Annotated in this window: 60 protein-coding genes, 1 tRNA gene and 1 riboswitch (1 of these 62 only partly in view); of the genes, 14 read left to right on the plus strand and 47 right to left on the minus strand. The window is 49.5% G+C overall.

Annotated features, from left to right (window positions below; genetic code table 11):
• Positions 1–211 precede the first annotated feature (211 nt).
• Entirely contained in the window at positions 212–1,579 is a 1,368-nt protein-coding gene (locus tag OMP95_RS05430) for a PAS domain S-box protein (RefSeq protein WP_266326754.1), read from the minus strand.
• A 271-nt stretch (positions 1,580–1,850) separates the two neighbouring features.
• Between OMP95_RS05430 and OMP95_RS05435 the strand changes: the two genes are divergently transcribed.
• From OMP95_RS05435 to OMP95_RS05450, 4 genes are all read left to right on the plus strand, one after another.
• Positions 1,851–2,291, plus strand: coding sequence for a cupin domain-containing protein (locus OMP95_RS05435; RefSeq protein WP_266326755.1), 441 nt, complete (start codon positions 1,851–1,853; stop codon positions 2,289–2,291).
• Between the two features lie 67 nt (positions 2,292–2,358).
• On the plus strand, positions 2,359–3,903 hold the full coding sequence (locus OMP95_RS05440; protein ID WP_266326757.1) for a hypothetical protein: 1,545 nt from the start codon (positions 2,359–2,361) through the stop codon (positions 3,901–3,903).
• A complete protein-coding gene (locus OMP95_RS05445; RefSeq protein WP_266326759.1) occupies positions 3,900–4,778 on the plus strand; it encodes a TorF family putative porin in 879 nt (292 codons plus the stop codon). Before OMP95_RS05440 ends, OMP95_RS05445 begins: the two co-directional genes overlap by 4 nt.
• Before the next feature lie 428 nt (positions 4,779–5,206).
• Complete coding sequence (locus OMP95_RS05450; RefSeq protein ID WP_266326761.1) at positions 5,207–5,518, plus strand: hypothetical protein; 312 nt, start codon at positions 5,207–5,209, stop codon at positions 5,516–5,518.
• Positions 5,519–5,796: 278 nt separating this feature from the next.
• Here OMP95_RS05450 and OMP95_RS05455 read toward each other — a convergent pair whose 3' ends face one another.
• The 3 genes from OMP95_RS05455 to OMP95_RS05465 all read right to left on the minus strand — a co-directional run bounded on the left by OMP95_RS05455 (position 5,797) and on the right by OMP95_RS05465 (position 10,047).
• Positions 5,797–6,285, minus strand: coding sequence for a TetR/AcrR family transcriptional regulator (locus tag OMP95_RS05455; protein WP_266326763.1), 489 nt, complete (start codon positions 6,283–6,285; stop codon positions 5,797–5,799).
• A gap of 490 nt (positions 6,286–6,775) precedes the next feature.
• Positions 6,776–8,986 (minus strand): FAD-dependent oxidoreductase, encoded by a 2,211-nt coding sequence (locus OMP95_RS05460; RefSeq protein ID WP_266326765.1) that lies wholly within the window; start codon positions 8,984–8,986, stop codon positions 6,776–6,778.
• A gap of 677 nt (positions 8,987–9,663) precedes the next feature.
• Complete coding sequence (locus tag OMP95_RS05465; RefSeq protein ID WP_266326767.1) at positions 9,664–10,047, minus strand: cupin domain-containing protein; 384 nt, start codon at positions 10,045–10,047, stop codon at positions 9,664–9,666.
• Between the two features lie 155 nt (positions 10,048–10,202).
• On the opposite strand from OMP95_RS05465, the gene OMP95_RS05470 reads away from it, so the two are divergent.
• Positions 10,203–10,487, plus strand: a complete 285-nt coding sequence (locus OMP95_RS05470) for a hypothetical protein (protein ID WP_266326769.1) — start codon at positions 10,203–10,205, stop codon at positions 10,485–10,487.
• Positions 10,484–10,918, plus strand: coding sequence for a hypothetical protein (locus tag OMP95_RS05475; RefSeq protein WP_266326771.1), 435 nt, complete (start codon positions 10,484–10,486; stop codon positions 10,916–10,918). The genes OMP95_RS05470 and OMP95_RS05475 overlap by 4 nt, the downstream gene beginning before the upstream one ends.
• A gap of 3 nt (positions 10,919–10,921) precedes the next feature.
• Here OMP95_RS05475 and OMP95_RS05480 read toward each other — a convergent pair whose 3' ends face one another.
• Positions 10,922–11,311, minus strand: coding sequence for a cupin domain-containing protein (locus OMP95_RS05480; protein WP_266326773.1), 390 nt, complete (start codon positions 11,309–11,311; stop codon positions 10,922–10,924).
• Positions 11,312–11,326: 15 nt separating this feature from the next.
• Here OMP95_RS05480 and OMP95_RS05485 point away from each other — a divergent pair, with 15 nt between their 5' ends.
• Entirely contained in the window at positions 11,327–11,854 is a 528-nt protein-coding gene (locus tag OMP95_RS05485; RefSeq protein WP_266326775.1) for an alpha/beta hydrolase, read from the plus strand.
• Positions 11,829–11,999: a hypothetical protein gene (locus tag OMP95_RS05490; RefSeq protein ID WP_266326777.1), complete on the plus strand. Its 171-nt coding sequence runs from the start codon at positions 11,829–11,831 to the stop codon at positions 11,997–11,999. The genes OMP95_RS05485 and OMP95_RS05490 overlap by 26 nt, the downstream gene beginning before the upstream one ends.
• Positions 12,000–12,032: 33 nt before the next feature.
• On the opposite strand, the gene cysK is transcribed toward OMP95_RS05490, so the two are convergent.
• From cysK to OMP95_RS05635, 29 genes are all read right to left on the minus strand, one after another.
• Positions 12,033–12,989 (minus strand): cysteine synthase A, encoded by a 957-nt coding sequence (cysK, locus tag OMP95_RS05495; protein WP_266326779.1) that lies wholly within the window; start codon positions 12,987–12,989, stop codon positions 12,033–12,035.
• Positions 12,990–13,145: 156 nt separating this feature from the next.
• Positions 13,146–16,022, minus strand: a complete 2,877-nt coding sequence (gene gcvP, locus OMP95_RS05500; protein WP_266326781.1) for an aminomethyl-transferring glycine dehydrogenase — start codon at positions 16,020–16,022, stop codon at positions 13,146–13,148.
• A 62-nt stretch (positions 16,023–16,084) separates the two neighbouring features.
• Complete coding sequence (gene gcvH / locus OMP95_RS05505) at positions 16,085–16,471, minus strand: glycine cleavage system protein GcvH (protein ID WP_266326783.1); 387 nt, start codon at positions 16,469–16,471, stop codon at positions 16,085–16,087.
• A 20-nt stretch (positions 16,472–16,491) separates the two neighbouring features.
• Entirely contained in the window at positions 16,492–17,634 is a 1,143-nt protein-coding gene (gene gcvT, locus OMP95_RS05510; RefSeq protein ID WP_266326785.1) for a glycine cleavage system aminomethyltransferase GcvT, read from the minus strand.
• A gap of 76 nt (positions 17,635–17,710) precedes the next feature.
• Positions 17,711–17,926, minus strand: a complete 216-nt coding sequence (locus OMP95_RS05515; protein ID WP_266326787.1) for a DUF2007 domain-containing protein — start codon at positions 17,924–17,926, stop codon at positions 17,711–17,713.
• Between the two features lie 106 nt (positions 17,927–18,032).
• Positions 18,033–18,497: a CBS domain-containing protein gene (locus OMP95_RS05520; RefSeq protein ID WP_266326789.1), complete on the minus strand. Its 465-nt coding sequence runs from the start codon at positions 18,495–18,497 to the stop codon at positions 18,033–18,035.
• A 24-nt stretch (positions 18,498–18,521) separates the two neighbouring features.
• On the minus strand, positions 18,522–18,716 hold the full coding sequence (nqrM, locus tag OMP95_RS05525) for a (Na+)-NQR maturation NqrM (RefSeq protein WP_266326791.1): 195 nt from the start codon (positions 18,714–18,716) through the stop codon (positions 18,522–18,524).
• On the minus strand, positions 18,717–19,934 hold the full coding sequence (gene nqrF / locus OMP95_RS05530) for an NADH:ubiquinone reductase (Na(+)-transporting) subunit F (protein ID WP_266326793.1): 1,218 nt from the start codon (positions 19,932–19,934) through the stop codon (positions 18,717–18,719). It abuts the gene before it with no gap.
• Positions 19,934–20,542 carry an NADH:ubiquinone reductase (Na(+)-transporting) subunit E gene (gene nqrE / locus OMP95_RS05535; protein WP_266326795.1) on the minus strand — a complete coding sequence of 203 codons (609 nt, stop codon included), beginning with the start codon at positions 20,540–20,542 and terminating at the stop codon, positions 19,934–19,936. The genes nqrF and nqrE overlap by 1 nt, the downstream gene beginning before the upstream one ends.
• Positions 20,543–21,205: an NADH:ubiquinone reductase (Na(+)-transporting) subunit D gene (locus OMP95_RS05540; protein WP_266326797.1), complete on the minus strand. Its 663-nt coding sequence runs from the start codon at positions 21,203–21,205 to the stop codon at positions 20,543–20,545.
• Between the two features lie 3 nt (positions 21,206–21,208).
• Complete coding sequence (locus OMP95_RS05545) at positions 21,209–22,033, minus strand: Na(+)-translocating NADH-quinone reductase subunit C (RefSeq protein WP_266326799.1); 825 nt, start codon at positions 22,031–22,033, stop codon at positions 21,209–21,211.
• 4 nt (positions 22,034–22,037) lie between these two features.
• Complete coding sequence (locus OMP95_RS05550) at positions 22,038–23,246, minus strand: NADH:ubiquinone reductase (Na(+)-transporting) subunit B (protein ID WP_266326801.1); 1,209 nt, start codon at positions 23,244–23,246, stop codon at positions 22,038–22,040.
• A gap of 2 nt (positions 23,247–23,248) precedes the next feature.
• Positions 23,249–24,598 carry a Na(+)-translocating NADH-quinone reductase subunit A gene (locus tag OMP95_RS05555; protein ID WP_266326803.1) on the minus strand — a complete coding sequence of 450 codons (1,350 nt, stop codon included), beginning with the start codon at positions 24,596–24,598 and terminating at the stop codon, positions 23,249–23,251.
• A 121-nt stretch (positions 24,599–24,719) separates the two neighbouring features.
• Complete coding sequence (locus OMP95_RS05560; protein ID WP_266326805.1) at positions 24,720–25,889, minus strand: MFS transporter; 1,170 nt, start codon at positions 25,887–25,889, stop codon at positions 24,720–24,722.
• 11 nt (positions 25,890–25,900) lie between these two features.
• Positions 25,901–26,992, minus strand: a complete 1,092-nt coding sequence (gene aroC / locus OMP95_RS05565) for a chorismate synthase (protein ID WP_266326807.1) — start codon at positions 26,990–26,992, stop codon at positions 25,901–25,903.
• A gap of 27 nt (positions 26,993–27,019) precedes the next feature.
• Positions 27,020–28,378, minus strand: coding sequence for a magnesium transporter (mgtE, locus tag OMP95_RS05570; RefSeq protein ID WP_266326809.1), 1,359 nt, complete (start codon positions 28,376–28,378; stop codon positions 27,020–27,022).
• A 361-nt stretch (positions 28,379–28,739) separates the two neighbouring features.
• Complete coding sequence (ptsP, locus tag OMP95_RS05575) at positions 28,740–30,488, minus strand: phosphoenolpyruvate--protein phosphotransferase (protein ID WP_266326811.1); 1,749 nt, start codon at positions 30,486–30,488, stop codon at positions 28,740–28,742.
• Positions 30,485–30,754, minus strand: coding sequence for an HPr family phosphocarrier protein (locus OMP95_RS05580; RefSeq protein WP_266326813.1), 270 nt, complete (start codon positions 30,752–30,754; stop codon positions 30,485–30,487). Before OMP95_RS05580 ends, ptsP begins: the two co-directional genes overlap by 4 nt.
• The gene (locus OMP95_RS05585; RefSeq protein ID WP_266326815.1) at positions 30,751–31,158 is read right to left on the minus strand and encodes a PTS sugar transporter subunit IIA; all 408 of its coding nucleotides are present in this window, start codon (positions 31,156–31,158) and stop codon (positions 30,751–30,753) included. Before OMP95_RS05585 ends, OMP95_RS05580 begins: the two co-directional genes overlap by 4 nt.
• Positions 31,159–31,271: 113 nt before the next feature.
• A complete protein-coding gene (locus tag OMP95_RS05590) occupies positions 31,272–31,790 on the minus strand; it encodes an HPr kinase/phosphorylase (protein WP_266326817.1) in 519 nt (172 codons plus the stop codon).
• A 3-nt stretch (positions 31,791–31,793) separates the two neighbouring features.
• A complete protein-coding gene (locus OMP95_RS05595; RefSeq protein ID WP_266326819.1) occupies positions 31,794–32,252 on the minus strand; it encodes a PTS sugar transporter subunit IIA in 459 nt (152 codons plus the stop codon).
• A gap of 16 nt (positions 32,253–32,268) precedes the next feature.
• Positions 32,269–32,595, minus strand: a complete 327-nt coding sequence (gene hpf / locus OMP95_RS05600) for a ribosome hibernation-promoting factor, HPF/YfiA family (protein WP_266326820.1) — start codon at positions 32,593–32,595, stop codon at positions 32,269–32,271.
• Positions 32,596–32,627: 32 nt separating this feature from the next.
• Complete coding sequence (locus OMP95_RS05605; RefSeq protein WP_266326822.1) at positions 32,628–34,082, minus strand: RNA polymerase factor sigma-54; 1,455 nt, start codon at positions 34,080–34,082, stop codon at positions 32,628–32,630.
• Positions 34,083–34,309: 227 nt separating this feature from the next.
• Entirely contained in the window at positions 34,310–35,302 is a 993-nt protein-coding gene (locus OMP95_RS05610; RefSeq protein WP_266326824.1) for an ATP-binding cassette domain-containing protein, read from the minus strand.
• On the minus strand, positions 35,299–35,991 hold the full coding sequence (locus OMP95_RS05615; protein ID WP_266326826.1) for an ABC transporter permease: 693 nt from the start codon (positions 35,989–35,991) through the stop codon (positions 35,299–35,301). Before OMP95_RS05615 ends, OMP95_RS05610 begins: the two co-directional genes overlap by 4 nt.
• 67 nt (positions 35,992–36,058) lie before the next feature.
• Positions 36,059–36,913 carry a methylenetetrahydrofolate reductase [NAD(P)H] gene (metF, locus tag OMP95_RS05620; protein WP_266326829.1) on the minus strand — a complete coding sequence of 285 codons (855 nt, stop codon included), beginning with the start codon at positions 36,911–36,913 and terminating at the stop codon, positions 36,059–36,061.
• Between the two features lie 48 nt (positions 36,914–36,961).
• The gene (ahcY, locus tag OMP95_RS05625) at positions 36,962–38,272 is read right to left on the minus strand and encodes an adenosylhomocysteinase (protein ID WP_266326831.1); all 1,311 of its coding nucleotides are present in this window, start codon (positions 38,270–38,272) and stop codon (positions 36,962–36,964) included.
• A gap of 14 nt (positions 38,273–38,286) precedes the next feature.
• On the minus strand, positions 38,287–39,450 hold the full coding sequence (gene metK / locus OMP95_RS05630) for a methionine adenosyltransferase (RefSeq protein ID WP_266326833.1): 1,164 nt from the start codon (positions 39,448–39,450) through the stop codon (positions 38,287–38,289).
• A gap of 91 nt (positions 39,451–39,541) precedes the next feature.
• Positions 39,542–39,628, minus strand: a riboswitch (S-adenosyl-L-homocysteine riboswitch).
• A gap of 86 nt (positions 39,629–39,714) precedes the next feature.
• Positions 39,715–40,416, minus strand: coding sequence for a M48 family metallopeptidase (locus OMP95_RS05635; protein ID WP_266326835.1), 702 nt, complete (start codon positions 40,414–40,416; stop codon positions 39,715–39,717).
• 85 nt (positions 40,417–40,501) lie between these two features.
• Between OMP95_RS05635 and dusA the strand changes: the two genes are divergently transcribed.
• Positions 40,502–41,485: a tRNA dihydrouridine(20/20a) synthase DusA gene (gene dusA, locus OMP95_RS05640; RefSeq protein ID WP_266326837.1), complete on the plus strand. Its 984-nt coding sequence runs from the start codon at positions 40,502–40,504 to the stop codon at positions 41,483–41,485.
• A 231-nt stretch (positions 41,486–41,716) separates the two neighbouring features.
• Here the strand turns inward: dusA and OMP95_RS05645 are convergent, their stop codons facing one another.
• Positions 41,717–42,496, minus strand: a complete 780-nt coding sequence (locus OMP95_RS05645; RefSeq protein ID WP_266326839.1) for an ABC transporter permease — start codon at positions 42,494–42,496, stop codon at positions 41,717–41,719.
• Positions 42,493–43,416, minus strand: a complete 924-nt coding sequence (locus OMP95_RS05650; protein WP_266326841.1) for an ABC transporter ATP-binding protein — start codon at positions 43,414–43,416, stop codon at positions 42,493–42,495. Before OMP95_RS05650 ends, OMP95_RS05645 begins: the two co-directional genes overlap by 4 nt.
• A gap of 74 nt (positions 43,417–43,490) precedes the next feature.
• On the opposite strand from OMP95_RS05650, the gene mutH reads away from it, so the two are divergent.
• Positions 43,491–44,162, plus strand: coding sequence for a DNA mismatch repair endonuclease MutH (gene mutH / locus OMP95_RS05655; protein ID WP_266326843.1), 672 nt, complete (start codon positions 43,491–43,493; stop codon positions 44,160–44,162).
• A 56-nt stretch (positions 44,163–44,218) separates the two neighbouring features.
• Entirely contained in the window at positions 44,219–45,526 is a 1,308-nt protein-coding gene (locus tag OMP95_RS05660) for a diguanylate cyclase (RefSeq protein ID WP_266326845.1), read from the plus strand.
• An 8-nt stretch (positions 45,527–45,534) separates the two neighbouring features.
• On the opposite strand, the gene prmB is transcribed toward OMP95_RS05660, so the two are convergent.
• The 7 genes from prmB to hxlA (OMP95_RS05695) all read right to left on the minus strand — a co-directional run bounded on the left by prmB (position 45,535) and on the right by hxlA (OMP95_RS05695) (position 51,768).
• Positions 45,535–46,485, minus strand: a complete 951-nt coding sequence (gene prmB / locus OMP95_RS05665; RefSeq protein ID WP_266326847.1) for a 50S ribosomal protein L3 N(5)-glutamine methyltransferase — start codon at positions 46,483–46,485, stop codon at positions 45,535–45,537.
• A 3-nt stretch (positions 46,486–46,488) separates the two neighbouring features.
• The gene (gene leuC / locus OMP95_RS05670; protein WP_266326849.1) at positions 46,489–47,889 is read right to left on the minus strand and encodes a 3-isopropylmalate dehydratase large subunit; all 1,401 of its coding nucleotides are present in this window, start codon (positions 47,887–47,889) and stop codon (positions 46,489–46,491) included.
• A gap of 134 nt (positions 47,890–48,023) precedes the next feature.
• Positions 48,024–48,557, minus strand: coding sequence for a 6-phospho-3-hexuloisomerase (gene hxlB, locus OMP95_RS05675; protein WP_266326851.1), 534 nt, complete (start codon positions 48,555–48,557; stop codon positions 48,024–48,026).
• 13 nt (positions 48,558–48,570) lie between these two features.
• Positions 48,571–49,206, minus strand: coding sequence for a 3-hexulose-6-phosphate synthase (gene hxlA / locus OMP95_RS05680; protein WP_266326853.1), 636 nt, complete (start codon positions 49,204–49,206; stop codon positions 48,571–48,573).
• 157 nt (positions 49,207–49,363) lie between these two features.
• The gene (locus OMP95_RS05685; RefSeq protein WP_266326855.1) at positions 49,364–50,365 is read right to left on the minus strand and encodes a transaldolase; all 1,002 of its coding nucleotides are present in this window, start codon (positions 50,363–50,365) and stop codon (positions 49,364–49,366) included.
• Between the two features lie 148 nt (positions 50,366–50,513).
• Positions 50,514–50,804 carry a hypothetical protein gene (locus OMP95_RS05690; protein ID WP_266326857.1) on the minus strand — a complete coding sequence of 97 codons (291 nt, stop codon included), beginning with the start codon at positions 50,802–50,804 and terminating at the stop codon, positions 50,514–50,516.
• A 322-nt stretch (positions 50,805–51,126) separates the two neighbouring features.
• The gene (gene hxlA, locus OMP95_RS05695) at positions 51,127–51,768 is read right to left on the minus strand and encodes a 3-hexulose-6-phosphate synthase (protein WP_266326859.1); all 642 of its coding nucleotides are present in this window, start codon (positions 51,766–51,768) and stop codon (positions 51,127–51,129) included.
• A 192-nt stretch (positions 51,769–51,960) separates the two neighbouring features.
• Between hxlA (OMP95_RS05695) and OMP95_RS05700 the strand changes: the two genes are divergently transcribed.
• The gene (locus tag OMP95_RS05700; protein ID WP_266326861.1) at positions 51,961–52,812 is read left to right on the plus strand and encodes an HAD-IIA family hydrolase; all 852 of its coding nucleotides are present in this window, start codon (positions 51,961–51,963) and stop codon (positions 52,810–52,812) included.
• 15 nt (positions 52,813–52,827) lie between these two features.
• Complete coding sequence (gene dhaK, locus OMP95_RS05705; RefSeq protein WP_266326863.1) at positions 52,828–53,817, plus strand: dihydroxyacetone kinase subunit DhaK; 990 nt, start codon at positions 52,828–52,830, stop codon at positions 53,815–53,817.
• A gap of 35 nt (positions 53,818–53,852) precedes the next feature.
• On the opposite strand, the gene OMP95_RS05710 is transcribed toward dhaK, so the two are convergent.
• From OMP95_RS05710 to OMP95_RS05725, 4 genes are all read right to left on the minus strand, one after another.
• On the minus strand, positions 53,853–54,251 hold the full coding sequence (locus tag OMP95_RS05710; RefSeq protein ID WP_266326865.1) for a GxxExxY protein: 399 nt from the start codon (positions 54,249–54,251) through the stop codon (positions 53,853–53,855).
• Between the two features lie 130 nt (positions 54,252–54,381).
• The gene (dhaL, locus tag OMP95_RS05715) at positions 54,382–55,014 is read right to left on the minus strand and encodes a dihydroxyacetone kinase subunit DhaL (protein WP_266326867.1); all 633 of its coding nucleotides are present in this window, start codon (positions 55,012–55,014) and stop codon (positions 54,382–54,384) included.
• Positions 55,015–55,351: 337 nt separating this feature from the next.
• Positions 55,352–56,518 carry a porin gene (locus tag OMP95_RS05720; RefSeq protein WP_266326869.1) on the minus strand — a complete coding sequence of 389 codons (1,167 nt, stop codon included), beginning with the start codon at positions 56,516–56,518 and terminating at the stop codon, positions 55,352–55,354.
• Positions 56,519–56,896: 378 nt separating this feature from the next.
• Positions 56,897–56,972, minus strand: a tRNA-Phe gene (locus tag OMP95_RS05725).
• A 140-nt stretch (positions 56,973–57,112) separates the two neighbouring features.
• Here OMP95_RS05725 and OMP95_RS05730 point away from each other — a divergent pair.
• Positions 57,113–57,192, plus strand: the 5' end (the start) of a protein-coding gene (locus OMP95_RS05730; RefSeq protein WP_266326871.1) for an efflux RND transporter periplasmic adaptor subunit. 1,021 nt of this gene lie beyond the right edge of the window; 80 of the gene's 1,101 nt are visible here — the first part of the coding sequence; the start codon lies at positions 57,113–57,115; its stop codon lies off the right edge, out of view.

A 57,192-nucleotide genomic window follows, 5' to 3' on the forward strand; every position in this document is an offset into this window, starting at 1 on the left:
AGACGTCTGGGTGTTTTTTTATTTGAAGTTCAGCCACAGGGATGTGGCTGATAAAGTAGGTCACCGATTACTGCCTCCTGCGTTATCGGCATACATTACATCCATGTAAATAACTGTCAGGCTTTAATACAAAAAACTAACCTGTCCTGTAAGTGGCCCAGGTATTTTTTTGTCCAAAACTCTGGTAATGACCTGGCTTGAGCAGACCAGATCAGAAACTAAAAATGAGTATCATAGCTTCGTCATTCATGCGATTGTCATGGATGATATGAAACACATGCTCCTGGTCTGAGTTATTGTATTTGCCACTCACTTTAAACGCATGTACATCGGCAGCAGTATGAGTTTGAAGCTTTTTAGTTATATTAACGTGCATTGCCATATCAATCAGATCGCTCAGTTTTGCACCATTCTTTAACGGAATCGATAATTGTTTCTCTAATCGTTGACTAAGCCGTTTTATGGTTAAATTACTATCTAGTTGAATAAGGTCAAACAGTTCCTGTTCAAATACTGCTTGCCATTGTTCGAGGCTATGTTTAAGGGAGCGCTCTGTATTTTTTGCTTCCGAGATGTCCTGGTTGATCTCGATAGCGCCGATGATGTTCTTGTCATTATCATAAAGCGGCGTGGAATACATGATAATTGTACGGCGCTCACCATCAAATGCTTCAATGTTTACAACCTCAGCCGTGGTAGCTTCTCCCTCTTTAACCGCTCTGGCCAATGTCCAGCCTTCTGGGCCAACTTCTTCACCATTTTTTTCCCACCAACCCTTGTATTCACCGTATTGATCCAAACCAACATATTTTGCGCCACCCCAAATACGTTTAACTTCAGGGTTAGCAAGACATATCGTGCCATCTTTGTCTGCGACCCACAGTCCTACCGGAATGGTTTCAATAATTTTGCGAAGCATATATTCACTTCGTTCCAACGCCAGTTCAGCATTTTTGCGGGCTGATATATCTGTCGTAACCCCGATCACTTTGACGGGGCGTTGCAGGGTATCAAAAACAAGCTTGCCTGTTGAGGTGAACCATTTTTCGATACCGTCAGGCGTAGTAGAGTGGCGAAAGTCCCACGTATAAGGACTTACATGCCGGAACAGTTCAATTATTTCCTCAATTGGCTGGTCTGCAAAAGGCAGCATATTCTGACGTACATTGTCAGGAGCACAGCCAAAGACACTTTCAGCATTATCTGACAAGTTTAAAGTTCCTGTGAGCACATTCCATTCCCAGTTAACAATCTGTGCCATTTTCAGGGCAGATTTCATCCGTGCTTCATTGTCGAGGATTTGCGTGAGATATTCCCGACGCATGTCTGTCATTGTCTTGTTTTCGGACGTAATGCTTTTCAGGCTTTCAATAGCATCATCACCATAGCGCAGCCATATCCAATTGACTTCTAGAAAATCTGACAATGCCCTGAGGTTGTCATATTCAATCTCCCCGCCTTTGGTCCAGCGGTTAACTGATGGTATTGACGTACCTATCGCTGAAGCGACCTGCGCCTGGGTTAATTGCTTCTGTTTGATCAGTTCTTTGAGTCGTTCGCCAAAACCATTTCGTTTCATAGCCGATTCCTGTTTTTCGCGCTCTTATGGCCCGATTTATCTGACAATTCAATGAAACGGCATCTTAGCACGAACCGCTATTTTTACTGTTAGCGGGCAAAGCAATTACATAATAAGTAAAAAATAACTTGACACGTAAAAATGTCTGCATTATAACTATAGTCGCATTCATCAGAGTCACTTTTGTTTCCAATCAGTAATTAATCTCTGTAACAGAAATGCCTCATGCAATTGAATACAAAGATCTTTTTTATGTAACGGAGTGTTAACAATGAAACCAATAACCTTTATTTCTGCTGTCGTGATGACAGCAACATTGACAGTGACTGCTTCAGTCTCTGCTCATGGTGTGGAAGTGCCGGCAGGCAGTAAAAATCTGCAGATTTTCAAAGATGCGCAATCGATGCCTATCGCTTCAATGAACACGCCGGGTGTGAATGCTTACTTTGAAGATATTGTTGGCTCATCCGACCCCAGAGCCCCCATATCATGTGGCATGTTCAGGCTCGAAAAGGGTGAGCCATTGGTTTATACCTATGATTACGACGACACCAAGATCATTCTTGATGGCCACATCTATTTCTTTGATGGCGAACAAAAAGTCAAAGGTGAAAAAGGTGATGTTCTCTTCTTCCCCAAAGGGTCAACTATCACGTTCTCAACCGATGACTCGGGTCTGGCTTATGCCTGTGGTCAACGGAAGTTGTTCTAATTCCCGTATGGAATCTTGGGTTCAGTACTCAAGAGCATATTGAAAATAATTATTAGAGGAGAGAGAGATGAAAAAATCCTCATTAGCTCAATTGATTCCATTGTGTGTGTCGATCACATTGCCTGTCTCTGTACTGGCGGATAAGAATCTCACCGATTTAACAGGAGGAGATCCATTCTTCTACACCAGTGATCAATTTATTTTAAAAGATGATAAACAAAAGGCACTGCTGGGCATTGGCCGTCCGGAAAAAACTCACTCGCAAATCCCACATTTGCCCGTTTATTACGGCTATATGAACACCAATTCAACCTACCGCTTTGTCAACGTGGTTGAACAAGTCTTCACGATGATTGGTGAGGGCAAACATGGTTTATGGCGAGTTCAGGAAAAAGGCACGGTTAGGCAGTATCTGAAAAAAGGTGCCAATGGATTGCCGGAAGATGCAGATCTGATGGCCAAGGCTAACCAGGAAATCATAGAGAAAAATTACAGTGCATTCCTCCCTGAGGAAAGTTGGTCTGGTTATAAGTATCCTGATCAACGTATCAGCGAACAGGGTACGCTCAACTTTATTGACCTTCCGATTACCCATCCTAAATTTGATGACAAATATGTTGATCATCAGCCCATTGACTTACCGAACTGGTATTGCACGATGTCGGCGAATGATTACCCCTATGCCCAAAAGGCAATGAATTTTGCTTTCAGTCAATCTGCAGCAGATCAAATTGGTCCTCTAGGCAAACGTGCAGGACTGGATATCAAGGAAAATTACCGCAAGGTCCTGCGTCTTAAGCATCTTCCGGATGCGCGTTCATGGGTCAATGTCGGCCAGAAAGGAAAAGACAAGCTTCACGTTAAATGGGAAGCCATCGATACCAACAAGACCAAGGCTGAGTATTACTTGGTAGAAAGACCTTTCTTTAATCGACCATATTTGTTCGTTACAGCTGTTTATGACAATACCGACAATGCAGATCATCGCTATGTCAGACCTGCGGGTAACTATTTCCAAGCCCTGAAAAAGCAGGGACATGAAATGAAAAATGAGGTCACACAACATCCCTTTTTTCACCTGGAAAATGGTGGTGAGGCACGTGCAGTCGGTTTGCCCATTTATGGCGTTCATCATCCTAACCGCGATGTTTTTGGTGGCGGTGGCGCCTGTCCTTTAAAAGGCGGTGACTGGGGACGTTATCCCGATACATCTGGTGGTTCCGGTTGGCCGACTCAATACGAAGAGGTCACCCCGTTGTGTGACTCAGTTTTAGTTGATATCAAGTTTTTCACCAACCTAGACGGTCGTGACTGGAGTGATCCGAATAAATATCTCGCGAATGCCGGGGTAGGCACGGAAAAAGTGACCTACAAAATGCAACCCGGACATTATGGCGTGTTTACGGATCCTTACAACACTGAACGCGGCGCGACTAACCCGGATAGACAGGAAGTGCCAGGCGAACTAACCCTGACATTTCCGACGGTCAGTCCTGTCGTGAGCTATAACGAACCGCCTGCAATAGATATGGCCCAGGGAATGGTGCCTTCCGAGTCGACAATGTGTCGCCCTGTCATGCATGCATCATTAGATGAGGTGCTCAAAAAATGAAAACTATTTCTTTAAAATCTTTCTTGTTGCTTGTGATGGGCACGTCGGCAACATCATCTGCATGGGCTGGTGACGGTGGTCAGGCAGAAGTCGGACCTGCGAAAGCGGCAAAAGAGTCTAACCAGCTTATCGATTATCTCGATCGCGAGACGGTGCTGGGTGGCAAGTTCAGCACTTGGGTTGAACTTGCCTCAGACTATGTGTTCAGGGGGGAGTCAGAGACAAATGACGGTGAAATTCCTTCCATCAAAGCTGCAATTACCTGGACACACTCCAGTGGTTTCTATCTTGGGTATTACGGTGCAAATAACCTTTTCCCGGGCGATGATGCTGAAGGGAACAATCCTCATATAAATGCATTATGGGGGCCTTATGCCGGTTACGCAACCAAGGACATTGCGGATACAGGTATTAATTACAACGGTATGTTCTTTCAATACATTTATCCGGGTGACCGCGATTCCAACTATCTCGAGATGTTTAACTACATCGACAAGCAGTTCGGTCCGGTTAACCTGAAGCTTGAATATTCACCAACGCTTACAGACTGGTTTGGTGTCGAAGATCTGCAATCACATAATGTGGCTATACATCCCAGTTGGTCCCTGCCACATGGCTTTACGCTATCGGGTGGTGTCGGTTATCAGTTCTTTGATAATGATGGACCAAATCTTGATGCCGATGGTGATGGCAAGGAAGAGCTGGACTGGTGGCATTGGAACATCGGTATCAGCCGCAATGTATTTGGCTTCAATGTTGACGTCAGATATCACGATACGGACATCAAGAAAGGCGACCACGATTTCTATGGGTTTGACTCGAATCATCAGATTGTGGATCAGCGTGTCATGTTCGCGGTGTCCAAGTCTTTCTAATCTCGGTCAGGATCGCAAAGTCTACTGAGACATGTTTTCAGCTGGAATTGGACTTCCAATTTCCTCCCATTTTCCCTCGGCTTCTCAAGCAGAATCCGAGGGAGCTTTTTTGATAAAGCCCTCAGGTCTTACCACTTTTATAGTAGTTGATACTAATGTCATGAAAAGATGTGCTAGCTTATTTTTCATTATCATCACTAATGTGTTTTTTAGGAAAAAGGGAGCAGGTCACTTGATTATCGATTGATGTAGTAACCTCCTACATAAGACACTTTAACTTACGACCTTCACCAACCAAAATAGACACCACCATGCCTTCAGTCCTAAAAGTCCTATCTATTATGGCCTCCCTCTACGGACTCCTAACCCTATTTCCCAAATTCTTCATCCTGCTCAACGATGAAGCCGCCAATTCCTTCACCAAGATAATGCAGCCTCTAATCGATAAAGGCCCGATCCCATTACCCCTCGATCTGCATATCTGGCACGGCCTTATCGGTTCATTTATCTGGATTATCGCCGGTATCGCGCTTTGGAAAAGACAGAACTGGTCACGCTGGCTGATGGCAGTCTGGGGGCTGACGGTATTGTTTTTGACCTTCTCGTTCTATGGCGTGATAGGTCCGTTTGCCTGGAAGAGCCTGACCTATCTGATACTGATAGCATTATTGTTCAACCCTGGCAGCGATCAATATTTTGTTAAGAACACTGATGAACAAAGGGCCAGATCACTTGATTAACCTAAGCCCCAACCTTCAATAATTATTTTGCTGAAATAGTCTAATTTTTAATACGCATCAACACCGCTAAGCTTAGCCAGGAAGCGCGCTGATATTTTGATATCTAAAATCTGTAGTGGTCTTTTCCTGAGCAGGGATGTCCCCATATGACCGCCAATCGCTCCTGCATGGGCGGCATACGATGATATTAGAGTTACGATAGCAGGATAGCGATAGCGCCCCATCCATTCAGAGACATAACTAGATTATCAGGCTGGTCGCCCTGAAAAAGGCTAATTCTAACGTAAGCTCTGGCCTGGCCACAATTGCCCGAGGCGCACAGCCTGACGGGTAACGCGCGCTAGATACTGCCGTGTGCGGCTAGCGTTCTCACTCTTATCTGTGAGCCAAGCTGATGCTGTTGTGACAAACACCGTGGTGAGTGCCACTTCTTCCGATGCCCTTTGCAGGAAGGTCGCTTCTCGTCCACAGAGTTCCCGCATCCACTGTACAGTACGACTGATGCGGAATAGCGTGGGTAGCTGTATATGCAGGTGACCCGGCTCGAGTCGAACCTGAACCATTTGCATAACGGTGTTTTGGTATGGTGTCAGGCAACTTAGCCAGCTCATCACACAGTGTTCAAACTGAGTAGGGAAATCATGGATATGGAAATCAGGTCCCTGGCAGGTGACTAGCATATGTCGATCGGCCCGATCCCAGAGCAGATCGATAAGGTCTTCTTTCTCGTCAATATGCATATGGAGGTCAGCAAGGCTCACGTTCATAAGCAAGGCTATATCGCGGAGACGAACTGCCTCCCAATGTCGATGCGTTGCCAGTTCGAGTGCGGCATCCAGGATTGCTTCTGGGGTGAGTTCATTTCCTTTCATTTCATAGGGTTCTCCTGGTGGAATTCCCGTAGAACTGATTTTACTCTATTGGAAACTAGGTTAAGAGCATTTTCTGTATCTATCTGCCGTTTCTTGGGTGCTTATGAAAAACTCAATGTAACCAAAAAATATCAGCTCTTGCCTCTGCACGGGAAAATATTTTCGGCATATTTCAATTGGGTTCATCTTCCTCTTTCCTTTCATGTTAAAACAAGCACATGAAAAGTGTTCGTTGATTTGCGGGATCTCAATCTGATTGTTGAGCCAATCGCCGCCGCCAGTGTAGAAGCAATCAGTAAAACTAATGCCAGAAATGAGAACGGGGACAGCATACTGATATGCTGTCCCCGTTGTTAACTCAAAGACTTAATATTTACTCAGAATATTACAGTCTCCACTCCAAGTCCGGATTTTCATTCGGATTGTAAGCTGTACCCCACGCACGCTGTTCGCGCTTGTAAGGTTTCTGATGTTGTGGATCCTCGTCTTCGATTTCACGCGCAAGACGATGGCCGTCGAAAGTAGCATCTGCGATAATTCTAGGTGCTTCGGCGTCACCAATGACAAAAACGTCAGTGATGCCATTTTCTTCCCACTCATCCTTACGCGCTTTCAGTTCACGATAGAGTTTGTCTTCCGAGACGCGTGATGTAACCAGGATCACTGTGTCACATTCATGCCACTCATGGCTATCATTCTCCTTGCGAGGCAGCTGGCCAGTACCTTTAAATTCACGCTTATAGCCTTCTCCCCAAATGTTGAAGAGTTCGACACGGCCTTCTTCCACTTTTGAACAGCCTGTTTCGCCGAGAACCTTGATACCAAGTTCGTGAATAAGCCGTTGCATATTCGCGCCTTCCAGAGTGTACTCCATGTATGCTCCCAAGGCGCTAACGGTGGCTACTGTAACTTCGTGACCGGCACGTGCGAACTTTTCGGCCAAACTTGGTGCCATGTAGTAGGGATCATAGTTGATGATCATGACACGTTTGCCGACCGGTTTTTTACCTTCGAACACTTGTTCTGGTGTTAATACATGAGGAAGGCTAGCATCGGCACCAGGGATCGGTTCATGAGTGCGGTGGTTGACACCGGTAGTACTCCACTTGGCTCCGGTAGCAATAACCACGCGTGAGGCACCATAGTTAAGAACATCATCGGCCGTCATAGGTTTAACGCCTAAAGCCACCTGATTATTCTTGTTCTTTTTGACCAGATTGGTGATTTGTGTTTCACGATAGTCTCTATGGAAACTCCATTCGGCAAGGCCGGGCAGAGTGGCCACATCATTGACATAACCACCGATCTTGTCGCTGGCATCTACCAGATGAACGGTATAACCGCGTTCCATCAGGACTCGTGCGCATTCAGAACCGGCCGGGCCTGCACCTACGACCAGAACGTCATGTTCCGATTTAGCAGGTTCAAATTTCTCCGGATGCCAACCGCGGCGATACTCTTCACCGGCAGTAGCGTTTTGGGTACAGATGAACGGCACACCACCCATTTCCCAGCGCGAGATACAGACATTACAGCCAATACAAGTGCGGATGTCATCAACGCGGCCTTCATCTATTTTACGCGGGAGCCATGGATCGGCAATTGATGGTCGTGCCGCGCCAATAATATCTATAACCCCTGAACTGACGACTTGCAGCATTGTTTCGGGATCGTAGTAGCGGCCAACACCTACTACAGGTTTGTTGGTGGCCTGCTTGATATGGCGAATCCAGTCATTCTCGTGACCAATCTGGTAGAAACGTGAAGGACCAGCATCCTCGCCCCATTCGGTGATATCACCGATATTAACATCCCATAAGTCGACATAGGGTGATGCCATTTCGATAAATTTCAGACCATCTTCGCCAATCTCGACGCCCTTGCCGCCATAAAGCGTATCAACAGCGCAACGGGTTACCAAACCTATATCATCACCGCATGCGCGACGGATTTTTTCCAGTGTTTCGATCCAGAACCGAGCGCGGTTTTCAAAACTGCCACCATATTCATCGGTACGGCGGTTGTAGTAAGGGTTGAGCCACTGCATGGGGCCATAAGCATGCGCACCATAGACGTTGACGAGATCAAAGCCAGTGTCGCGTGCCCGCAGTGCAGCATCTACATACTGTTGCTGAAGCCTGAGAAGTTCGTCTTTATCAGCTTCATGATTGTAGGTAAAGCCCGGACAACCTGGAATGGTGCCGAAATCCGAATTATATTGACTTGGTCCACGCGCTATCGTGCGTGTTTCTAAGCCTGGTGCATGAGGGCCGCCATAAAACAGTTCACAACCTGCAAGAGAGTCATGACTGTGAACATGATCAACCATTGCCTTAAGGTTGCGCATGTCTCCTTCATCCCAAATGCGGGCGGTGATACGAAGCGTATCATCACATTCAGGGTGGATTGAGCATTGTTCTGTGTTGACCGCACCCCAGCCGCCTTCGGCTTTAACGCCGCGATGGGCCATATTCATACCGGGGGAATTGGTACCGGCACCATTACAGTGCGGCACTTGGTAGAATCGATTGCGTATGGTTTTGGAGCCTATCTGAATAGGGGTAAAAAGGATATCGTATCGGGGATCTCTTGCCATGGTCTTACTCTCCGAGAAAATTGTAAAAGATCATAAATTATTTTTAGGGAATTGATTGACCCTGAGTTTCATCATAGTTTTCTCGGTAGATGTGTCTATAGTCTCTAGTGGTTACTACTTAAGGGTTAATGGGGAGGGGTAGATATATGTGATAGGTTTGGATGCACTTTAATTTTTGTTAAATACAGTTATTTTTCGAAAGTTACTGGCACCAGTATCCCGGGATATTGTGCATGTAGACTCAATAAATGAATCACAATCATTTCAAAGGATAATTTGAAGGAGGTTGTAGCTGTTGCTCAATTAAGAGCTTCACTGCCAATCTGGATTCTTTAACCAAAATGCGTTTCCCACAAAATTACGGATACAGATAAAGCCTTGATAGCGATTTTCAGATGCTGTCGGATCACACACTGGCCTGCCTTCATTAACTGACCAGTGACAGTTTGTAATGTCCTTAATTACAGGGTTGTTTTTCTGTTCGAAAATCGGCTGCAAATTCGGATGGTGTCAGGTAATTCAATGCTGAGTGCGGGCGGATTTCATTATCGTTCGTTATACTGCTACCCGTCAGTGCATTTGTGACTAAATCCACCGTTATGCGTGACTTCAGCAACGCCATGCCCATAAAAAAGCCACGTTTAAACGTGGCTTTTTGGGTAGGGTAGAGAGGGGATTCAGTCTCCAAATGGCGCTGTTACATCTTGGCCCATCCGGATGGCAAAAATTTTGCGTACGGTTTCTTCAGTTTTCCATGTACCCTTAAAACCTGCTTCAACTAAGAAGCTGTCACCGCCGACATATGTTACGGATTCACCATTATCTTCGGTAAGAGTGGCCTTACCCTCAAACATGTGAACCATTTCATCTGCATTGTAAGTGACTTGGTAAGTGCCGGGTGTGGCTTCCCAAAATCCGGTGAGTAACTTGCCATCAGCCGGCACATGTTCAATCCATGTTTTCATGGTTGGTGAGCCTTCAACAGGCTTCCAACCATCAAGGTCAGTGGTAATCGGTGTCGAGTTGCTGGCGCCAAACTTTCCAAACGAAATTATTTTCATACAATATCTCCAGATTACTTAGTAAAAGACACTGTGATAGTGTCAATATCTGAATGGTTATACAATTAGCATAAATAGGTATTGACACCTTGTGATGTTGGGTGTTATTAGGCTGGCCGGTAAAAAAGCGAAGGGAAATGGCTTGTGTGTAGTTGGTGGGTGTCGCCAGCAGCAAAGTAAATTACCAGACTCAGTGGTCAATATTTGCCCGTTTTTTCTGCTTTATCGCCCTTGAGGCCGGTAAATACGGATTTAATTTGCAGGAAAAAGTCATCGCTATCTTGATATCCCTGCTGTTATCACGTGAAGGAAGTTTGGGAGATTTTGGAAACAGGCTGTTGAGGACAAGGTTTCAAGTTTATAAAAAAGTATGTTTTATCTGGTTATTATTTAATCCTCGCGCCGATCATTATTTCCAGACAGAAACAGAACGAACATGAACCAAATACAAAAAGCCGATCCCAAAGCCAGAAGAAAAGCCATTATGACCCTACTGGGTGGGGTTCTTATCGGCACTGCCTTGTTTTTTGTGCTGGAATATTTCATCGGCAATATCAATCTGTGGCTGCAAAGCCATGCCGAATTTCTGCTGAGCCATACTTATGTAGTGTTTCTGGTAATGTCAGTTCTGGTGTTGCCGGTATTGCTGATGGCGGCATATTTGATTCGGTTTGCGAACAAGATTATTAAAACGCGATGCTTTCCGCCACCGAATACGCCGGTCACAAGAGATGTGGTGATATTGCAAGGTAAGATGGCAGTGAGACGCGGGCGGTTGATACAGATCCTGTCATGGATTATTCTGCTGGCAGCTTGTGCCGTACCGGTAACTGTCTGGTATATCTTTTACAGCATAAGCTGTGTTAGCTGATTATCAGCTATCGATATAGTTTTTATCGTGAAACCTGGGTGAGCAGATCGCCAGAAAAATCAGATCTTCCTGTCCAGTGTTGGTAATACGCTGACGCGTTTGCGGTGGAATAATCACTACATCACCGGCGCCGAGAGGCTCTGGGGTATTATCCCCCATCTCGATTTCCCCCTGACCTTCCAGAATGACATAACGTTCGGTGGTGGCACTGAGCCGGTGCCAGTGAGTGGTGACGCCTGGCGTCACTCTGGCACGGGCAATGGAGACATCCGGATCCTGGCTGGAGTTGGATAGTTCATTGATAAAGCAGCCTTCAACAAAGAAATATTCCTTGTCCGGATCGAAGCGTTTTATTTGCGCAGACATGCGCCAATGGTAAAAGGTTTTGGGCATAAATAGAACTTATTTTTGCCGTGGAGCCGGATCATTCTATCCGGCGGCAAGCACTTGATGATGGGGGTTGCGCCAGCGGAATTGAGACAGGCCGATACGCTTAATATTTTTATTGAGGCTGATGGTAAACCGGTCATTGCGTTTGAGCTGGCAACGGATATCGGTGGCAATAGCGTTTATATCGGCTGGCCTTGTCAGTATCTGGTGGGCAATCACCTTAATTCCTGTAATAAAGCGCTCAGGACTTCACATCGTTACTCGCAGTTGGTGATTGATTCGATAAATCGGACCATTATGGCGATGAAAACTCGCTTCCATACGGACAAGATCCGACGGATTGGCTTTTTCGGTGGTGGTACAGTGGCAACCATTATTGGAGCAAAAAGAGGCGATATTGCACTGTTGGTGACCGTGGCCGGTAATCTGGATCCCAAAAGATGGGCGGACTTTAATCATTCAGCACCGCTGTATGACTCATTGAGTCCGGTGGATTACAGCACGGCTTTGGAATCAATCGGTGCCGCAGATTCATTTGATTGGTGAGCGTGACGACGTGGTGCCGGGCTCGGTATTGACGCCTTATCTGGCAACACTGAACAAACTGGATAACGTGCAGAGTTACATTGTGACTGGTGCCGACCCTTTCTGTTGCTGGTCACTGGCATTGGTCAGTGTGCTGGATCAATAAGAAAAGCCCGGTTCCCCGGGCTTTTTCTTGTTTTTATCCCTGGCTGGCGAGCCAGTCATCGTCCGAACCTTCGTTAATGCCTTCAAACAGATAGGTCGACAGATAACGTTCGCCGGTATCGGGCAGCATTGCCAGAATGGTTGAGCCGGGCTCGGCCTTTTTCGCGACTTTCATTGCTGCAGCCAGCGTGCCGCCACTGGACAGGCCGACAAATATGCCTTCTTCACTGGCTAGCCGTAATGCCCAGTCTTTGGCTTCCTCATCAGTGACCGGATACAGTTCGTCATAAACTTTACGGTTTAACACATCGGGTACAAAATCCGGGGTCCAGCCTTGAATCTTATGCGGGTTCCAGTCATCACCAGCCAGCATTGAAGCCGCAGCAGGTTCGGTGGCAATGATCTTGGTATCGGGACGCGCCTTTTTAATCATTTCACCGGCGCCGGTCATCGTGCCGCCGGTACCCCAGCCGGAGACCCAGTAGTCGAGACGTTTACCGGCAAAGTCACACAGGATTTCAGGGCCTGTGGTATTACGGTGATAAGCGGGATTGGCCGGGTTTTCAAATTGACGGGCCAGAAACCAGCCATGTTGTTCCGCCAGCTGTTCGGCTTTCTTGACCATGCCGGTACCTTTTTCGGCCGCCGGGGTCAGGATAACTTTGGCACCCAAAGCACGCATGATCTTACGACGCTCGACCGAGAATGTTTCGACCATGGTAGCGACAAAAGGATAACCCTTGGCAGCGCAGACCATCGCCAGTGCGATGCCGGTGTTACCTGAGGTGGCTTCGACAACCGTCTGGCCGGGTTTGAGCACGCCGCGTTTTTCCGCATCATCAATAATGGCAAAAGCCAGCCGGTCTTTGACCGAAGCCATAGGATTGAAGGATTCGACCTTTACAAAAAGATCGACATGAGCGGGGGCAATATTGTTAAGACGGACGACAGGAGTGTTGCCGATGGTATCGAGAATGCTGTTGTAGATCATGCTGACTCTTTATTGTTGATAAGCAGTAAACGAAGAGCTTACACCAATTTGGCCTCAGGTAAAAAGGACGGGAGCATGACTTGCCTGTTTCACGGGGCAAGAGGAAAACGGACCCCCATTTTCGCGTGAGCTACTAGAGCGTGCCCCAAATGACGGCTATTTATATTCACTTATCGGCACACAGGAGCAGGACAGATGACGATCACCATAGACGTCATCCAGGCGTTTCACGGCCGGCCAGTACTTGTTGTCACGCAGCGATGCTGCAGGGAACACCGCCAGTTCTCGGCTGTAGGCGTGCTGCCAGTCGCTGGCCAGTTCGCCCTGAGTATGCGGTGCGTTGACCAGCGGGTTGTCATCCAGCGGCCATTCGCCGTTCACGACGCGATCGATCTCAGTGCGGATCGACAGCATTGCCTCGATAAAGCGATCCAACTCGATTTTGCTTTCCGACTCGGTCGGCTCCACCATCAAGGTACCGGCCACAGGGAACGACATAGTAGGCGCATGAAAGCCGTAGTCGATCAGACGCTTGGCGATGTCCAGGTCGCTGATGCCGGTTTCTGCTTTCAATGGCCGGATGTCCAAGATACATTCGTGCGCTACGCGCTGATTCCGGCCGGTATACAGCACCGGGTAAGCATCTTTCAGACGCGTTGCGATGTAATTGGCACTGAGGATTGCCACCTGACTGGACCGTTTCAAGCCTTCCGATCCCATCAGACGCAGGTACATCCAGCTGATGGGCAGGATAGAAGGGCTGCCGAACGGTGCCGCAGATACCGCCCCTTCGGAAGTTACACCATCAATCTGTACCACGCTGTGGCCCGGCACAAACGGCGCCAGATGTGCTTTGATGCCAATGGGTCCCATGCCCGGGCCGCCGCCGCCGTGCGGAATGCAGAAGGTTTTATGCAGGTTAAGGTGCGAAACGTCGGCGCCGAGATAGGCCGGCGTAGTGATGCCCATTTGTGCATTCATATTGGCACCGTCCAGATACACTTGGCCGCCGAACTGATGCACGACCTCGCACACTTTGCGGATGTTTTCTTCATAAACGCCATGAGTCGATGGGTAGGTGATCATGATGCAGGAAAGTGAATTGCCTGCTTGTTCGGCTTTTTTTTGCAGATCTTCCAGATCGATATTGCCCTGTTTATCGCAGGCTACCACCACAACTGACATGCCCGCCATCTGCGCCGTCGCCGGATTGGTGCCGTGCGCTGAACTGGGGATCAGGCAGAGATGGCGGCCGGTTTCGTTGCGGCTTTCATGGTAATGACGGATTGCCAGCAGACCGGCGTATTCGCCTTGCGCGCCGGAGTTCGGTTGCATGCTGATCGCATCAAAACCGGTCAGTTGCAGCAGCCACTGGGAAAGCTGACCGATCATTTGCTGGTAGCCGGCAGCCTGCTCCGGCGGGCAAAACGGGTGCAGCTCGGTAAACTCCGGCCAGGTCATCGGGCTCATTTCCGCTGCGGCGTTCAGTTTCATGGTGCAGGAGCCGAGCGGGATCATCGCCTGGTTCAGTGCCATATCCTTTCGTTCCAGCCTGTGCAGGTAACGCATCATCTCAGTTTCGCTGTGGTAGCTGTTGAATACCGGATGGCTGAGGATCGGATCCGTGCGCAGCATAGCCGCCGGAATCGATAAGCTTTGTTGGCTCACCGCTGCATCCAGCTTATTAACGTCCAGCTTGTGCTGTTCACCGAGCAACACGGCAAACAAAGTCTGCACATCTTCCCGGGTGGTGGTTTCATCAAGCGTGATGCCCACCGCATCGCGGATATCACTGCGGAGGTTGATGTTAAAGTGCCGCGCCCGCTCCAGTACCGCCGCCTTGTTTTTCACGGCCACTGTCAGGGTGTCGAACCAGCTTTGATGGCGCAGCGTCAATCCGGCCTGTTGCAGCCCGGCAGCCAGAATATCGGTCAGGCGATGAATACGCCCGGCAATGCGTTGCAGCCCCTGCGGGCCATGAAATACCGCATAGAAGCCGGCGATATTGGCCAGCAGCACCTGCGAAGTGCAGATATTCGAGGTCGCCTTTTCACGGCGAATATGCTGTTCGCGGGTCTGCAGTGCCATGCGCAGCGCAGTGTGACCGGCTACATCGCGCGATACGCCAATGATACGGCCCGGTATGGCACGTTTGAATTCGTCTCGGCAGGCGAAAAATGCCGCGTGCGGGCCGCCGTAACCCATCGGCACGCCGAAACGCTGAGCAGAACCGAAAACCACATCCGCCCCTTGCTTGCCCGGCGCGGTCAGTAAAACCAGCGCCATGATATCGGCGGCGACGCTGGTAATAATGTTGCGGGATTTCAGTTCGGCCAGCAGTTCGCCGTAATCATGCAGTTCGCCGGTAGTGCCCGCCTGCTGCAACAGCACGCCGAACACACCTTCCAGTTTCAGCACTTTTGCGGCGTTGTCGACGATCAGTTCAAAACCGGCGGTTTCGGCGCGGGTACGAACCACATCGAGCGTCTGCGGGTGCACGTCATCGGCAACAAAGAAACGGTTTGCGTCTTTCAGGCTGCTGGCGCGCCTGGCCAACGCCATCGCTTCGGCCGCCGCTGTTGCTTCATCCAGCAGGGAGGCAGAGGCCAGATCCAACCCGGTCAGATCAAGCGTCATGGTCTGGAAGTTCAGCAAGGCTTCCAGACGGCCCTGCGAAATTTCCGCTTGATACGGCGTGTAAGCGGTGTACCAGCCCGGGTTTTCCAGTACGTTACGCAGGATCACCGGTGGCGTCAGCACTGCACTGTAGCCCATACCGATGTAGGATTTGTAACGTTGATTACGGCCGGCCATAGCCTTCAATTCGGTCAGCGCTTGATGTTCGGTCACCGCTTCTCTCGCCGGCAGTGGTACCGGCAGTTGAATATCCGCCGGTACAACCTGCTGGATCAGTGCGTCGAGCGAGCCGGCGCCTACCGTTTCCAGCATTTGCTGTTGTTGCTCGGGAGATGGGCCGATATGGCGTTTGAAAAACGCTTCTTTGTATTCAAGCTGGTTGAGCGTCTGAGTCATGGCTATCTCCTGTGTATCTTTTATGATACCAGTACCTTGAGGCGATACAGCCGAAAGAAACGTCAGGCGTCAAGAGATTCCTGATAGGCGTCAGCGTCCAGCAAATTATCCACTTCGTCAGTATCGGACGCTTTGATACGGAACAGCCAGCCGTCATCGTATGGTTCACTGTTGACCCGTTCCGGGGAATCTTCCAGTGAGCCGTTCACCGCGATGATTTCACCGCTGAGCGGGGCATAAATATCAGCAGCGGCTTTAACTGATTCCAAGACAGCGCATTCGTCGCCGGCAGAAACTATGGTGCCGATTTCCGGTAATTCGACAAATACCATATCGCCCAGTACTTCCTGCGCGTGCTCGGATATCCCGACACTGTATTCGCCGTTACCTTCGTCACGCACCCATTCGTGAGACGTCGCGTACTTCAGTTCTGTTGGCATATTACTCACAGTCACACACTCCTTCGAAGCTAATAATCAATGATTACTTTACCGGCACGCACAAAGCCGGGTTTGGTCACTTTAACCGCTATTTCACGGTTACGGATCTGTACCCTTGCCTGTTTGCCGATACCGGCAGGCACTCGCGCCAAGGCGATACTGCAGCCCAGTGTCGGCGAAAAGGAACCACTGGTGATCACTCCTTCTTGCAGTTGACCTGCAGCGTCAGTGAAATATACCGGCATTTTATGACGTAATACGCCTTTTTCCGTCATGACCAAACCGACCAGCTGTTCAGTACCCTGTTCACGCTGCTGCGCTAAGGCTTCACGACCGATAAAGCGGCGATCTGCCGGTTGCCAGGCAATAGTCCAGCCCATATTGGCAGCCAGCGGCGAAACATTTTCGTCCATTTCCTGCCCGTACAGGTTCATACCTGCTTCCAAACGCAACGTGTCACGCGCCCCGAGACCGGCCGGTTGGATACCGGTGGCCAGCAGTTGCTGCCAGAAATCTGCTGCCCGTTCTTTCGAAAGTGCGATTTCATAGCCAGATTCGCCAGTGTAACCGGTGGTGGCGATAAACAGTTCCCCGGCTTGTACGCAACAGAACGGTTTCATGTTGGCCACTGCCTGTTTTTGTTCCGGCGTAAAAAAGGATTTTGTCTTTTCCTGTGCCTGTGGACCCTGTACGGCAATGAGCGCCAGATCGTCACGTACCGTCAGTGCAGCAGCATACGGTGCTGCCTGTTTTTCGATCCAGGCCAGGTCTTTGTCACGGGTGGCGGCGTTCATCACCAAGCGGAAACAGTCTTCAGAGAGGAAATAAACGATCAGATCGTCAATCACGCCGCCAGTGGCATTCAGCATGGCGGAGTACAATGCTTTGCCGGCTTGAGTGAGCCTGGCAACGTCGTTTGCCAGCAGATAACGCAGGAACTCACGGGTATCGGCACCGTGCAGATCTACGATGGTCATGTGGGAGACGTCGAACATGCCGGCATTCTGGCGCACAGCGTGATGCTCGTCCAGTTGCGAGCCGTAATGCAGCGGCATCATCCAGCCATGAAAATCCACCATGCGTGCACCGCACGCCACATGTTGGTTATAAAGCGGGGGTTGTTTCGCCATCTTTTCCTTATTTTCATTCAACTCGGGTTGTTGATGTTTCACCTTTGCCTCTGTTGTACCTGAAAAAATGTTTGTCTCCCAGTCGAAGAATAGAGAGACGGCCAAGCAATCAAACAATTTATAACTCGCCGTTTTCGTAGTCTTCGATTATCTTTTCGGCCTTATCAACATCATCATCGTTAACAAACACATGGGCAAAGTCGGTAGCAGGCAAATCGCCGACGGCACCTTGCAGATAAAACCCGCTCACATGCGTTTCTATATCGCGGCTGTTCAACAAGCCGGCGACAATGTGGGCTTCAAGAATATTGCTGGCGCGGAACACGAGCTGCATCTGTTTGTCCTGATGGTGAATACAGCCTTATCTTAGCTTTTTTGGCGGACAAACAAAAACAGCTGCCGCAGCAGCTGTTTCAGTATGATCAGGCTTGAACGTCAGTTTAAGAAGTACTGCTGACGTGAATATGCTGCTTGGTGGACTGCTTTGCCGGTTTTTTACTGCTTTCTATATTTGCAGCCATTTCCAGCGCTTTAAGGATATTCCGGCGGGTAATGGAACCGACCAGACGGTTTTCCTTGACCACCGGCAGGCATTTATAGTCGGTTTGCAGAAATTTTTCGGCGACTTCGATAATAGAAGCGTCAACATCGATGGTTTCGACCATATTATGCATGAACTCAATCACGCGTCCGCCGGCTTCGCCCTGATAGGATGCGTTGAGCGCAACCTGCATGCAATCTTTTTCGGACAAGAAACCAATCAGGTTACCGTGATGATCAATAACCGGGGCGCCGGAAATCTTGAATTCAATTAACTGATGAATAGCATATAACACCTCCATTTCGGGGGTGAAGGTGATTTTGGTGCCATTCATATACTCTTTAACTTTCAATGGTGCGAGCATGGCCTGTTCTCCTCAGACGCGTTATTATTGTTGTACTTTACGTTGGGTGCATTCTTCTCGTTCTTGACTGGAGCAAGCCCCGCCGCAACTTCCACCCAAGCCGACTTGATTGAGACCGCCACAGCTACCCTTGATTGCCGGGCGTCCCATTAGAATACCCAAAGCCATGGCCAGCACTGCGATAAGCAGAATGATGAAAGTGGCGATAAAAGTCGTCATTTAGCCCCCGAAATCGTCGAGGAAGATATTATCACGCTCGACCCCCAGATCTTCCAGCAGGCTGATAACCGCTGCGTTCATCATTGGCGGACCGCACATATAGAATTCGCAGTCTTCCGGTGCCGGATGATCTTTCAGATAGTTTTCATACAACACATTGTGTATGAATCCAGTGTAACCTTCCCAGTTATCTTCGGGAAGCGGGTCGGACAACGCCACATGCCAAATGAAATTGTCGTTTTCAGCTGCCAGTTCATCGAAGTCTTCGCTGTAGAACATTTCACGCAGGCTGCGGGCACCATACCAGAAACTGATCTTGCGTTTGCTGTGCAGGCGGCGCAGTTGATCGAAGATATGCGAACGCATCGGTGCCATACCGGCGCCACCGCCGATGAAGACCATTTCCTTGTCGGTATTTTTGGCAAAGAACTCACCGAAGGGACCGGAGATGGTGACTTTATCGCCCGGTTTCAGGTTAAAGATGTAAGAAGACATCTGGCCCGGGGGAATATCATCATCACCGGGCGGAGGTGAGGCAATGCGTACATTGAGCATGATAATGCCTTCTTCTTCCGGGTAGTTGGCCATAGAGTAAGCCCGTACGACATCCTCCTTGACCACTGATTTGTAGCGCCACATGTCGTAGCGATCCCAGTCCGAGCGATATTCGTCTTCAATAATGAAGTTTTTGTATTCCACCGTGTGGGGCGGACATTCGATCTGAATAAAACCACCGGCGCGAAAATCAACGGCTTCGCCTTCAGGCAACTCCAGCACCAGCTCCTTGATAAAAGTCGCGACGTTTTCGTTAGAGCGGACCGTGCATTCCCATTTCTTGACGCCGAATACTTCTTCCGGCACTTCAATTTTCATGTTCTGCTTGACCGCGACCTGACAGGAAAGGCGATCACCTTCACCTGCTTCGCGTTTGGTGATGAGTGACTCTTCAGTCGGCAGAATCGACCCGCCGCCTTCAAAGATTTTGACTTTGCACTGTCCACAGGTACCACCACCGCCACAGGCTGATGAAACAAACAGATTGGCTTCTGCCAGCGCTCCCAGCAGCTTACCGCCGGCTGGGGTATGGATGGTTTTTTCATTGTTGATGATGATCTGTACATCACCGGTCGAAACCAGTCTGGAGCGGGCAGCCAGTATTACAAATACCAGGGCCATGATGATGAGGGTAAACAGTACGATACCGAGTACGATTTCCATTACAGTTGTATCCCAGAAAATGCCATGAATCCGAGTGCCATCAAACCTGCGGTAATAAAGGTGATACCAAGACCCTGCAAGCCGTCAGGCACATCAGAATATTTGAGTTTTTCTCTTATACCGGCAATAGCCGTGATTGCCATTGCCCACCCCAGACCGCTGCCGATACCATAAACGGCACTTTCAGCCAGGTTGTAGTCACGTTCAACCATAAACAATGTACCACCGAGGATGGCACAGTTGACGGTAATCAACGGCAGGAAGATTCCCAGTGCGTTATAGAGGGAGGGCACATATTTATCCATCGCCATTTCCAGAATCTGTACCATCGCTGCAATCACACCGATGTAGCTGATTAAACCCAGAAAGCTCAAATCGACCTCAGGCAGACCGGCCCAGGCCAACGCTCCGTCTTTTAACAGGAACTGATAGATAAGGTTATTCGCTGGCACCGTAATCACCTGTACCAGAATAACGGCGATACCCAGGCCCAAAGCGGTTTCAATTTTCTTCGATACCGCCAGAAAGGTACACATGCCCAGGAAGAAGGCCAAAGCCAAGTTCTCGACAAAAATCGAACGGATAAAGAGACTGAGGTAATGTTCCATTTACAGTACCTCCGTACGGTGAACCTGGTGGATTTGGTAATCCGGCGCTTCCACTTGTTCTTTTTTCCAGCTGCGGATTGCCCAGATCATCAGGCCGATCACAAAAAAGGCACTCGGCGGCAACAGCATCAGTCCGTTAGGCATATACCAGCCGCCTTCGTTGGCAACCGGAATCACCTGATGGCCGAACAGCTTGCCGGCGCCGATCAGTTCACGGCAGAAGGCGACGGCCATTAGAATCAGGCTATAACCCAATCCGTTACCAATACCATCAAGGAAGCTCAGCAGTGGCGGGTTTTTCATCGCATAGGCTTCGGCACGCCCCAGCACGATACAGTTGGTGATGATCAGCCCCACGAACACGGACAGCTGTTTGCTGGCTTCATAGGCATAGGCCTTCAAAATCTGATCAACGATAATAACCAGTGAGGCGATAATGGTCATTTGCACAATGATCCGGATACTGCCCGGAATATGTTTACGAATCGCACTGATGCAAGCGCCGGAAAACGCTGTAACCGTGGTCAGCGCGATACACATAATCAGTGCCGACGTCATATTGGTGGTGACCGCCAATGCCGAGCAGATTCCCAGCACTTGCAGCGTAATTGGATTGTTATCGATTAACGGATCGATAACATTGGATTTTGCTTGACTAGCCATCTGCTATTTCCCCAATTCGGAACGCATGTTTTTCAAATAAGGACCAAAGCCGTGGTCACCCAGCCAGTATTGGACCAGATTGGTGACACCGGTGCTGGTTAGGGTCGCACCTGACAAACCGTCGACTTTATGTTCGGCGTCTTTGGTGCCGGGACCGACATGACCGCGAATCACCCGGATTTCCGTATTGCCGTTTTCATCGAAGACTTTTTTACCCTGCCATTGCTGACGCCATTTCGGATTATCAACCTCACCGCCGAGGCCGGGTGTTTCGGCATGTTCATAGAAACGCAGGCCGCGGATGGTATTAAAGTCACCTTCCAGCGACATGAAGCCATACAGGGTCGACCACAGACCGTAGCCATGCAGCGGCAACACAACCTGTTTGATGGTGTCACCTTCCTTGAGCAGATAAACCGGCACCAGTTTGGCGCGGCTGCCGATACCGGCAATATCCTCTTTGCCACTCAGTTTGACGTTCATTTTCGGATCGGAGGCTGCTTTACGCTGGTCGTAACTGACCGGATCAATATCGGATACCGCATATTGTCCGGCATCCAGATCGACAAGGCGGACTTCAAACTGACTGAACAGCTCATCAAGACTTCCTGCTTCATCAGACAGGCCACTGACAGCCAGAATATTCTTTTTGATATCGTTTTTCTTATTGCTTTGCTGCATCGGTTTTAACGACACGGCGGCAGTGGATACCAGAATTGAACAGACCAGACACAACAGAATGGCGATGAACAGGGTTTTCTTCGGATTATCATTGGGCAAGCTCATGAGCTTACCGAGAAATCCTCTAGGTGGAGTAGTCTCTGCCATGTGATTAACTTCGCTTTAATCTTCGTTTAACGTTGGCCTGCACCACAAAGTAGTCGATGAGTGGTGCAAAAATATTGCCGAACAGGATGGCAAGCATGATGCCTTCCGGAAAGGCCGGGTTGATCACCCGAATCAGTACCGCCATAAAGCCAATCAGAAAACCGTAAATCCAGCGGCCTTTATCGGTCATCGCCGCCGACACGGGATCGGTCGCCATAAACACCATACCAAAAGCAATGCCGCCAATCGTCAAATGCCAGTACCAGGGCATGGCAAACATCGGGTTGGTATCACTGCCAATCAGGTTGAACAGCAAAGTAGTGAAAATCATGCCGAACAATACCCCGAAAATAATCCGGAAATTGGCCACCCGGGTGTATATAAGGAACGCAGCGCCTATCATAATCGCCAACGTTGAGGTTTCACCCAAGGAACCCGGCATTATGCCGAAGAAAGTCTGTGACCAGGTATAACCGGCTTCTTTGATCGCTTCGACGCCGCCTGAAGCAGCCAGAGCCAGCGGCGTTGCACCGGTATAACCATCTACCGCAGTCCAGATTGCATCGCCGGACATCGCTGCCGGGTAGGCAAAGTAGAGGAAAGCACGGCCGGTCAACGCCGGGTTAAGGAAGTTTTTACCGGTGCCGCCAAACACTTCTTTACCTATCACCACACCGAAGATGATGCCGAGAGCCACCATCCATAATGGCGTTGAGGGGGGCAGGGTCAAGGTGTAAAGCATGGAACTGACCAGAAAGCCTTCATTGACTTCATGGTTACGCACCGCAGCAAAGATGACTTCGAAAATGCCGCCGGCTACCAGTGTGGTGATATACATGGGCAGAAAATAAAGCAGCCCGTGTAACATATTGGCAATCATACTGTCAGGATCAAAACCGATCCCTAAAGTCGCCATCAGCCAGCCACGCCAGCCTTCAACGGTCGTCATGCCCAACTGTTCCATAGCAGTGTTCGCCTGTAAGCCGGTATTCCACAGCATCAGCAACAATACCGGGAAGGTGGCGACAACTACGTAACTCATCACCCGTTTCAGATCGATGGCGTCACGTACATGCGGCGAACCCCGGGTTACATCAGCGGGGGTATAGATGAAGGTGTCTACCATTTCATAGAGGGCGAAATACTTCTCGTAAGGACCGCCTTTCTGAAATTGCGGTTCAATCCGATCAAGGAAACGTCTTAAACGCGCCATGATTATCCTTCTCTTTCAATTTGTGTAAGGGTGGTGCGGAGTGCCGGGCCATAATCATATTTGCCGGAGCAAACGAAGGAACACAGCGACAGATCTTCTTCATCCAGTTCCAGACAACCCAGTGCCTGAGCAGTGTCAGTGTCCTTGACCAGTAATGAACGCAGTAATTGGGTGGGCAGAATATCCAGCGGCATGACCCGCTCAAATACACCGACCGGCACCATCGCCCGTGGGCTGCCGTTTTGCGAGGTGGTCAAAGCCAGTTCTTTCTTCGGAAACAGGCTGGAGATAAATACGTTCAAAGCCGAGAATTTGTTCTTGCCGCCGGGGCGAATCCAGCCCAGCAATTCCCGTTCGGTGCCTTCTGCAATCACCGAGATCTGATTGTGGAAACGGCCCAGATAGGCTGCCCAGTTATTGGCCGTGTGACCATGCAACACTGAACCTGAAATGACCCGTGAAGAAACATTTTCTACTTCGTTACGTACCAGATCTTCGGTGCTGGCACCCAGCCGGGTGCGAACCAGCCGCGGTTTGTTAACCAAAGGACCAGCCAGTGAGATAATACGTTCCACCCATAAGCGGCCAGTGGTAAACAGTTTACCGATAGCAATCACATCCTGATAATTGATGGTCCAGACGGTTTTATTGGCACTGACCGGATCCAGCAGATGAATATGGGTGCCGGCAAGTCCGGCAGGATGTGGCCCGGAGAAGGTGCGTACTTCAATATTATCGCGATGACTAACGGGCAGGGCTATATCCGGTGCCTGACAGACAAAAACCTTGCCTGCGCTCAAGTGGCTGATAATTGTCAGACCATGTTTGAAATCGTCAGCGTATTCTTTGATGATCACACTGGGATCCGCTGCCAGAGGGTTGGTATCGATGGCGGTGACAAAGATGGTGTGGGGTGAGGAATCAATCGCCGGAGAACGGCTGTAAGGGCGGGTACGGAAGGCAAGCCACAGGCCGGAATCAACCAGGTTCTGTTTGATTGTGTCAGCTTCCAGCGTATTCAACGCATCAACGGAATAATCTTTGAAGGTAATTTCTTCATCACCTTCCAGTTCGATGATGACTGATTGCAAAACTCGTTTAGGGCCGCGGTTAATCGTTTTGACGGTACCTGCACCCGGGGAGGTGAATTGAATGCCGGGATTTTTTTTGTCGGTGAACAAAACCTGCCCCAGTTTGACCTGCTGGCCTTCTTCTACCAGCATGGTGGGTTTCATCCCCACATATTCATTACCCAATACCGCTACCGAACTGACACTGTTAGCATCGGAGATAGTTTGTTCGGGCTTACCCGAGATGGGCAGGTCCAGCCCTTTCTTTATCGAGAAATGCATATACCACCTGGTCAGACACAACGGATATGTCTGCTATCTGAGTTTCGTTGAATTATCAGCCCATCATTATAAGTACTGTCAGGAGGGATGGGAAGTGTAAAAAGCAGATAAATTGAGGTTTTTAGCCTGCATTCGCTAAATGGCGATCATCTTCCTTCAACCAGATGAGCCCCACGGCAAAAGCGATCACACTGGCAAAGGCAGCGAGAAGGTAGGTCCACATCGGTCCCGGCGTTAGCCATAAATAACCGCTTACCAGACTGCCCAGCGCACCACCGGCACCAAAGCTGACGCTGCTGTACAAGGCTTGTCCGCGGCCTTGGGTGCTACCGGTAAAGTGGCGATGTACCCAGGCAATGGCTGCAGCGTGATAAGTGCCGTAGCTGGCAGCATGTAACAGCTGCGCAAAAGTCAGAATCGGCAGGTTTTGCGGAAACAGGGCGATGAGCAACCAGCGCAGACCACTGAACAATAAACTGGCCAGCAACACATAGCGCAGCCCAAATTTTGGCAACCAGCGATGCATGAACAGAAAAATAATGACTTCGGCGAACACGCCCAGCGCCCATAATTGACCAATCAACCCGCGGCTATAACCGTGCTGCTCCAGATAGATGGTGTAGAAGGTGTAATAAGGCCCGTGACTGGCCTGGGTCAGAAAACAAATCACTAGAAAGGCAATCACGGCGGGACGTTTTAACAGCGATTTTAATGATACATGCCCCAGGCTGAGGTGATGTGAGGCGGATTCCGGTACCATCAGGCTCACCAGCCAGATCCCCACCGTGCTGAGTAACAGCGCCACCGGCACAATGATGGGATCAAATATTTCCAGCAACCAGCCCAGCACCATTACGATGATGATAAAACCCACCGAACCCCAGAGGCGGACCTTGCTATAGTGGTGGCTGTGATCACCGAGATGCTGCAAGGTGGTGACTTCAAACTGCGGCAGGGAGGCATTCCAGAAAAAGCTGAATAGCAGCAGGGTGCCGGCAACCCACAGATAGCTCTGATTGAAAAATATCGCAGCAAAAGTCATCGTGGCAGCAAAACTGGCAAAGCGCACAATGCGCATGCGATGACCTTTATGATCGGCTATCCAGCCCCAGATATTGGGTGCGATAATACGTGAAGCCAGCAATATTGCTGTTAATTCGCCGATTTGGCCGGCTGAGAAGCCTTCCCATTGCAGGTAGAGGCTCCAGTAGGGAACCAGAACGCCCAGGCAGGCAAAGTAGAAAAAATAAAAACCGGATAAACGCCAGTAAGGGAGTTGGGATAAAGGCACGCAACTAAAACTTAGGCTTGCGCCGGGATAATAGGCGTATCCGTTGTCACATCCATATTCTGGGCGCGATGTCTCAGCGCATGATCCATCAGCACCAAAGCCAGCATGGCTTCGGCAATCGGGGTGGCGCGAATGCCGACGCAGGGATCATGACGGCCTTTGGTTACCACTTCAACCGGTTCACCGTGCGTATTGATGCTGCGGCCAGGAATGCTCAGGCTGGAGGTGGGTTTCAATGCCATGCTGACCAGAATATCCTGACCGCTGGAAATGCCCCCGAGAATGCCGCCTGCGTTGTTGCTGAGAAAACCTTGCGGGGTTATTTCATCGCGATGTTCAGTGCCTTTCTGGGTCACTGAATCAAAACCGGCGCCGATTTCCACGCCTTTCACTGCATTGATGCTCATCATCGCATGAGCAATTTCGGCATCGAGGCGATCGAAAATCGGTTCGCCCAGACCGGGAGGCACATTGCGGGCGATAACATTAACCCGGGCACCGATTGAGTCGCCTTTTAATGCCTTCATGTAATCTTCGAGCTGCTGTTCTTTGTCCGGGTCAGGGCAGAAGAAGGCACTGCTTTCCAGATGGGCCCAGTCGAATTTTTCTGTTTTGACCGGACCGAGCTGTGCCAGATAACCCTGAATTTCAATGCCGTAGCGCTGGCGCAGATACTTCTTGGCAATGCCTCCGGCAGCAACCCGCATCGCGGTTTCACGCGCAGACGAGCGTCCGCCGCCACGATAATCGCGGAAGCCGTATTTCTGATGATAGGTGTAGTCCGCATGGGCCGGGCGGAACTGATGCATGATATTGCCGTAATCCTTGGAGCGTTGATCGGTGTTCTCGATCAGCATGCCGATAGGGGTGCCGGTGGTTTTGCCCTCAAATACGCCGGACAGAATTCTGACCTGATCAGCTTCGCGGCGCTGTGTTTCAAAGCGTGTTTTACCGGGTTTGCGCCGATCCAAATCATGTTGCAGATCGGCTTCGCTCAATTCCAGACCGGGAGGACAGCCGTCAACGATGCAACCCAGCGCGGGGCCGTGACTTTCACCAAAAGTCGTGACGGTGAAAAGTTTTCCAAAACTATTGCCTGACATGGTCTGTAATTTCCGGTTAAAAATGAATTAAACAATAAACAGCTTAGCAAATCCGAGAAAGGCCATGAATCCGACCACATCGGTGACCGTGGTCAACAACACACTGCCCGATAAAGCAGGGTCAATGCCAACCCGCTTTAAAGCCAGCGGAATGGTGACACCTGCCAATGCCGCGGCTATCAGGTTAATAATGATGGCGGTGCCAATCAGCATTCCCAGAGACACATCATTAAACCAGATCACGGTTACAACCGCGATGGCAATGGCCCAGATCACGCCATTGCTGGCACCTACTGCCAACTCTTTGCGTAACAGCCAGCGCTGGTTTTTGTCACTAAGCTGGCCCAGCGCCATCGAACGAATAACCAACGTTAAAGTCTGGCTACCGGCAATGCCGCCCATGCTGGCGACAATCGGCATCAAAACAGCCAATGCGACCTGTTTTTGAATCGTGGTATCAAACAGGCCGATGACCCAGGACGCTAGAAAAGCGGTGATGAGGTTAACCCCGAGCCAGACCGAGCGGCGATGGATACTACGCATGACTGGTGCAAAGGTGTCTTCATCTTCGCCCAGACCGGCCATGCTCAGCATGGAATGCTCGGCTTCATCACGGATAACGTCGACCACGTCATCGATAGTAATACGACCGAGCAGGCGTTGGTCTTTATCGATGACCGGAGCCGATATCAGATCGTGTTTTTCAAAGCGACGTGCAACATCGCGGTCGGACATATTCGCCGGAATCGGTTCGACCTGATGCGACATCACCTCACTGACCAGCAGCGAACGGCTGCGGCTGACAACCTGTGACAGACGTAAGGTACCGAGGTAATGATCATCGTGATCGACGACATACAAGCTGTCGGTATTTTCCGGCAGCTCACCGAGCATACGCAGATAACGCAACACCACCTCAAGGGTAATATCGGTGCGTACGGTGGTTACGTCGGTGTTCATCAGGCCACCGGCGGTATCTTCTTCGAATGCGAGTACCGCTTCTACCCGGCGACGGTGCTGGATATCCATGGCACGCAGTACTTCGTGCACGATATGATCCGGCAAATCCTGCAGAATATCGGCGACGTCGTCCGCATCCAGATCTTCGGTGGCGTTGATCAGATCGGCCGTGTCCATGTCCGTCATCAGATCGGTACGGACTTCCTCACCGATATAAGACAGTACTTCACCGCGTAGATCGGGGTTGATCAGCGGCCAGCAGATTTTACGTTCGTTGGGGGGTAAAGATTCCAGCAGGTGAGCTGTTTCCGCCGGATGCAGCCCCGCCAACAAGCGCCGCATTCTGACAAAGCGGCCGCTTTGCAGGGCATCGGCGAGTGTAGCAATAGAATGATTGAGGGCGTGATCTTGGTCCAGCTCTGACATATCCTGGTCTCAACGGCGGCGTTTTTCGGAAGCTTGGCTTTCGGGGCGCTATTTTAGCCTGCTTGCCCTCCGCTGAATAGCGCAAATCTTGCAGCTATACCCGCGATATCTGGAAATGCGTGTATCAGAGTCTAGGCAAACAGTCAGAACGAGGCACAGCCTGCAGCGAATGGACTTTCCCTAGGCAAAGGCTGTAACGCCATGTTGGCTGTTTACATGGGCTCTTACAGGGCGAGACGATAAGCTGTCTTCTTCCTTGCCATAACATCTTGCAAGAGAATAGCTATTCCGGCGATGTTATGCCGTGAATAGGGCAGCTTCTTGTCCCGCTGATCGTGCATTTCCAGGTATCACGGGTATATCAGTGATCAGGGCCGTTGATTTGCTCCAGAAGCATGTCGACCTCCAGCGGATCGGTGGAATCCATGATTTCCAGTGTGTTGACCGGCAATTGACTCAGATTGGTTTCATTGATCACCTGTTTGATTTCCAGCAAGGCATTGGGATGCATACTGAAGTTTTCCAAGCCCAAAGCCAGTAACAGGCGGGTGTAACGCGGATCGCCGGCCATTTCACCACACATCGATACCTCGATATTGTGTTTTTTGCCAGCTTGTAAAGTCATGTTGATCAGGCGTAAGACGGCAGGATGAAGCGGATCGTAGAGATAGTTCACTTGATCATCGAGACGGTCGATAGCCAAAGTGTACTGAATCAGGTCGTTGGTACCGATGGAGAGAAAATCAACATGGCGTGCAAACATTTCAGCACAGACGGCACTGGCAGGAATTTCAATCATGGCGCCTATTTCAATATGCCGATCATATTCCAGGTTTTCCTTGTCCAGCTCATGTTTGCAGTGTTCCAGCAGGTTCCGTGCCTGCATAAGTTCGTGCATGGTGGAAATCATCGGGAACATGATTTTGATTTTGCCGAAGGCCGATGCCCGCAGAATGGCGCGCAGCTGGGTACGGAACATATTGGGCTGATTCAGGCACAGTCTGATAGCCCGCAACCCCAGAGCCGGATTGGTGACAACCGCCTGGCTTAGATGACGGCCACCATCGACGGTTTTATCGGCGCCCAGATCAAAAGTACGAATCGTGACCGGTTGATTGTTCATGCCTTCGACCACGTCACGGTAGGCCGCCAGCTGCTCTTCCTCTTCAGGGGGGGCGAGCCGGTTCATGTAGAGAAATTCGGTCCGGTACAGGCCAATACCCTGGGCACCGGCACTGGTAATCGTGGTGATATCATCCGGCAGTTCGGCGTTCGCGAGCAGGGTGATGGATTTGCCGTCACGTGTTTTGGTCGGTTGTGATTTATAGCGGCCCAGTGATGAAATATGTTCACGGAAAGCAACCAGCTTTCTTTCATATTCATCGTGAGTTTGTTCGTCAGCGCCGGCAATCAGAATGCCGGTTTCGCCATCCACGATCAGCGGTTCGTTGTCCTGAATATAACGCCGCACCGATTCGACACCGACGATAGCCGGTATCCCCAGGCTACGGGCAAGGATCGTGGTATGTGAGGTCGCGCCCCCGTGCTCGGTGACAAAAGCAGCGATACCCTGATGCTGCATCAATACCGTGTCTGCCGGGGTCAGATCTTCAGCGATAATGACATGGCCTTTGAGACGACCATCGGGAATTTCATGCTCAGCGACTTCCTGATCGGTCAGAATGCGGTGAATACGATTCACCACATGATCCACATCATCACGCCGTGTGCGCAGATAAGGATCATCCATCTCGTTGAACACATTGATCAAGGCATCACGCTGTAATTGCAACGCCCACTCGGCATTACAGCGGCGCTGGCGGATCATGTCGACCGGAATTTTGCTCAATGACGAGTCATTGAGCATCAACAGATGGGTGTCGATAAACGATGTAACGTCGGTAGGGGCGTTGGCCGGAATATGATTACGGATGGCTTTGAGTTGCTGTTTGGCCAAGTCGATTGCATCCAGCAAACGTTCGACTTCCTGTTCGATGGCAAAAGCCGGGATCAGGTATTCGCGAACATCAGGCTGGTTGTGAAAGAGGATATGTGCCCGACCGATGGCAATGCCTCGGGAGACACCGATACCCTGCAATTCAAGTGTCATTCGCCTTCTCCGAAATAATCATTAATCAAGCGTTCTATAGCTTGTAAAGCTTCATCGGCCTCGTTGCCGATGGCATTTACGGTAATTTGAGAGCCTTTGGCTGCGGCCAGCATCATCATACCCATAATACTCTTGCCATTTACCGTCCGGCCATCACGTGACACTTTTATATCGGCATCAAAAGCGGAGGCCGTGGTAACAAATTTGGCTGCCGCACGTGCATGCAGGCCTAATTTATTAATTATGGTGTAGGTTTGCTCCATCATGTTCTGGTATACCCTGAATGATGGCAGCGTACGACGCCTTCCTGGCCGCCGCTGATGGCTTTATGTTCGAGTTCATCCAAATCAAGTGCCGGATAATTCAGCACTCTGATCAACATGGGCAGGTTCAGACCCGATACCACTCTGATATCTTCACGATCCGATACGGCACAGGCAATATTGCTGGGCGTTGAGCCGAACATATCGGTCAGGATCAGAATGCCGTGACCTTGATCCAGTCCTTTCAGATCTTCATCCAGCATGGCGCGGATGGCCTCTGGACTGTCCATGGCCTCGATAGACAAGACTTTTGTTGGCAATGGACAACAAGACAGCATCTGTTTGGCTGTATTGATTAGCTCAGTGCCAATATTGTTGTGTGATACGAGTAAAATGCCTACGGTCATCTCTGCTCTCTGTAAAAACAGCCGACGCTCAATGAAAGAATAAGGCCAGCGTCAGCCATATGACGGCTTTGAATGTAATGGATATCCCGGGTGTAATCAAATTTGTTTCGGTATTATTGTTGCATCAATTGCTGCTGACGGCGCTTTATTTCGGCTTCACCATCAAGCTGTTGAGCATGCATTTTGAGCCAGGTTTGCAGCCGATTGGCCAGAGTCGCCGGATTATGAATTGACAGATAAAGTAAGGGAACAGGGTGTCCTAATATCCGGCTGCTGCTGATATTGGCTGTGAGGGCGTGGTTTGTAACAGGTACCTCAGTCAGTTCAAGCAGCAGATCAAGCTGACAGCGAGTTTGCCATACCTGTTTTCCGAGTACGTTGTTGACATCTATCAAGCCCAGTTCACGACTGTGTAACAGGCCTTTCAGCATGTCCGGACATGCTGCTATCAACCGGCTATTTTCCACTGACAGTTCTACCACATCGTCAGCCACCAGCTGATGTCCCTGACAAATCAATTCAAGAGCCAGACTGCTTTTACCGATACCGGCTTTGCCGCTGATTAACACACCTTTGCCGTCGATACAGACCATAACACCGTGACGGGACTGTGTTTGCCGGGAAAAGGACATGATTTAATCGTCGATAGCGAGCAGTAATTCGAATATTTCTTCGGCGCTGTTGGCCGAGCGGATTTTCTGACAGATATCAGCATCGCGAAACAAGGTCACCAGCCGTGACAGATGTTCAAGATGATGAGTGTTATCATCTTCCGGAACCAGCAAACCAAAGGCGATATCAATCGGCTGGTTGTCGAGAGACTCGAACTCTACCGGTGTTTCCATGGTGAGCATGGCTGCCACGGTATGAGGGATACCCGGGATTCGGGCGTGGGGAATCGCCACGCCCTTACCCAGTCCGGTACTGCCGAGGCGTTCGCGCTCGAGCAGTACCTGGAAGATTGTCTCTGCTGTTGTCGCGGTCGTGTTGGCAGCGAGTTTTTGGCTCAGGTTTTCCAACACCTTTTTTTTGCTGGACGCCGAATCATGAAAACTAATGCTGTCAGCATTGACCAGAAGCGCGGCAATAAGCATAGATAGTCCCGTTTGCTTAGTTTGCGTTATTTTTCATATCGGCACCAACCGCTTGATGATGATTGGTGATTTTGTCTTTATGTTTGATGATTTGACGATCCAGTTTAGCCACCAAGTTTTCAATGGCGGTGTACATGTTTTCGTGTTCATCAGATGCGAACAGGTCTGCGCGACTGACATGGACGGTCGCCTCGGCCTTCTGGCGCAGTTTTTCAACAGACAGCACCACGTGAACATTGGTCATATTGTCGAAATGGCGAGTCAGTTTCTCGAATTTTTTATTGACATGATCCCTGAGGCTGTCAGTAATTTCGATGTGTTGTCCGCTTAAATTTAATTGCATGTTTGGACTCCTTTGGGTAGTGGGAACTGGTGCTAGACCAGCCGTTTTCGCTCATTCGATGGCGGAATCGCCAACGTTTCACGATACTTTGCAATTGTTCTGCGTGCGACGTTAATGCCCTGGTCTCCAAGAATGTCAGCAATTTTGCTGTCGCTCAATGGTTTGCGCGGGTTTTCTGCGGCGACCAGTTTTTTGATGATAGCGCGAATGGCGGTAGCTGAGCATTCACCGCCACTTTCAGTACTGACGTGGCTGGAAAAGAAATATTTCAACTCAAAAATACCACGAGGTGTATGCAGATATTTGCGGGTGGTCACGCGTGAGATAGTGGATTCGTGCATTTCCACGGCTTCGGCAATATCTGCCAGTACCAGTGGCCGCATCGCTTCTTCACCATGGTCGAGAAAGTCTTTCTGTCGCTCAATAATCGCTTCAGTGACTTTGAGCAGGGTTTCATTGCGGCTTTGCAGGCTTTTCAGAAACCAGCGGGCTTCTTGAAGGTTGTTTTTCAGATAGGTGTTTTCTGTACTGTTGTCGGCACGGTTAATCAGCTGGGCATAATGCTCGGCGATTTGAATGCGCGGTGCGTTATCCGGATTCAACGACAGCAGCCATTTGCCGTTGAGTTTACGTACATAAACATCCGGCACGATATATTCGGTGCTATCGGTCTGGATCTGACTGCCGGGACGCGGATTAAGCAGTTGTATTGAACGTACCAGATCCGTGAGCTCTTCATCTGTTACTTTTAATGCCCTTTTGATTTGGGCGTAGTCACGTTTCGCCAGCGTGTCGAGGTGTTTGTCTATCAGTTCTCTGAGTAAATCGATATGTGGCAGCCCTGATGCTTCATAAACGCGTAGCTGAATCAGCAGGCATTCACGCAAATCGCGGGCAGCGACGCCGACCGGGTCGAAATGCTGAATACGATGCAGAACGGTCTCAATTTCATCCAGTTCAACATCGGCAAATTCCTCACCGAGACTGAGTTGAATCTCTTCCAGTGTGGTTTTCAGGTAGCCATCATCTTCAACAGAATCAATAATTGTGGCGGCGATGGCTTCTTCAGTTTCGGTAAAGTGAGTGAGGCGCATTTGCCAGAGCAGATGCTGCTGCAGTGAATCACCGCTGTCATCCTGATTTTCACGTTCCAGATCCGAGTCCATGACCATTGAATTACCGCTGGCGGAGACCTGTTGATTGTCATACATGTCTTCCCATTTGGTATCGACGGGCAGATCTTCGGGAATGTCCTGATTTTCCAGCTGACTGATATCGCGACTGGCCTGATCGTCGTCAGTTCTTTGTGCGTTGTTTTCGTCGTAATCGAAGTCTTCTTCCACTTCGAGCAATGGGTTGGTTTCCAGTGCTTCCTGGATCTCAGCCTGTAGCTCAAGCGATGAAAGCTGCAATAAGCGTATTGCTTGCTGCAACTGAGGTGTCATCGACAGGCTTTGACCTACACGTAGCTGTAATGAGGGTTTCACTAAGGTTCTTTATGCGATGTTGCGACCATGTGGTTATGGTACCGCAAGTCTTATGCCATTGCCTACAGGAACAGGTGAAAATTATCTGTGATTCAAGAGACTTTTTCCGTATGGCCGTGTTGTTTGGGCCCTGATCTGGCGTGTTCAAACGGCGCGCACCGCCTCTTGCTCTGTGAAAAAGGCCTTGCCATCGCGATTATCATGAGATTACCAACAGGTTTCAGTCCCTAAAACAACGTTACCGCGCTGGCTTTGAAATTGACCCATACCGTATCGCTCAGATGCAGAGACAGCTTGCGCAGAGAGGTCGGTGTGATGATGGCATGGAAACGTTCACCACAGTCAATCAACAGGCGAATATGGCCAGCTTCTTCGGCGATTTGTATCAACCGGCCCTGAAATTTGTTGAGCATGCTGGAATGATCTAGCGGTTGATCAGAGATAATGATTTCACTGGGATCAATGGCTATATGTCGTGCCTCCGGATTATTTTCTGCGACATGAATGTCAATATGCCCGGTTTGAAACATGCCATCGCGGTAGTGGCCGTGAAATAAATTCAGCAAAGGGGTGGAAGTCACCCGACCTGCAACCAGGTTGATGGATGTATCGGCGATCGCCAGCGCCTGCAGTCTGTCATGGCTGGAAAAGATGACGGTCTTGCCGGGCTGTTGGGCAAAGTTGCGGATCCTGATTTCCAGCTGATGAATATGGCGCTGATCAAGGTGTGAGAAAGGTTCGTCCAGCAGCAAAATATCGGGCTGGTAGGCGATAGCGCGCGCTATCGCCGCGCGTTTGAGTTCGCCGCCCGACAGCGTAGCGGCATTCTGCTGTGCCAGTCTGGTCAGATTGACGGTTTCCAGCGCCTGTGAGACCAGCTGGTCGTAATCTGCTTTTGGCACGCCCTGTAACTTTAAAGCCAGCCGGATATTGTCAGCCACAGAACCGCCCAGCAGGTAAGGCTGCTGAGTGACCAGGCCGATCCGCCGCCGTTGCTGTGTTGTCAGGCCTGCCGCTGTAGATTCACCGAACAAGGTAATCTGGCCTTCGTCGGGCTGTTGCACAAAAGCCAGCAGGTTCATCAAAGTGGATTTGCCTGCCCCGTTTTCGCCGAGCAGCGCAGTGCACTTACCTGTTGCCAGGCTCAGCGCCTCAATGTTCAGCGCTTCAGTATTGCCGTAACGCACCTTGATTTGAGATAGCTGATAGGCTTGTTTCATGATGCCGGCCTGTTGAGCATTGACAGGACAAAGTTAAGGATAAAGGCAATCAGCAACAAAATAATGCCCAAAGCCAATCCTAATTCAAACTCCCCCTTGCTGGTTTCCAAAGCAATGGCTGTAGTCATGGTCCGAGTGTAACCTTCGATGTTACCGCCGAGCATCATGGCAGCGCCTACTTCGCCGATAGCGCGGCCAAAGCCGATAATGATTGCCGCCAGAATAGCCAGCCGTGTGGTACGGATCACCTGAATCGTCATAGGCACCATTCTGGCCCCCAAACTGCGTAAAGTGGGCACCAGCCGTGGATCGGCGGCATTTACCGCCGTAATAGTGAGGTTCATCATGATGGGAAAGATCAGAATCGCCTGGGCGATAATCATGGCAGCCGGCGTGTACAGCAACCCCCAGTCGCCGAGTGGCCCCAGACGACTGAACATGCCGTAGAGCAATAAGCCGATGACCACCGTAGGCATGGCCATCAGTGTATTGAGAATATGTTGCAGCAAGCGCTTGCCGGTGAACTGGTTAAGCGCCATCGCCACCCCGGCCGGCACCGCGAGAAAGGCCGCAAGAGCTGATGCCGTCAGTGAAATGGCGACAGAAGTGAACACGATTTGGTAAATATCAGCATCCAGACTGCTGATAAGCGCTAAAGCGGCTATTAAAGAATCAGCAAAATAATTCATTGTTTAGGGCCGCAGCGATGATGTATACCCGTGATACTTGGAAATGCTCGTATCAGAGTTCATGTCTTCAGCCAGCAATCAGCCCCAGGCGCTCACAAATGGTCAAAGTCGGCTGGGTGCGGTTCATGGTGTAAAAATGTAATCCCGGCGCATCACAATCGATTAGCTGTTGAGTGAAATTAGTCAGAAAATCCAGGGTGAAAGCCTGCATTGACTCGGTATCGTCGTAAAACTCTTCCAGCCGTTTGCGCAGCCAGCGAGGAATTTCTGCACCGCAGCTGGCGGAAAAGCGCGCCAATTGGACGAAGTTATTAATCGGCATGATGCCCGGCGTAATCGGAATATCGATTCCTTTTTGCTCACAGCGATCGAGGAAAAAACGATAGGCATCGATATTGTAGAAATACTGGGTAATAGCACTGTCAGCGCCGGCATCGACTTTACGCTTGAAATTATCCAGATCGGTTTCGGCTGTGGGGGCCTGAGGATGGATTTCCGGGTATGCTGCAACCTCAATAGTGAAAAAATCACCGGTCTCTGCACGAATGAACTCGACCAGTTCGCTGGCATAACGAAAATCGCCGGGATCGCGCATGCCGGAGGGTAAATCGCCCCTGAGGGCAACAACCCGGCGGATATTGTGCTGTTGATAAGTATCCAGAATCTGTCGCAAACGCTCAGCGGTCGAGCCTACACAGGACAGATGTGGTGCGGCATCTATACCGGTTTCAGACTGTGATTGCTGAATGTCAATGACGGCTTCCAGTGTGTTTTCCTGGGTGGAGCCACCGGCGCCAAAGGTAACCGAATAAAATTCGGATTGAAGTGGAGCCAGCTCTCCCCGGACTCGGCGCAGATTAGCCATACCTTTTTCGGTTTTAGGCGGGAAAAATTCACAACTGAGTGTCAGTTTATTGGACATGATAATCGGTTACTCAAAAAGGGCTGGTGGAAGCCAGCCCATTTTACCTTAATAGCGGTAATAATCGGGCTTGAATGGCCCTTGTTTGTCGAGATTTAAGTAAGCGGCTTGTTCTTCGGTCAGTTCGGTCAGTCTGGCGCCAATACGGCCGAGATGCAGTTGTGCCACTTTCTCATCCAGTTTTTTCGGTAATAAGTAGACTTTGTTTTCGTAGGTGTCACTGTTTTCCCACAGTTCGATTTGCGCCATTACCTGATTGGTGAACGAGGCTGACATGACAAAACTTGGGTGACCGGTGGCACAACCCAGGTTGACCAGACGACCTTCGGCGAGCAGGATGATGCGTTTGCCGTCAGGGAAGATAACGTGATCGACCTGCGGTTTGATGTTTTCCCATTGGTATTGACGTAGTGATGCCACATCAATTTCCGAGTCGAAATGGCCGATATTGCAGACGATAGCTTCGTTTTTCATCGCCATCATATGATCGTGAGTGATAACGTCGATATTGCCGGTGGCGGTGACAAAAATATCGGCGATGGCGGCGGCTTCGTCCATGGTGACAATACGGTAACCTTCCATACTGGCCTGCAAGGCGCAGATAGGATCGATTTCAGTCACCAAAACGCTGGCCCCCATGCCGCGAAATGCCTGGGCACAGCCTTTACCAACATCGCCATAACCCAGCACCACGCAGATTTTACCGGCGACCATCACGTCGGTCGCACGTTTGATGCCGTCCAGCAGCGATTCGCGGCAGCCGTATAGATTGTCAAACTTGGACTTGGTAACCGAGTCGTTGACGTTGATCGCCGGCACCAGTAATGAACCGTCTTTCATCATTTCGTAAAGACGGTGCACGCCGGTGGTGGTTTCTTCAGACAGGCCTTTAACGTCTTTCAGCAATTCCGGATATTTTTCGTGCATGATCTGGGTCAGATCACCGCCGTCATCCAGAATCATGTTGGGACGCCAGTTGCCGGGGCCGAAAATAGTCTGTTCGATACACCACCAGAATTCTTCGTCAGTTTCGCCTTTCCAGGCAAATACCGGTGTGCCGTTATCAGCGATAGCGGCGGCGGCATGATCCTGGGTAGAGAAGATATTACAGGATGACCAGCGTACTTCGGCACCCAATTCGATTAACGTTTCAATCAATACGGCCGTTTGAATCGTCATATGCAGGCAACCGGCGATGCGCGCTCCGGCCAGTGGTTTCTTGCCGGCGTATTCGTCACGCAACGCCATCAGGCCGGGCATTTCGCTTTCGGCGATTTTAATTTCTTTATGGCCCCAGTCAGCCAGTGAAATATCGGCGACTTTGTAGTCGGGTGTCAGGTTTTCAATAGGAGATTGCATGTTGATTCCTTAAATTAACTCAGTCCGGCAGCATCACGTAGCACATCGGCCATATCGGTACGTTCCCAGCTAAAGTCCGGGTGTTCATGGCCGAAGTGGCCGTAGGCAGCGGTCTGCCGATAGATTGGTCGAATCAGATCCAGCATTTTAATCAATCCGACCGGACGCAGGTCGAAATGTTCGCGTACCAACATTTCCAGTTTGTCCTGTGAAATTTTGCCGGTGCCGAAGGTTTCGATACTGATCGATGTCGGTTCGGCAACACCGATGGCATAGGAGACCTGGATTTCACAGCGGTCAGCGAGGCCGGCAGCGACAATGTTTTTGGCAACATAACGGGCAGCATAAGCGGCGCTGCGATCGACTTTTGATGGATCCTTGCCGGAGAATGCACCACCACCATGACGAGCCATGCCGCCGTAGGTATCGACGATGATCTTGCGTCCGGTCAGGCCGCAGTCGCCAACGGGACCACCGATAATAAACTGGCCGGTCGGGTTGATATGAATCTTGGTTTTGGATGTGATCCATTCGGCAGGCAATACCGGCTTGATGATATGTTCCATCACCGCTTCCCGCAGGTCGGCCTGATTGATGTCGGGGCTGTGCTGTGTCGATAACACGACCGCATCAATGCCTACCGGTTTGCCATCTTTGTATGCAAAAGTCACCTGGCTTTTGGCATCCGGCCGCAACCAGCTCAATTCGCCGGTGTTGCGGATATGGGACTGGCGTTTGACCAGCCGGTGGGCATAAGTGATCGGGGCGGGCATCAATACATCGGTTTCGTTGCTGGCGTAACCAAACATCAGGCCCTGGTCGCCCGCGCCCTGGTTTTCTTCCGAATCACGGTCAACACCCATGGCGATGTCGGAGGACTGTTTGCCGATTAATGACATGACTGCGCAGGTCTGACCATCAAAGCCTACGTCTGAATTGTTATAGCCGATATCGGTAATGGTTTTGCGCACCACGTCATCGAGATCGACCCAGGCCGAGGTGGTGATTTCACCGGCGATAATGGCGGCGCCGGTTTTGATCATGGTTTCGCAGGCGACCCGGGCTTTGGGGTCCTGGCGCAGGATTTCATCCAGAATGGCATCCGAGATCTGATCTGCGACTTTATCCGGGTGACCTTCTGATACGGATTCAGAAGTGAAAAGATAGTTACTGCTCATAGCCAGCTTCCTCATTACATGAGACTAAGGTAATGATAGTTGGGCTATTCGATAAGTCGGATGCAACGCTCATTACTATCAGTTACCTGATTAATAATGAACGCCGTTAGAATATACAGAGTATTAAAATTGAATAAGCCTAGCAGGCGCGAGTCCTGTTGCAGCGTTCCTTATTCAATTCAAGCTGCACATAATAATCTAAACGTGAAAATTTTCAAGTCGAGCCGTTTGCGCTGACGCAAAAATCACTACAGCGCAAACGGCTCAAGTCTGTAATAGCTTGAGTTGTTGTCCATTGTCTTTCAACCATAATCTATGGGCTTTGAAGTCCGGATCAAAAAGTTCGACCAACTGCCAGAAAGCCGGTGAATGATTATGCTGTTTCAGGTGGCAGAGCTCATGAATGATCACATAGTCAATGATCTCCGCCGGGGCCATGATCAGTTTCCAGTTCAGCTGGATATCGCCGTTAAGCCTGCAACTGCCCCAGCGGGCCTTATAGTTTTTGACCTGTATCAAGCCTGGCTGAAGTCCGGTTTGTCCGGCTAGTTGCCGGCAACGGATGGATAGATAGGATTCGGCCTGCTGTTGATACCAAAGAGTCAACAGATTGAGCAGTTGTTTTTGGCTCGGCGCAGCAAGCTTGGTTTCGATAATTAAGGCGTGGCTATCAGCGATAACCTGGTTTTGCAGTTGTGCTGTCGAAATCTGCAAAGTCAGTGATTGCCCCAGAAACGGAAAGCTTTCGCCGGTTTCAAATTTTCGGCGGCTGACCGGCGGATGTCGCGCAAGCTTTTGTTTTATCCAGTTCGTTTTGAGGGCAATAAAGTCTTCGGCATGGTGCAACGGTAACTTGTCGGGCATGCGTATCGTGACCGTCGCATCCCGTACTGCCAGTGCCAGTGTTTTTCGACGTTTGCTGCGAATAATCTCAACTACGAAATCATCAGTATGAATCTGTGTCATCAGAACATTTTCAGTAAAAAGCAGATTTTTAGCCAGTGATTTGCGAAAATAACAGGTTTTCAAAGGTCAGCAGCCCCTAAATCCCATGGCATCAACAATTCCTTTTCACCAAGCCAGACGTCTGTCCGTCGCCCCCATGCTTGACTGGACCGACCGCGACTGTCGTTATCTGTTGCGGCTGATATCGCGGCATTGCCTGCTTTATACCGAAATGGTCACCACCGGCGCCTTGATTTATGGTGATCGTGATCGTTTTCTGGCACATGACGAGCAGGAATATCCGCTGGCTTTGCAACTGGGCGGCTCTGATCCTGCGGCACTGGCGCAGTGCGCGCGTATGGGCGAGGAGGCGGGTTTCGATGAAATCAACCTCAATGTCGGTTGCCCCAGCGACCGGGTGCAATCGGGCAGTTTTGGTGCCTGTCTGATGGCCGAACCGGAGCTGGTGGCAGAAGGGGTGGCGGCGATGCGCGCCGTAGTCAATATTCCGGTCACCGTTAAAACCCGGTTGGGAATAGATAAACAGGACAGCTACGAGTTTGTTGCCGATTTTGTCAGCAAAGTGGCTGACGCCGGCTGTGAAGTGTTTATTCTGCATGCACGAAAAGCCTGGTTGCAGGGGCTGAGCCCGAAGGAAAATCGTGATGTGCCGCCGTTGGAATATCCGCGGGTCTATCAGATAAAGCAGGATTTCCCTCATCTGCATATTGATATCAATGGCGGTATCCATACGCTGGAGGAGGTCAAAAATCATCTGCAAAAAGTAGACGGCGTGATGATGGGACGTGCCGTTTATCACAACCCGTATTTGCTGGCAGATGCTGATGCCATGATTTTTGATGATAACCGTGAGGTTTTGTCACGCCATCAGATTATTGAAGCCATGCTGCCTTATATTGCAAAGCGCATGACAGAAGGTCGGCCGTTAAAATCCATTACCCGTCATTTACTGGGCTTGTTTCAGGGCCTGCCCGGAGCACGTCGCTGGCGACGGCATCTTAGTGAAAATGCCCATCTGCCGGGGGCGGGCATTCATGTCTTGCAGGATGCCTTGCAGTTAGTTGGATAAGCTCAATCCGCTCAAGGGAACAGAGCGGAATTTTTTATCCGCAGACTTTGCCGATTTGCGCAGATTAAAAGACTTGCGGAAAATACAAAAAGACACGGAAAAAAGCATGTTTAGACGGCGCTTGTTCAGTATCTTTCCGTGTTTTTTGTGGTTAACCATCAAACAATCTGCATTCATCTGCGTAATCTGCGGATTTATGGATTGCGGTAGCACTAAGTTTCTGTGGTTCAATCAGTTTCGTAGACCGGTGCCTTTATCGAGCAGATAGAGCGCAAAGGCGGTTAGTGCGGCAATAAATAATAAAATAATGCTGAACGCGGCGACAATCGGGATATCGGATATGCCCAGCATGCCATAGCGAAACGCATTGACCATATACAGAACCGGATTAAGTAGAGATACGTTCTGCCAGAAGTCGGGCAACAGGCTGATGGAGTAGAACACACCGCCCAAATAGGTCAGCGGGGTCAGAATAAAAGTCGGGATAATCGATATTTCATCAAAGCTACGTGCATATACGGCGTTGATAAAACCACCCAAAGCAAACAGGATGGCACTGAGCAGCACCATGGAGAAGGTAATCCAGATGTGGGCAACCGATAAGTGGGTGAAAAACAGGGACACGATAGTCACGATAACGCCGACGCACAGCCCTCGGGCAGTCCCGCCTGCTACATAACCGGCCAGGATCAGATAATTGGGGATCGGCGCGACCAGCAATTCTTCGATATGGCTTTGAAATTTGGCGCTGAAAAAAGACGACGCGACGTTGGCATAGGCGTTATTGATGACAGCCATCATAATAATGCCGGGCACAATATATTCCATATAAGTAAAACCGCCCATTTCACCTATACGGCTGCCAATCAGGTTGCCGAAGATAATGAAATACAAGGTCATGGTGATCGCCGGCGGTAAAATGGTTTGCGGCCAGATGCGGAAAAACCGTCTGATTTCACGGGTGAGCAGCGTCGAAAAAGCAATCCAGTGGCGCTGATGATGACTGTTCATGAAACTTGTTCCGATGCTTCTACCAGATTCAAAAATAATTCCTCCAGCCGGTTAACTTTGTTTTTCATGCTGACAACTTCAAGCCCGTGCCGACTCAGCTGTTCAAAGAGGCTGTTCAAAGATTCACCCCGGTTGATTTCGACTTCTATGGTTGTGTCATCCACCCGCTGGTAACTCAGGCCATTCAGTTCGATGTTATCCATTAGCGGATATTTAAGATCGAGCACAAACACTTCTTTATCCAGCCGGTTAAGCAGGGATTTCATATCGGTGTTTTCGATAATTTCCCCCTTATCGATAATGGCGATATTGCGGCACAGGTTTTCGGCTTCTTCCAGATAGTGAGTGGTGAGGATAATGGTGGTCCCTTCACGGTTGATCTTGCGCAGAAAGGCCCACATGGAGCGGCGCAGTTCAATATCAACCCCGGCTGTGGGCTCATCCAGGATCAGCAGGCGGGGTTTATGCACCAAAGCCCGGGCAATCATCAAACGGCGTTTCATGCCGCCAGACAGCATGCGTGAAGGCGCATGACGTTTTTCCCACAACCCTAGTTGTTTGAGTAATTCGTCGGCCCTGGGTTCGGCTTCCCGTGCCGGCATGCCATAATAGCCGGCCTGGGTGACCAGAATATGCTTGACCTGTTCAAAGCCGTTGAAATTAAATTCCTGCGGTACCAGACCGATGTAGCTTTTGGCCTGTTCGGGATCGTCATCAAGGTCAGTATCAAATACTTGCACCTTGCCGGCTGTTTTAGTGATCAGTGAGGTAATCACGCCGATGGTGGTGGATTTGCCAGCGCCATTGGGGCCCAGCAAGGCAAAGAAGTCACCTTGTTTAACATCCAGGCTGATATGTTTCAGCGCCTGCAGGCCGTTACTATAGGTTTTATTGAGATTATTGATGGATAAAGCTTTCACAGCCCTTCTCTCAAGTAGAATCAAGGTCGCTAGATTATCATGCCTGAGGTGCTGATGAGAATTTGGAACACTGAATGAGACTGACCACACCACCTGAAAGCCAACAGGATTTATTGCAACGCTGCTGGCAACTGGCAGGTAAAACCCTGGGGCAGATTGCTACAGAACTGGGTATTCCAGTGCCGGATAACCTGCTGCATCATAAAGGCTGGGCCGGGCAGGTGCTGGAACATTATCTGGGCGCAGATGCCGGCAACCAGGCGGAACCTGATTTCACCGGGCTCGGGATTGAAATGAAGACCCTGCCACTCAATGCCAACGGTCAGCCGAAAGAATCTACCTATGTTTGTACGGTCTCGCTGAGGGAGAAAGGTAATTTGCGCTGGGAAGACAGCTGGGTCAGGCAGAAGCTTGCGCAGGTGCTGTGGGTGCCGATAGAAGCTGACAAAAACATCAGGCTGGCGGATCGATATGTAGGGCTGGGGTGGATATGGCAACCGACGCCGGCGCAGGAAACAATTCTCAAGCGGGACTGGGAAGAGCTGATGGACCGGGTTGTATTGGGGGAACAGGCGGATATCAGTGCCAGAGAGGGACAATACTTGCAGATTCGGCCCAAAGCAGCCAATAGCAGAGTGATGGTCAAAAGTCTGACAGAAGAGGGGGCCAGTACCTTGATCAACCCCAAAGGATTCTATTTGCGTAGCACATTTACCCGTGAATTGCTCGCGACGCAGTTCAAATAATGGTAACGTTTCTGGGATAAAGGATTGCATGGTTGATTGGGAATGGCAGGATACAAATGTTAAACGCTCTCATTGTTGATAGTTCTGAAGTTTTTTGTAAGCAGGTAATGGAATTACTGAAAGCCGCCGGATTTGAGGTAGACATCGCGCTGACAGGGACAGATGGTCTGGATAAAGCAAAAGCTTCACGTTATCGTCTGATCTGTTGTTCTGACAACCTGAGGGACTATGCCAGCAGTGAGTTTTGCAGCCAGTTGCGGGCTATCAACGGTTATGAGTTTGCCACCTTGCTGGTGCTTACCGAGCAGGATAACGCCAAAATTTTGAAACAGGCTTTGCTGGCGGGCGCTACTGACATTTTCAGTAAACGTGACATCAGCGAGTTGGAAATCTACCTCAACCGTCTCAGTCAGCGAGAGTCCCGGCAGCTTTCAGGCAGGGTGCTGTTTATCGAAGACTCGCGGGTATTGCAGACAATCATTATCGATCTGCTCACTGATATGGGGCTGGATGTCGATGCCTACAACTACGCGGAAAGTGCGTGGGATGCTTTTCAGAGTGGCGATTACGATTTGGTCATCACGGACATCATGCTGGAAGGTATCATGAGCGGCATCACCTTGGTCCGTAAGATTCGCCGCATGCAAAGTGAACATGGCAATGTGCCGATTATTGCCACTTCCGGCTTTGATAACATGTCGCGGAAGATTGAGTTATTCCATATGGGCGTCAACGACTATGTTTCCAAGCCGATTGTGCGTGAAGAATTACGACAGCGGGTATTTAATCACATTACCAGTTACCAGACGCTGCGTGAGTTGAAAGCGCAGCAGCAATCGCTTTACAGTCTGGCGATGCTGGATGAGACCACCAGTCTGTTTAATCGCCATGCTTTGAGAGAATTCGCCGGTAAATATTTCAGTGAAGCCTATCGGTTTGACCGTCCGCTGTCGCTGGCGGTGTTGGATATCGATCATCTGAAACGAATCAATGATAGTTATGGCTTTGAACGCGGCGATCAAATGCTGGCGGAGCTGGGGACATGGCTGAAAAGGCATGTGCGTGACGTTGATATGGTTGCCCGCTGGGCCGGGGATGAACTGGTATTCATCCTGCCGGGTTGTGATATTGAAGCCGCCAACACCTTGATGGAGCGGATGCTGGCCCAACTGCGCCGATTGAAACCGGCTGGGTTGTCAGTGACTGTCAGTGTGGGCGTGGCGGAGCTGCGCAAAGAACACAAAGATACGCTTAACAGTCTGTTCGAGTTGGCTGATAAAGCAATGTATCAGGCCAAAATGGCAGGTAGAGATTGTGTGCTGAGTTTCGACGAGGCCGAGACCGTTATTGAAGAAATGGATTAAGAGCCTGTTTACGTTCTCTGCACCGCCGCGTTGCTGCGATAACGCCCGGCAAACTCGGTGCATTGCGCTTGTGTGAGCATGAAAATACCATGGCCGCCCTGCTCGAAGTCCAGCCATAAAAAAGGCGTTTCCGGCCATCTTTCCTGTACGGCAATATCGCTGTTACCGACCTCGACAAATAACAAACCTGTCTCAGTCAGATAATCTGCCGCGTTCAGCAATATTTGTTCGACTATTGCCAGACCGTTATCGGCCGCTTCCAGTGCCGTTTCCGGTTCATGCCTGTATTCATCAGGCAATGAAGTCATTTCATCAGCGCCGACATAAGGCGGATTGCTGACAATCAACTCATATTGTTTTTCTGCTTTGAGCGCCAGCCATAAATCTGACTCAATCGCAGTGACCTGTGCCGGCATAGCATGTTTGTTGATATTGATTTCGGCCACCGCCAGAGCTTCAGCACTGATATCTACCGCATCAACCCGGGCATTTTCAAAAGCCATGGCACAGGCAATGGCAATACAGCCGCTGCCGGTACATAAATCCAATATCTGTGACACGTCATCAGGATCAATCAGCCAGGGCTGGAATTGTGATTCAATCAGTTCGGCAAAGGGTGAGCGGGGGATTAATACACGTTCATCGACATAAAAGGGTAGGCCTGCAAACCAGGCTTCATGGGTCAGATAAGGTAACGGTATGTGCTGCTCAATACGTTTTTCAGTCAAACTCAGCAGTTGGATTTTTTCCGCGCTGCTCAGCCGGGCATCCAGAAAAATATCGGGAAGCGTTTCAACCGGAAGTTTTAATGTGCTCAGAATCAGCTGCGAGGCTTCGTTAAAGGCATCTTCATTGCCGTGACCATAAAATAATCCCGCCTCATAAAAGCGGGAGGTGATCCAGCGCAGAAAATCGCGCAATGTTTGCAGTTCTTGCTGCGCAGCCTGATAGTCAGTCATCAGTTATCGGGTAATATCGACAAAATGGCCGGCAATCGCAGCAGCGGCGGCCATCGCCGGGCTGACCAGATGCGTGCGGCCACCCTGGCCCTGACGGCCTTCAAAATTACGGTTCGAGGTAGAGGCGCAGTGTTCGCCGGATTCCAGCCGGTCCGCATTCATCGCCAGGCACATGGAGCAGCCGGGATCACGCCATTCAAAACCGGCTTCGATAAAGATCTTATCCAGCCCTTCCTGCTCAGCCTGCTGTTTAACTAGGCCGGAACCCGGGACGACCATTGCCTGTTTGACACTGGCGGCCACTTTACCGCCTTTGATGGCATCAGCGGCTTCGCGCAGATCCTCTATGCGAGAATTGGTGCAGGAACCGATAAAGACGCGATCCAGATAAATATCAGTGATCGGCTGATTGGCACTGAGCCCCATATATTTGAGGGCTTTTTCCATGCCATTGCGCTTAACGGCATCCGTTTCAGCTGCCGGATCCGGAATATTGGCACTGATCGGAACCACCATTTCAGGTGAAGTGCCCCAGGTGACTTGTGGTTTGATTTGTGTTGCATCCAGAACCACTACTTTATCGAAGCTCGCGCCTTCATCACTGTGCAAGTCATGCCATGCAGCAGCGGCTTTATCCCAGTTTTCGCCTTTCGGTGAAAAAGGGCGGTCACGAAGATAATTGATGGTTGTATCATCCACGGCAATCATGCCGGCACGGGCACCCGCTTCGATGGTCATATTACAGACGGTCATACGTCCTTCCATGCTCAAGGCCTGAATAGCCTCACCGGCAAATTCAATTGCATAACCGGTACCGCCCGCCGTGCCGATTTTGCCGATAATCGCCAACACAATATCTTTGGCAGTAATACCAGGATTGACGTGACCGTCCACACGCACCAGCATATTCTTCGATTTGCGCTGGATCAGACATTGGGTAGCCATCACATGTTCGACTTCTGAGGTACCGATACCAAATGCCAGTGCACCAAAAGCACCATGCGTGGAGGTATGTGAATCACCACAGACTACGGTCATGCCCGGCAGCGTGGCGCCCTGTTCCGGCCCTACTACGTGAACGATGCCCTGGCGTATATCATTAAGCCCGAACTCCGTAATACCGAATTCAGTGCAGTTCTGATCCAGGGTTTCCACCTGCAGCCTTGAAACAGGATCGGCAATGCCCTGATCCCGATGATCGGTGGGTACATTATGGTCCGGTGTGGCCAGAATCGAATTCAAACGATGGGGGATACGATGCGCCAGGCGCAGTCCTTCAAAGGCTTGTGGCGACGTGACCTCGTGTACCAGATGTCGATCGATATACAGCAGCGCCGTGCCGTCGTCATCGGTACGTACCACATGTTGTTCCCAGAGTTTATCGTAGAGCGTTTTGGCTGACATAGTTGTTTAAACTTGTGTGTAAATAACAAGTCATTATACCTTTTCAGTGACAGAAGCTCTATCTGATCGATTGACATAAAAAAACGGGCAACCCGAAGGTTGCCCGTTTCTTACTGACTAATACGGAATAAAAATTATTCCAGGTTAGCGTGTCTTGCTTTCATTTCTTCTTCAGGGATGCCTTTTTCGTGAATCATGTGAGACACGATAGCTTCCAGAAAGATCAATGTAGAAAGTTCAAACATGGTGCCCATAGGCATACCCTTGGTAGGGGCATACATATCATCACCACCGACTTGAACCACAGCATCTGCCATGTCGCCAATAGTAGATTTCGAACGAGAGCAGATCAGTACGATTTTGGCACCGACTGATTGTGCTTTCTTAGTGAAAGCCTGCAATTGTTCAGTTTCACCAGAACCCGAGATGATGACCAGCAGATCACCCGCCTTGATGCTGGGTGTGACGATTTCACCGACAACACTAACGTCATAACCACTATGCATCAGTCGCATAGCCAGGAAATTTCCGACCAGCTTAGACCGCCCCGCACCTGAAATATAGATACGGTTTGCGTCGTCAAACATAGCGGTTAGCTGTGCTTCATATGCTTCTTCTGTTGCACCAAGCAAGCTGCCGATTTTGTTTAAGATTAAATCACGATGCATAGTTCAAATCACCTTATGCTGCGTCAACCAGAGCACGCAGTTCTTTAGCAGATTCTGCCGGAGAAGGCGCACCGTAGATAGCTGCACCAACAACAACGATATCCGCACCAGCTTGAACAGTGCTTTGGATAGTGTCTTTGTTGATACCACCAGCAACAGAAATTTTAACGTTCAGACCCAGACCAGCAATGGTTTTCAGATCTTCAAATGGTGTTTGACCAGCAGCTTGTGCGTCCAGACCAGTGTGAACACCGATAATGTGCGCACCGTTATTTGCTGCTTCTTTAGCAACAGCGGCTTTGTCTTCAACGCCGATCAGATCGATTTGAGCTTCAGCATTGTTGGCATTAGCTGCTTTGATAACACCTTTCATGGTAGCCATGTCAGAAGCACCCAGAACAGTCGTGATGTCACCGCCTGCTTCAAAGAAAGGAGTCGCTTCGTATTCACCTGCGTCCATAGTTTTCAGGTCAACCAGGATTTTCTTATCCGGGTGGGCCGCTTTCAGTGCTTTAACCAGTTTCAGACCATTGTATTTGATACATGGTGTACCGATTTCCAGGATATCAACGTAAGGGGCGACTTGTTCAGCCAGCGCCATTGTTGCGTCGAAGTCCAGTGAATCTAGAGCCATTTGGATTTCAGCCATGTTACATACTCCTAAAATGTAGTAAAAATTATTGTTATCACGCTTACTGCTTGAGTAGAGCGGGACTATATGCAGAAATTGGCAAAGTGTCAATTTTAGGCCAGTTTCTGTTGCATTCCGGCCCGTCCGATAGCGAACGGGCTGAATACGTAGATTGCTAATTAGTTGTAATTAGCGTTTCTTCCAAGCTTGCCAGACGGTCGGCAAGTAATGCTTCCAGTGATTCCAATGCTTTAGCAAAACCGTCGATACCTTCTGACAGTTTTTCAGAAGCCATGCGGTTTTCAGCGTGCATGGCATCAAAAGTCGCTTTGTCCATGTGGATTTTTTCGATATCTGATTTTGCAGCTTGTTCTGGAGACAGTTTACGTGGCAGCTCGCCTTCAGTTGATTGCAGCTCGTCCAGCAGAGCAGGAGAGATGGTCAACAGGTCAACACCAGCCAGTTCAGTGATTTCGCCGACGTTACGGAAGCTTGCGCCCATAACTTCAGTGTTATAACCGAATTTTTTATAGTAGCTGTAAATTTGAGCGACAGACAACACACCTGGATCTTCTGCTGGCTCGTATGAATCACGGCCGGTGTCTTTTTTGTACCAGTCCAGGATACGACCCACAAACGGTGAAATCAGTGTGATGCCGTTTTCAGCACAAGCAATCGCCTGGTGCAGACCAAACAGCAATGTCAGGTTGCAGTGAATACCTTCTTTTTCCAGAACAGCGGCAGCCTGAATACCTTCCCAGGTTGATGCGATTTTGATCAGAATGCGGTTGCGGTCAACGCCAGCTGCTTCGTATTGAGCAATCAGGTCACGACCTTTTGCAATGGTGGCTTCAGTATCGTAAGACAGACGCGCATCTACTTCAGTAGAAACACGGCCTGGAATGATGTCCAGGATTTTTAGACCGAATGAGACAGCCAGACGATCAAATGCCAGCGAAACCACTTCCGCAGCAGGTGCATCTGCACCTAGCGTTGCGCGTGCTGCTTTCAACGTATCGTCAACGATACCTTGGTATTGAGGCATTTGAGCGGCAGCAGTAATCAGAGAAGGGTTGGTTGTAGCATCACGTGGAGTGAATTTTTCGATAGCCTGGATATCGCCGGTATCGGCAACAACAACAGTCATCTCCTTTAGCTGATCAAGTAAGTTAGCCATGTTACGTACCTTTAAGTTTTTAACAGTTAAAAATGACAATATGCTTATAAAGCAGACTGAATTCTGAATTTTTTCGTGATACGGTTGTTTGGGCAAGCTGAACCCGGAAGGTACAGCGTGCGTATCACGTCGACGGACTTAGGCTATATTAGCCTTTATTTTGGATGTAACGCTCCACACTTGTCAGCGGTTTGGCACCTGCCTGATTGCGGACATATTGTTCAACACCCGTTAGCGGTTTGCTGTTGGTCGTCTGACTTCTGATGTAGCGTTCAACTCCAGTTAATTGTATGCCTTTTTGTGCCTGATTTCTGATATAGCGTTCAACACCAGTCAGGCCATCATTTGCAGCAGCAGCTGATTGAGTACTGGCTGGGCTAGGTGAAAACAGACTTTTGACAAAGTCACAGATTGAAACAAATACACCTTTATCATTCATGAGCAATACCCCTATTACATTTTTGAACCCCATCTGCCCAACATAACGAGGTTGGTAGAACGGGTAAATTACTATTTTAGATTAACTGTGGCAAGCCAGAAGAGTTAACAAAAAAGCGTGTGTATGAATGCTTCTCAGTTTTCAGCCACGTTATTATTATTGTCAGTCACCTTGTTCTGTATGCAGAATTTTAATGACTCTTATCAACGCTTCAACCCATCGATTTCAGATTCAGAACTGAAGTTAGCGTTAATGAAAAAAAACGAGCGGCCATTAAGGGCCACTCGTTCTTAATTTTGCTCAATGCAAATTTTGTTTCCGCTTAAGCTGCGTCAACCAGAGCACGCAGCTCTTTAGCAGATTCTGCTGGAGAGTCAGCGCCGTAAATAGCAGCACCAACAACAACGATGGTAGCACCAGCACGGATAGTATCCTGGATGGTGTCTTTGTTCAGGCCACCGGCAACAGAGATACGGACACCCAGGTTCAGATCAGCGATTTCTTTCAAATCAGCAAAAGGTGTTTGGCCAGCGGCTTGCGCGTCCAGACCGGTGTGAACACCGATGATTTGCGCGCCATTTTTGGCTGCTTCTGTTGCAACTGCTTTCTTGTTTGAAACGTTAATCAGGTCGATTTGCGCTTCAGCGTTGTTAGCGTTAGCCGCTTTGATAACACCACCCATGGTGGCTTTGTCTGAAACACCCAGGACAGTACAGATGTCAGCACCTGCTTCGTAGAAAGGAGTGGCTTCGTATTCACCGGCATCCATAGTTTTCAGGTCAACCAGGACCAGATTGTTAGGGAATTTGTTTTTCAGCGCGGTGACGATTTCAAGGCCGTTGTATTTGATGCAAGGAGTACCAACTTCCAGAATATCGACGTAAGGGGCAACTTGTTCTGCAAGTGCGATTGTTTGATCGAAATCCAGAGAATCCAGTGCCATTTGAATAAGTGCTTTTGCCATGCGGACATGCTCCTAAAAATTATGTGAATTTGTAAGTTATACGTTGAAAATACGCCCGCAGACTATAAAGCAGATTGATTGATCATGTCAATTTTTCACTGAAAGTAAGCATCTAACATACATGCAGCTGGACATGGTGAATTGTTGTATGCCACTCTTTCGAACCAATCTGCAAGCCTGAGTGGACAAACTTTGACGATCAATACACAACCACAACTAAATAATATTGCCGGCCTTATTATCGATATGGATGGTGTGCTCTGGCACGGCAATCAGCCGATGGCTGGATTACAGGACTTTTTCAAGACACTGCGGGACTTATCGATGCCGTTTATTCTGGCGACAAATAATGCCAGTCTCACACAACGGCAATATAGAGACAAGCTGGCAGCAATGGGGGTTGTGATTAACGACAATGAAGTACTCACATCCAGCATGGCCACGGCCAAATTTCTGCGAGAAAACCTGCCTGCTGAAAAACGACGTGTGTTTGTAATTGGTGAAGATGGACTGAAACAGCCTTTGCTTGAACAGGGGTTTATCCTGACTGATTTATACCAGGTCAATCAACCTGCCAAAGGTATAGATGGAGAAGGGGCGGATATCGTCGTGTCCGGTCTGGACAGACAGTTAACCTGGGACAAACTGGCCACTGCAACCTTGAACATCAGAGCCGGGGCTTTGTTTTATGCGACTAATGCCGATACCACGCTGCCAACCGAGTTAGGTGAGGTTATCGGTAATGGTGGTACCTTGGCTGCTTTGGAAGCTGCAACGGGGGTAAAGCCTGTCAGTATCGGTAAACCCGAACCGATTTTATATCAGCAGGCATTGACCATGCTTGGAACCAATGAGGCCAATACGGTTGCCATTGGCGACAGGCTTAACACGGATATTCTTGGCGCAGTCAATGCCGGAATCCGCAGTATTATGGTATTAACTGGTGTGTCATCGCTAACCGATCTTGAACAAGTGGATTATCAACCCACGTGGGTAATGAATGACATTAAAGCCGTCACCGCAGCATTACGAGCCTATATATAAGGATTGGAGACAACGATGAAGAAAATGATCAATGGTGTGGAGAGTGTGCTGGAAGAGAGTCTGAACGGTTTTGCCAGGGCGCATGCCGATATTATCCAGCTCAACCATCAACCGCATTTTATCACCCGCAAACAAGCCGCCAAACCCGGCAAAGTTGTGTTGATCTCCGGGGGCGGTTCGGGGCATGAACCGTTGCACACCGGTCTGGTTGGTCGGGGTATGCTGGATGCAGCTTGTCCCGGGCAGATTTTCACTTCTCCCACTCCTGATCAAATGCTGATGGCAGCACAACAGGTTGAAACCGGTGGCGGTGTATTGTTTATCGTTAAAAATTATGCCGGCGACGTGATGAACTTTGAAATCGCGGCCGAAATGCTCGATTGTCCGTATGAAACCGTGTTGGTCAGCGATGATGTATCTCTGCCAAAAGATCACAGCACCGGCCGTCGCGGGGTCGCCGGTACCTTGATTGTTGAAAAAATAGTGGGCGCCGCAGCGGAAGCCGGTGCCAGTCTTGTTGAGTGCAAAGCTTTGGGCGATAAGGTTGCCGGTGTTACCGCCTCAATGGGCGTGGCATTGAGCAGTTGTACCGTACCGGCTTTAGGCAAACCCACCTTTGATATCGGCGACAATGAAATTGAAATGGGCGTGGGTATTCATGGTGAACGCGGCCGTGAACCGATGGATCTGAGCAGTGCCAGTGAAATAGTCGAACATCTGGTCACAGCCATTGATAAAGAATTAAAACCGGCTAAAGGTCAGAAAGTATTGCTGCATGTGAATGGTTTCGGTGCAACGCCGCTGATGGAGCTGTATTTGGTTTACGATCTGGTTGCCCAGTTTTTTGAAGAACGAGGCATTGAAATTTCGCGGTCTCTGGTTGGTAATTTCACCACATCCCTGGATATGGCCGGCTGTTCCGTCACTTTGACCTTGCTGGATAACGAAATGACCCAATACTGGGATGCGCCTGTTCACACTGCGGCTTTGCGCTGGGGATGCTGACTGGACTGAGCACCATAGATAAATATATCCGCAGATTACGCAGATGGACGCAGATTTAATACCAAGCGTTTATGTTGCAAGCTCGTCGCCCCAAAGTTAAGCAAGATAGCTTTCTTTAGGCCTGATGCTTTGAGGTAATTGATGACCTGAGATTCTTCATTGGGCGATAGTCTCAGTAAGGCTTTTAGTTCAACGATAACCGTGCCAAAGCAAACAAAGTCGGCTTTGTAAAAGGTGCTGAGTTTTTGATTGCGATAAAGGATTGCAAGATGTTTTTCTCGCTGGTAAGGAATTCCTCTGATTTGAAACTCAATCTCAAGCGCTTCCTGATATACAGCCTCTAGAAAGCCATTACCCAGTGATGCGTGAACTGCCATCGCAGCACCAATGATAGCGTACGTATGAGGATCTCTCTCAGAAAAGCTTGTGTCCATTTATGCATCCTTGCCATGATAGTGGATTTATCTGCCTGCTGACTGTTGTCACGAAAGTCAGTGCATATTTCTCAAAAAATCTGCGTCCATCTGTGTAATCTGCGGATAAAAATTAGCCTCTCCCCGCGGTTCATTTATCCAGATAAAAATCGGCAATAGCACACAACACCAACTGACTGGTACGGGCACCGGCATCAATATGACCGCGGGCACGATCCCCCAGAAATGAAGCCCGGCCCTTGGTGGCCAGCATATCCCTGGTGGATTCCATACCGGCTGTCGCGGCTTGTTTCATATTTTCCAGCGCTGTTTCCAGACTGGTTCCAGCCGCCACATCTTCTTTCAGGCTGTTTGTTGCCGGAATCAGCGTATCGAGCATGGTTTTTTCGCCAATATCAGCCTTACCACGGGCTTTTACCGACTCGACACCGGCATTGAAAATTTCGGCAACACCTTCCAAGTCCATGGTTTTGTCTTTAGCCGTTTTACTCATACTGATAAACATTGAACCGAATAAAGAGCCGGAGGCACCGCCCATGGTAGACATCAAGGTCATACCCACTTTCATCAAGGCCGCAGACCAGTCTGATGTTTTCAATTCATCTTCCAGTTTGGATACCGCATCAAGTCCCCGCTGCAGGTTGATGACATGATCACCATCACCAATAGCTTTATCCAACTCCGCCACCTCGTCAGCGTTGTCATTGATGGCCTTTTTTACGGCAGTGATTAATTCAGGCAGGGAGTGTGTTGTCGTGCTCATGAAACGTCCTTAGCTGATTGGATTTCCAGCATTATAAAGGCTTGTATTTTTCATTCAAATTGACCACAGAGGACACAGCTTGATTTAGCGTCGTAGCTACTACTCTGTTCCAATGCAAGCGCAATCTACTGTACCTGTAAATCCGCAGATTACGTCGATTTCCGCAGATAAATTTTTCCTTGAAATAATCTGCGTAATCTGCGGATTTGTTGAAAAACCTCTGCGCCCTCAGTGTCTTTGTGGTGAATCTAGGTCAAAAAAAAGCCCCAACCCGAAGGTTGAGGCTTTTTATCAGTTTTTTACATCAAATCCTAAGACCTGATGCTGAAACTGCTTCCTACCAAGTTACGAAACCACCGATAGCGAAGATATCATGGTCATCGCTACCAGAAACACCGTGGAACTCTTCTTCTTGTTTGGAGTATTCAGCAACCAGTTTCAGGTTAGCAGTAACGTCGTGGTAGATACCGACGGTAGCCAGTTCACGCGAGTCAATGCCACCTGTGAGGTTAGCAGCTTTCTCGGCAGAAGTACGATCCAGAGTAGATTCACCGTATGATGCGGCCAGGAAGGTAGTACCGGCAAAGCGGTAACCTGCTTGAACGTAGTAACCGTCACCTTCACGTTCGTCACCAGTGGCGTCAGTTGCTGTGCTGTGTAACAAGCCACCCAGATCACCGACACCTTCGTTATCGTAGTAGGTACCGACAACTTCAAAGCCAGCGAAGACGAGTTGAGCACCAACAGTCCAGGCATCTGAGTCAACATCACCCAGGGTGGTTTCAACTTTTTGAGTCATGTAGTCAGCCCAAGCTTTTACGCTGCCGCCGTCAAATGCAGTGGCATAGCTCAGTTCAGCTTCCCAGCGTGGCTCGTCACGTTCAGTAGTAGTGCCAGCACCTTTTTGTTCAGCATCCATAACAGCCAATGCTGCTTTGAAGCCGTTCATATCAGGTGTGGTGTAACGGATTTGTGAACGCCAGTTAGCATAGTCATAACCGTAACCGATACGACCCAGAGTGGTTTGACCATCATCTTGGTTTTCAGGAACAACCGCACCGACACCGAACAGAGTTTGATCCAGCAGGATGTTGTTAGAAGAATACAGACCCAAAGCTTTACCAGCCAGGATTTGACCGAAAGAGCCATCGACAGTAGCAAATGCTTCACGTTGTTCCATCGCGTTGCCGTTTTGGCTCTCGTCGAAGTAGCTACCACCGTTAGTAGATGGGCTGATAGAAACCCGGGCACCGACTTTCAGACCGTTGATTTCAGGGGCTGCAACGTTAAAGCCGAAGAATGTTGGCAGCAGACCGTTACGAACACGGTTAGAATCTGTACTTTCACCGTCAGTCGCAACGAAGAATTGGTTGATGTTACCGTCTACGCTGAATTCGTAGCCGTTGTCGCCGCCAACGACGATTGTCGCGTTAGCAGCACCTGCAGTTGCCAGAGCAGCTGCACCGACCAAAGAGGCCAGAGTTGTCTTTTTCAATGATTTCATTCTGTTTCACCTTCTATTGTTAACAGATTACTTTAATTTCTCTCGTAACCGGACTGTTATCTCGGTTGAATGCTAATTTTGCACACATAAAAATACTTTGCAACACTTTTACAACAAATTTTTTTGGTTTTTGTTGGATTGGTCTTTTTTGTGTGTTTTTTACAACAAATTGATTGGATGTTAAGAAGATGAACCACAGAGCCTCTTCAAGACTGTCCGCAGATGAACGCAGATTTTCGCAGATGAAAAATAATCTGCGTTCATCTGCGTAATCTGCGGATTTGTTGGAAATCTCTGTGCTATTTCGTCGGTGCTGAGTTAACAGGCAGAAACAAAAAAGCCCCGGCAGTTTTCACTGACGAGGCTTTATGTATGCGGTGGTGGCTCGACCTGGAATCGAACCAGGGACACAGGGATTTTCAATCCCTTGCTCTACCAACTGAGCTATCGAGCCGATAAGGCTGCGTATTAAACCTTTTCAGTGGGTACCCTGTCAAGAAAAAAGCATTTTTTATTTATCATCGATGCTTGTCCACACTGGGGCAGCGTGGTCTAATGACCAGCTGATTTTGTCGATTATTCAACGGATAACAAATGAAGTTACGCGGAAAACCGGCTCTGTGGTTGATTATCGTGCTGGGCATCATCCTGGTGTTGTTTGTGATGCCTGCTGC

The organism is Methylophaga sp. OBS4, from assembly GCF_026319305.1.
Classification (GTDB): Bacteria; Pseudomonadota; Gammaproteobacteria; order Nitrosococcales; family Methylophagaceae; genus Methylophaga.

What these genes read in the sequence shown, in the direction of transcription:
- aroC (WP_266326807.1), bottom strand. Translation starts at nt 26,992, where the DNA reads ATGTCAGGCAATAGTTTTGGAAAACTTTTCACCGTCACGACTTTTGGT.
- OMP95_RS05455 (WP_266326763.1), bottom strand. Translation starts at nt 6,285, where the DNA reads ATGAACGTGAGCCTTGCTGACCTCCATATGCATATTGACGAGAAAGAA.
- OMP95_RS05520 (WP_266326789.1), bottom strand. Translation starts at nt 18,497, where the DNA reads ATGCTCGCACCATTGAAAGTTAAAGAGTATATGAATGGCACCAAAATC.
- dhaK (WP_266326863.1), top strand. Translation starts at nt 52,828, where the DNA reads ATGAAGAAAATGATCAATGGTGTGGAGAGTGTGCTGGAAGAGAGTCTG.
- metK (WP_266326833.1), bottom strand. Translation starts at nt 39,450, where the DNA reads ATGAGCAGTAACTATCTTTTCACTTCTGAATCCGTATCAGAAGGTCAC.
- OMP95_RS05460 (WP_266326765.1), bottom strand. Translation starts at nt 8,986, where the DNA reads ATGGCAAGAGATCCCCGATACGATATCCTTTTTACCCCTATTCAGATA.
- OMP95_RS05610 (WP_266326824.1), bottom strand. Translation starts at nt 35,302, where the DNA reads ATGAAACAAGCCTATCAGCTATCTCAAATCAAGGTGCGTTACGGCAAT.
- OMP95_RS05720 (WP_266326869.1), bottom strand. Translation starts at nt 56,518, where the DNA reads ATGAAATCATTGAAAAAGACAACTCTGGCCTCTTTGGTCGGTGCAGCT.
- metF (WP_266326829.1), bottom strand. Translation starts at nt 36,913, where the DNA reads ATGTCCAATAAACTGACACTCAGTTGTGAATTTTTCCCGCCTAAAACC.
- OMP95_RS05445 (WP_266326759.1), top strand. Translation starts at nt 3,900, where the DNA reads ATGAAAACTATTTCTTTAAAATCTTTCTTGTTGCTTGTGATGGGCACG.
- OMP95_RS05635 (WP_266326835.1), bottom strand. Translation starts at nt 40,416, where the DNA reads ATGACACAGATTCATACTGATGATTTCGTAGTTGAGATTATTCGCAGC.
- OMP95_RS05595 (WP_266326819.1), bottom strand. Translation starts at nt 32,252, where the DNA reads ATGCTTATTGCCGCGCTTCTGGTCAATGCTGACAGCATTAGTTTTCAT.
- OMP95_RS05480 (WP_266326773.1), bottom strand. Translation starts at nt 11,311, where the DNA reads ATGCCCAAAACCTTTTACCATTGGCGCATGTCTGCGCAAATAAAACGC.
- hxlB (WP_266326851.1), bottom strand. Translation starts at nt 48,557, where the DNA reads ATGCATCGTGATTTAATCTTAAACAAAATCGGCAGCTTGCTTGGTGCA.
- OMP95_RS05615 (WP_266326826.1), bottom strand. Translation starts at nt 35,991, where the DNA reads ATGAATTATTTTGCTGATTCTTTAATAGCCGCTTTAGCGCTTATCAGC.
- OMP95_RS05585 (WP_266326815.1), bottom strand. Translation starts at nt 31,158, where the DNA reads ATGACCGTAGGCATTTTACTCGTATCACACAACAATATTGGCACTGAG.
- mgtE (WP_266326809.1), bottom strand. Translation starts at nt 28,378, where the DNA reads ATGTCAGAGCTGGACCAAGATCACGCCCTCAATCATTCTATTGCTACA.
- OMP95_RS05590 (WP_266326817.1), bottom strand. Translation starts at nt 31,790, where the DNA reads ATGTCCTTTTCCCGGCAAACACAGTCCCGTCACGGTGTTATGGTCTGT.
- ahcY (WP_266326831.1), bottom strand. Translation starts at nt 38,272, where the DNA reads ATGCAATCTCCTATTGAAAACCTGACACCCGACTACAAAGTCGCCGAT.
- OMP95_RS05465 (WP_266326767.1), bottom strand. Translation starts at nt 10,047, where the DNA reads ATGAAAATAATTTCGTTTGGAAAGTTTGGCGCCAGCAACTCGACACCG.
- nqrF (WP_266326793.1), bottom strand. Translation starts at nt 19,934, where the DNA reads ATGGAAATCGTACTCGGTATCGTACTGTTTACCCTCATCATCATGGCC.
- OMP95_RS05450 (WP_266326761.1), top strand. Translation starts at nt 5,207, where the DNA reads ATGCAGCCTCTAATCGATAAAGGCCCGATCCCATTACCCCTCGATCTG.
- OMP95_RS05435 (WP_266326755.1), top strand. Translation starts at nt 1,851, where the DNA reads ATGAAACCAATAACCTTTATTTCTGCTGTCGTGATGACAGCAACATTG.
- prmB (WP_266326847.1), bottom strand. Translation starts at nt 46,485, where the DNA reads ATGACTGACTATCAGGCTGCGCAGCAAGAACTGCAAACATTGCGCGAT.
- OMP95_RS05545 (WP_266326799.1), bottom strand. Translation starts at nt 22,033, where the DNA reads ATGGCAGAGACTACTCCACCTAGAGGATTTCTCGGTAAGCTCATGAGC.
- OMP95_RS05440 (WP_266326757.1), top strand. Translation starts at nt 2,359, where the DNA reads ATGAAAAAATCCTCATTAGCTCAATTGATTCCATTGTGTGTGTCGATC.
- cysK (WP_266326779.1), bottom strand. Translation starts at nt 12,989, where the DNA reads ATGATCTACAACAGCATTCTCGATACCATCGGCAACACTCCTGTCGTC.
- OMP95_RS05645 (WP_266326839.1), bottom strand. Translation starts at nt 42,496, where the DNA reads ATGAACAGTCATCATCAGCGCCACTGGATTGCTTTTTCGACGCTGCTC.
- mutH (WP_266326843.1), top strand. Translation starts at nt 43,491, where the DNA reads ATGAGACTGACCACACCACCTGAAAGCCAACAGGATTTATTGCAACGC.
- gcvP (WP_266326781.1), bottom strand. Translation starts at nt 16,022, where the DNA reads ATGACTCAGACGCTCAACCAGCTTGAATACAAAGAAGCGTTTTTCAAA.
- nqrM (WP_266326791.1), bottom strand. Translation starts at nt 18,716, where the DNA reads ATGACGACTTTTATCGCCACTTTCATCATTCTGCTTATCGCAGTGCTG.
- nqrE (WP_266326795.1), bottom strand. Translation starts at nt 20,542, where the DNA reads ATGGAACATTACCTCAGTCTCTTTATCCGTTCGATTTTTGTCGAGAAC.
- OMP95_RS05515 (WP_266326787.1), bottom strand. Translation starts at nt 17,926, where the DNA reads ATGCAGCTCGTGTTCCGCGCCAGCAATATTCTTGAAGCCCACATTGTC.
- OMP95_RS05685 (WP_266326855.1), bottom strand. Translation starts at nt 50,365, where the DNA reads ATGGCTAACTTACTTGATCAGCTAAAGGAGATGACTGTTGTTGTTGCC.
- leuC (WP_266326849.1), bottom strand. Translation starts at nt 47,889, where the DNA reads ATGTCAGCCAAAACGCTCTACGATAAACTCTGGGAACAACATGTGGTA.
- OMP95_RS05580 (WP_266326813.1), bottom strand. Translation starts at nt 30,754, where the DNA reads ATGATGGAGCAAACCTACACCATAATTAATAAATTAGGCCTGCATGCA.
- ptsP (WP_266326811.1), bottom strand. Translation starts at nt 30,488, where the DNA reads ATGACACTTGAATTGCAGGGTATCGGTGTCTCCCGAGGCATTGCCATC.
- OMP95_RS05710 (WP_266326865.1), bottom strand. Translation starts at nt 54,251, where the DNA reads ATGGACACAAGCTTTTCTGAGAGAGATCCTCATACGTACGCTATCATT.
- OMP95_RS05660 (WP_266326845.1), top strand. Translation starts at nt 44,219, where the DNA reads ATGTTAAACGCTCTCATTGTTGATAGTTCTGAAGTTTTTTGTAAGCAG.
- OMP95_RS05550 (WP_266326801.1), bottom strand. Translation starts at nt 23,246, where the DNA reads ATGGCGCGTTTAAGACGTTTCCTTGATCGGATTGAACCGCAATTTCAG.
- OMP95_RS05430 (WP_266326754.1), bottom strand. Translation starts at nt 1,579, where the DNA reads ATGAAACGAAATGGTTTTGGCGAACGACTCAAAGAACTGATCAAACAG.
- hxlA (WP_266326859.1), bottom strand. Translation starts at nt 51,768, where the DNA reads ATGGCAAAAGCACTTATTCAAATGGCACTGGATTCTCTGGATTTCGAT.
- hxlA (WP_266326853.1), bottom strand. Translation starts at nt 49,206, where the DNA reads ATGGCTGAAATCCAAATGGCTCTAGATTCACTGGACTTCGACGCAACA.
- OMP95_RS05540 (WP_266326797.1), bottom strand. Translation starts at nt 21,205, where the DNA reads ATGGCTAGTCAAGCAAAATCCAATGTTATCGATCCGTTAATCGATAAC.
- OMP95_RS05555 (WP_266326803.1), bottom strand. Translation starts at nt 24,598, where the DNA reads ATGCATTTCTCGATAAAGAAAGGGCTGGACCTGCCCATCTCGGGTAAG.
- OMP95_RS05690 (WP_266326857.1), bottom strand. Translation starts at nt 50,804, where the DNA reads ATGAATGATAAAGGTGTATTTGTTTCAATCTGTGACTTTGTCAAAAGT.
- hpf (WP_266326820.1), bottom strand. Translation starts at nt 32,595, where the DNA reads ATGCAATTAAATTTAAGCGGACAACACATCGAAATTACTGACAGCCTC.
- dusA (WP_266326837.1), top strand. Translation starts at nt 40,502, where the DNA reads ATGGCATCAACAATTCCTTTTCACCAAGCCAGACGTCTGTCCGTCGCC.
- OMP95_RS05475 (WP_266326771.1), top strand. Translation starts at nt 10,484, where the DNA reads ATGAACCAAATACAAAAAGCCGATCCCAAAGCCAGAAGAAAAGCCATT.
- dhaL (WP_266326867.1), bottom strand. Translation starts at nt 55,014, where the DNA reads ATGAGCACGACAACACACTCCCTGCCTGAATTAATCACTGCCGTAAAA.